This window comes from Methylobacillus draconifructus (assembly GCF_045984385.1).
In the GTDB taxonomy this organism is placed as follows: domain Bacteria; phylum Pseudomonadota; class Gammaproteobacteria; order Burkholderiales; family Methylophilaceae; genus Methylobacillus; species Methylobacillus flagellatus_A.
Map to the genome: position 1 here is coordinate 114,329 of NZ_JBJQIJ010000006.1, position 55,959 is coordinate 170,287.

Annotated in this window: 64 protein-coding genes and 2 pseudogenes (1 of these 66 running past the window's edge); 40 read left to right on the forward strand and 26 right to left on the reverse strand. The window is 51.0% G+C overall.

Annotation, left to right across the window (positions count from 1 at the left end; translation table 11 throughout):
• From ACKF11_RS13305 to ACKF11_RS13330, 6 genes are all read right to left on the reverse strand, one after another.
• A protein-coding gene (locus ACKF11_RS13305) for a hypothetical protein (RefSeq protein ID WP_407997452.1) crosses the window boundary here: on the reverse strand, window positions 1-116 show its start. 691 nt of this gene lie to the left of the window's left edge; the window shows 116 of its 807 coding nt (coding positions 1-116); it begins with the start codon at window positions 114-116; its stop codon lies beyond the left edge, outside the window.
• A 70-nt stretch (window positions 117-186) separates the two neighbouring features.
• The gene (locus ACKF11_RS13310) at window positions 187-1,746 is read right to left on the reverse strand and encodes a hypothetical protein (protein WP_407997453.1); all 1,560 of its coding nucleotides are present in this window, start codon (window positions 1,744-1,746) and stop codon (window positions 187-189) included.
• A 4-nt stretch (window positions 1,747-1,750) separates the two neighbouring features.
• Window positions 1,751-3,226, reverse strand: coding sequence for an ankyrin repeat domain-containing protein (locus ACKF11_RS13315; protein WP_407997454.1), 1,476 nt, complete (start codon window positions 3,224-3,226; stop codon window positions 1,751-1,753).
• A complete protein-coding gene (locus tag ACKF11_RS13320) occupies window positions 3,226-3,699 on the reverse strand; it encodes a hypothetical protein (RefSeq protein ID WP_407997455.1) in 474 nt (157 codons plus the stop codon). Before ACKF11_RS13320 ends, ACKF11_RS13315 begins: the two co-directional genes overlap by 1 nt.
• Before the next feature lie 36 nt (window positions 3,700-3,735).
• Complete coding sequence (locus ACKF11_RS13325) at window positions 3,736-4,344, reverse strand: hypothetical protein (RefSeq protein ID WP_407997456.1); 609 nt, start codon at window positions 4,342-4,344, stop codon at window positions 3,736-3,738.
• 463 nt (window positions 4,345-4,807) lie between these two features.
• Window positions 4,808-5,971 carry a hypothetical protein gene (locus ACKF11_RS13330; RefSeq protein WP_407997457.1) on the reverse strand — a complete coding sequence of 388 codons (1,164 nt, stop codon included), beginning with the start codon at window positions 5,969-5,971 and terminating at the stop codon, window positions 4,808-4,810.
• A gap of 163 nt (window positions 5,972-6,134) precedes the next feature.
• Here ACKF11_RS13330 and ACKF11_RS13335 point away from each other — a divergent pair, with 163 nt between their 5' ends.
• Window positions 6,135-6,710: a hypothetical protein gene (locus ACKF11_RS13335; RefSeq protein ID WP_407997458.1), complete on the forward strand. Its 576-nt coding sequence runs from the start codon at window positions 6,135-6,137 to the stop codon at window positions 6,708-6,710.
• A gap of 135 nt (window positions 6,711-6,845) precedes the next feature.
• On the opposite strand, the gene ACKF11_RS13340 is transcribed toward ACKF11_RS13335, so the two are convergent.
• The 8 genes from ACKF11_RS13340 to ACKF11_RS13375 all read right to left on the reverse strand — a co-directional run bounded on the left by ACKF11_RS13340 (window position 6,846) and on the right by ACKF11_RS13375 (window position 11,766).
• Window positions 6,846-7,907, reverse strand: a complete 1,062-nt coding sequence (locus tag ACKF11_RS13340; RefSeq protein WP_407997459.1) for a hypothetical protein — start codon at window positions 7,905-7,907, stop codon at window positions 6,846-6,848.
• 97 nt (window positions 7,908-8,004) lie between these two features.
• The gene (locus ACKF11_RS13345; protein WP_407997460.1) at window positions 8,005-8,448 is read right to left on the reverse strand and encodes a hypothetical protein; all 444 of its coding nucleotides are present in this window, start codon (window positions 8,446-8,448) and stop codon (window positions 8,005-8,007) included.
• Window positions 8,449-8,454: 6 nt separating this feature from the next.
• Complete coding sequence (locus ACKF11_RS13350; RefSeq protein WP_407997461.1) at window positions 8,455-8,604, reverse strand: hypothetical protein; 150 nt, start codon at window positions 8,602-8,604, stop codon at window positions 8,455-8,457.
• A complete protein-coding gene (locus ACKF11_RS13355; protein WP_407997462.1) occupies window positions 8,604-8,810 on the reverse strand; it encodes a hypothetical protein in 207 nt (68 codons plus the stop codon). The genes ACKF11_RS13350 and ACKF11_RS13355 overlap by 1 nt, the downstream gene beginning before the upstream one ends.
• Before the next feature lie 14 nt (window positions 8,811-8,824).
• The gene (locus ACKF11_RS13360; RefSeq protein ID WP_407997463.1) at window positions 8,825-9,130 is read right to left on the reverse strand and encodes a hypothetical protein; all 306 of its coding nucleotides are present in this window, start codon (window positions 9,128-9,130) and stop codon (window positions 8,825-8,827) included.
• Window position 9,131: 1 nt separating this feature from the next.
• The gene (locus ACKF11_RS13365; RefSeq protein WP_407997464.1) at window positions 9,132-9,572 is read right to left on the reverse strand and encodes a hypothetical protein; all 441 of its coding nucleotides are present in this window, start codon (window positions 9,570-9,572) and stop codon (window positions 9,132-9,134) included.
• A gap of 124 nt (window positions 9,573-9,696) precedes the next feature.
• Complete coding sequence (locus ACKF11_RS13370; protein ID WP_407997465.1) at window positions 9,697-9,963, reverse strand: hypothetical protein; 267 nt, start codon at window positions 9,961-9,963, stop codon at window positions 9,697-9,699.
• 243 nt (window positions 9,964-10,206) lie between these two features.
• A complete protein-coding gene (locus ACKF11_RS13375; protein WP_407997466.1) occupies window positions 10,207-11,766 on the reverse strand; it encodes an AAA family ATPase in 1,560 nt (519 codons plus the stop codon).
• A gap of 129 nt (window positions 11,767-11,895) precedes the next feature.
• Here ACKF11_RS13375 and ACKF11_RS13380 point away from each other — a divergent pair, with 129 nt between their 5' ends.
• Both ACKF11_RS13380 and ACKF11_RS13385 read left to right on the forward strand, forming a co-directional pair.
• Complete coding sequence (locus ACKF11_RS13380; protein ID WP_407997467.1) at window positions 11,896-12,546, forward strand: ankyrin repeat domain-containing protein; 651 nt, start codon at window positions 11,896-11,898, stop codon at window positions 12,544-12,546.
• A 39-nt stretch (window positions 12,547-12,585) separates the two neighbouring features.
• On the forward strand, window positions 12,586-12,957 hold the full coding sequence (locus ACKF11_RS13385) for an ankyrin repeat domain-containing protein (RefSeq protein ID WP_407997468.1): 372 nt from the start codon (window positions 12,586-12,588) through the stop codon (window positions 12,955-12,957).
• On the opposite strand, the gene tmk is transcribed toward ACKF11_RS13385, so the two are convergent.
• From tmk to ACKF11_RS13425, 8 genes are all read right to left on the reverse strand, one after another.
• The gene (tmk, locus tag ACKF11_RS13390) at window positions 12,954-13,580 is read right to left on the reverse strand and encodes a dTMP kinase (RefSeq protein ID WP_407997469.1); all 627 of its coding nucleotides are present in this window, start codon (window positions 13,578-13,580) and stop codon (window positions 12,954-12,956) included. The two genes, ACKF11_RS13385 and tmk, sit on opposite strands and share 4 nt — an antisense overlap.
• A gap of 10 nt (window positions 13,581-13,590) precedes the next feature.
• The gene (locus ACKF11_RS13395) at window positions 13,591-14,790 is read right to left on the reverse strand and encodes a hypothetical protein (protein ID WP_407997470.1); all 1,200 of its coding nucleotides are present in this window, start codon (window positions 14,788-14,790) and stop codon (window positions 13,591-13,593) included.
• 13 nt (window positions 14,791-14,803) lie between these two features.
• Complete coding sequence (locus tag ACKF11_RS13400) at window positions 14,804-15,451, reverse strand: deoxynucleotide monophosphate kinase family protein (protein ID WP_407997471.1); 648 nt, start codon at window positions 15,449-15,451, stop codon at window positions 14,804-14,806.
• Complete coding sequence (locus ACKF11_RS13405) at window positions 15,448-17,535, reverse strand: DNA topoisomerase 3 (protein WP_407997472.1); 2,088 nt, start codon at window positions 17,533-17,535, stop codon at window positions 15,448-15,450. The genes ACKF11_RS13400 and ACKF11_RS13405 overlap by 4 nt, the downstream gene beginning before the upstream one ends.
• Entirely contained in the window at window positions 17,535-18,227 is a 693-nt protein-coding gene (locus ACKF11_RS13410) for a hypothetical protein (RefSeq protein WP_407997473.1), read from the reverse strand. The genes ACKF11_RS13405 and ACKF11_RS13410 overlap by 1 nt, the downstream gene beginning before the upstream one ends.
• Before the next feature lie 330 nt (window positions 18,228-18,557).
• Entirely contained in the window at window positions 18,558-23,525 is a 4,968-nt protein-coding gene (locus ACKF11_RS13415; protein WP_407997474.1) for a strawberry notch C-terminal domain-containing protein, read from the reverse strand.
• Between the two features lie 93 nt (window positions 23,526-23,618).
• Window positions 23,619-24,998, reverse strand: coding sequence for a hypothetical protein (locus tag ACKF11_RS13420; protein WP_407997475.1), 1,380 nt, complete (start codon window positions 24,996-24,998; stop codon window positions 23,619-23,621).
• A 31-nt stretch (window positions 24,999-25,029) separates the two neighbouring features.
• Window positions 25,030-26,454, reverse strand: coding sequence for a YqaJ viral recombinase family protein (locus ACKF11_RS13425; RefSeq protein ID WP_407997476.1), 1,425 nt, complete (start codon window positions 26,452-26,454; stop codon window positions 25,030-25,032).
• Between the two features lie 552 nt (window positions 26,455-27,006).
• On the opposite strand from ACKF11_RS13425, the gene ACKF11_RS13430 reads away from it, so the two are divergent.
• From ACKF11_RS13430 to ACKF11_RS13510, 17 genes are all read left to right on the forward strand, one after another.
• Window positions 27,007-27,234, forward strand: coding sequence for a hypothetical protein (locus tag ACKF11_RS13430; protein ID WP_407997477.1), 228 nt, complete (start codon window positions 27,007-27,009; stop codon window positions 27,232-27,234).
• A 17-nt stretch (window positions 27,235-27,251) separates the two neighbouring features.
• Window positions 27,252-28,319: a hypothetical protein gene (locus ACKF11_RS13435; RefSeq protein WP_407997478.1), complete on the forward strand. Its 1,068-nt coding sequence runs from the start codon at window positions 27,252-27,254 to the stop codon at window positions 28,317-28,319.
• A complete protein-coding gene (locus ACKF11_RS13440) occupies window positions 28,316-28,909 on the forward strand; it encodes a DUF6475 domain-containing protein (protein ID WP_407997479.1) in 594 nt (197 codons plus the stop codon). Before ACKF11_RS13435 ends, ACKF11_RS13440 begins: the two co-directional genes overlap by 4 nt.
• An 8-nt stretch (window positions 28,910-28,917) precedes the next feature.
• A complete protein-coding gene (locus ACKF11_RS13445) occupies window positions 28,918-30,252 on the forward strand; it encodes a replicative DNA helicase (protein ID WP_407997480.1) in 1,335 nt (444 codons plus the stop codon).
• Window positions 30,253-30,316: 64 nt separating this feature from the next.
• Entirely contained in the window at window positions 30,317-30,985 is a 669-nt protein-coding gene (locus ACKF11_RS13450; protein WP_407997481.1) for a DotI/IcmL family type IV secretion protein, read from the forward strand.
• Window positions 30,986-31,000: 15 nt separating this feature from the next.
• Entirely contained in the window at window positions 31,001-31,228 is a 228-nt protein-coding gene (locus ACKF11_RS13455; protein ID WP_407997482.1) for a hypothetical protein, read from the forward strand.
• 3 nt (window positions 31,229-31,231) lie between these two features.
• On the forward strand, window positions 31,232-32,281 hold the full coding sequence (locus ACKF11_RS13460; protein WP_407997483.1) for a DotH/IcmK family type IV secretion protein: 1,050 nt from the start codon (window positions 31,232-31,234) through the stop codon (window positions 32,279-32,281).
• Window positions 32,281-33,579, forward strand: coding sequence for a DotG/IcmE/VirB10 family type IV secretion system protein (locus tag ACKF11_RS13465; protein WP_407997484.1), 1,299 nt, complete (start codon window positions 32,281-32,283; stop codon window positions 33,577-33,579). Before ACKF11_RS13460 ends, ACKF11_RS13465 begins: the two co-directional genes overlap by 1 nt.
• Before the next feature lie 57 nt (window positions 33,580-33,636).
• Window positions 33,637-34,731, forward strand: a complete 1,095-nt coding sequence (locus tag ACKF11_RS13470; RefSeq protein ID WP_407997485.1) for a hypothetical protein — start codon at window positions 33,637-33,639, stop codon at window positions 34,729-34,731.
• Window positions 34,732-34,759: 28 nt separating this feature from the next.
• On the forward strand, window positions 34,760-35,137 hold the full coding sequence (locus ACKF11_RS13475) for a hypothetical protein (protein WP_407997486.1): 378 nt from the start codon (window positions 34,760-34,762) through the stop codon (window positions 35,135-35,137).
• Window positions 35,137-35,970 (forward strand): hypothetical protein, encoded by an 834-nt coding sequence (locus tag ACKF11_RS13480; protein ID WP_407997487.1) that lies wholly within the window; start codon window positions 35,137-35,139, stop codon window positions 35,968-35,970. Before ACKF11_RS13475 ends, ACKF11_RS13480 begins: the two co-directional genes overlap by 1 nt.
• A gap of 11 nt (window positions 35,971-35,981) precedes the next feature.
• The gene (locus ACKF11_RS13485; RefSeq protein WP_407997488.1) at window positions 35,982-37,154 is read left to right on the forward strand and encodes a hypothetical protein; all 1,173 of its coding nucleotides are present in this window, start codon (window positions 35,982-35,984) and stop codon (window positions 37,152-37,154) included.
• A complete protein-coding gene (locus ACKF11_RS13490; RefSeq protein WP_407997489.1) occupies window positions 37,151-37,495 on the forward strand; it encodes a hypothetical protein in 345 nt (114 codons plus the stop codon). The genes ACKF11_RS13485 and ACKF11_RS13490 overlap by 4 nt, the downstream gene beginning before the upstream one ends.
• Window positions 37,492-40,503: a putative type IV secretion/conjugal transfer ATPase gene (locus tag ACKF11_RS13495; RefSeq protein ID WP_407997490.1), complete on the forward strand. Its 3,012-nt coding sequence runs from the start codon at window positions 37,492-37,494 to the stop codon at window positions 40,501-40,503. Before ACKF11_RS13490 ends, ACKF11_RS13495 begins: the two co-directional genes overlap by 4 nt.
• A 10-nt stretch (window positions 40,504-40,513) precedes the next feature.
• On the forward strand, window positions 40,514-41,116 hold the full coding sequence (locus ACKF11_RS13500; RefSeq protein WP_407997491.1) for a hypothetical protein: 603 nt from the start codon (window positions 40,514-40,516) through the stop codon (window positions 41,114-41,116).
• A gap of 26 nt (window positions 41,117-41,142) precedes the next feature.
• Entirely contained in the window at window positions 41,143-41,478 is a 336-nt protein-coding gene (locus ACKF11_RS13505; RefSeq protein ID WP_407997492.1) for a hypothetical protein, read from the forward strand.
• Window positions 41,479-41,573: 95 nt separating this feature from the next.
• The gene (locus ACKF11_RS13510; protein WP_407997493.1) at window positions 41,574-41,957 is read left to right on the forward strand and encodes a hypothetical protein; all 384 of its coding nucleotides are present in this window, start codon (window positions 41,574-41,576) and stop codon (window positions 41,955-41,957) included.
• 44 nt (window positions 41,958-42,001) lie between these two features.
• Here the strand turns inward: ACKF11_RS13510 and ACKF11_RS13515 are convergent.
• A pseudogene (locus tag ACKF11_RS13515) lies at window positions 42,002-42,340 on the reverse strand (RNA-guided endonuclease InsQ/TnpB family protein); the annotation flags it as partial.
• A 12-nt stretch (window positions 42,341-42,352) separates the two neighbouring features.
• On the opposite strand from ACKF11_RS13515, the pseudogene ACKF11_RS13520 reads away from it, so the two are divergent.
• Window positions 42,353-42,427, forward strand: a pseudogene (locus ACKF11_RS13520) (IS200/IS605 family transposase); the annotation flags it as partial.
• Window positions 42,428-42,505: 78 nt separating this feature from the next.
• Here ACKF11_RS13520 and ACKF11_RS13525 read toward each other — a convergent pair.
• Complete coding sequence (locus ACKF11_RS13525; RefSeq protein ID WP_407997494.1) at window positions 42,506-43,276, reverse strand: hypothetical protein; 771 nt, start codon at window positions 43,274-43,276, stop codon at window positions 42,506-42,508.
• Window positions 43,277-43,758: 482 nt separating this feature from the next.
• Between ACKF11_RS13525 and ACKF11_RS13530 the strand changes: the two genes are divergently transcribed.
• From ACKF11_RS13530 to ACKF11_RS13620, 19 genes are all read left to right on the forward strand, one after another.
• Window positions 43,759-43,908 carry a hypothetical protein gene (locus ACKF11_RS13530; protein ID WP_407997495.1) on the forward strand — a complete coding sequence of 50 codons (150 nt, stop codon included), beginning with the start codon at window positions 43,759-43,761 and terminating at the stop codon, window positions 43,906-43,908.
• Between the two features lies 1 nt (window position 43,909).
• The gene (locus tag ACKF11_RS13535) at window positions 43,910-44,383 is read left to right on the forward strand and encodes a Panacea domain-containing protein (RefSeq protein ID WP_407997574.1); all 474 of its coding nucleotides are present in this window, start codon (window positions 43,910-43,912) and stop codon (window positions 44,381-44,383) included.
• A gap of 136 nt (window positions 44,384-44,519) precedes the next feature.
• The gene (locus tag ACKF11_RS13540; RefSeq protein ID WP_407997496.1) at window positions 44,520-45,461 is read left to right on the forward strand and encodes a phosphoadenosine phosphosulfate reductase domain-containing protein; all 942 of its coding nucleotides are present in this window, start codon (window positions 44,520-44,522) and stop codon (window positions 45,459-45,461) included.
• Window positions 45,462-45,546: 85 nt separating this feature from the next.
• Window positions 45,547-46,020: a hypothetical protein gene (locus ACKF11_RS13545; protein WP_407997497.1), complete on the forward strand. Its 474-nt coding sequence runs from the start codon at window positions 45,547-45,549 to the stop codon at window positions 46,018-46,020.
• Between the two features lie 27 nt (window positions 46,021-46,047).
• Entirely contained in the window at window positions 46,048-46,395 is a 348-nt protein-coding gene (locus ACKF11_RS13550; RefSeq protein ID WP_407997498.1) for a hypothetical protein, read from the forward strand.
• 184 nt (window positions 46,396-46,579) lie between these two features.
• The gene (locus tag ACKF11_RS13555; protein WP_407997499.1) at window positions 46,580-47,179 is read left to right on the forward strand and encodes a phiTE_015 family protein; all 600 of its coding nucleotides are present in this window, start codon (window positions 46,580-46,582) and stop codon (window positions 47,177-47,179) included.
• Between the two features lie 188 nt (window positions 47,180-47,367).
• Window positions 47,368-47,766, forward strand: coding sequence for a hypothetical protein (locus ACKF11_RS13560; protein ID WP_407997500.1), 399 nt, complete (start codon window positions 47,368-47,370; stop codon window positions 47,764-47,766).
• Window positions 47,767-47,987: 221 nt separating this feature from the next.
• A complete protein-coding gene (locus ACKF11_RS13565) occupies window positions 47,988-48,251 on the forward strand; it encodes a hypothetical protein (protein ID WP_407997501.1) in 264 nt (87 codons plus the stop codon).
• A gap of 269 nt (window positions 48,252-48,520) precedes the next feature.
• A complete protein-coding gene (locus ACKF11_RS13570) occupies window positions 48,521-48,793 on the forward strand; it encodes a hypothetical protein (RefSeq protein ID WP_407997502.1) in 273 nt (90 codons plus the stop codon).
• 536 nt (window positions 48,794-49,329) lie between these two features.
• Window positions 49,330-49,821, forward strand: coding sequence for a hypothetical protein (locus tag ACKF11_RS13575; RefSeq protein ID WP_407997503.1), 492 nt, complete (start codon window positions 49,330-49,332; stop codon window positions 49,819-49,821).
• Window positions 49,818-50,255, forward strand: a complete 438-nt coding sequence (locus ACKF11_RS13580; protein ID WP_407997504.1) for a hypothetical protein — start codon at window positions 49,818-49,820, stop codon at window positions 50,253-50,255. Before ACKF11_RS13575 ends, ACKF11_RS13580 begins: the two co-directional genes overlap by 4 nt.
• Window positions 50,228-50,761 carry a hypothetical protein gene (locus ACKF11_RS13585; protein WP_407997505.1) on the forward strand — a complete coding sequence of 178 codons (534 nt, stop codon included), beginning with the start codon at window positions 50,228-50,230 and terminating at the stop codon, window positions 50,759-50,761. Before ACKF11_RS13580 ends, ACKF11_RS13585 begins: the two co-directional genes overlap by 28 nt.
• Before the next feature lie 3 nt (window positions 50,762-50,764).
• The gene (locus ACKF11_RS13590) at window positions 50,765-51,058 is read left to right on the forward strand and encodes a hypothetical protein (protein ID WP_407997506.1); all 294 of its coding nucleotides are present in this window, start codon (window positions 50,765-50,767) and stop codon (window positions 51,056-51,058) included.
• 95 nt (window positions 51,059-51,153) lie between these two features.
• A complete protein-coding gene (locus tag ACKF11_RS13595) occupies window positions 51,154-51,606 on the forward strand; it encodes a hypothetical protein (protein ID WP_407997507.1) in 453 nt (150 codons plus the stop codon).
• A 14-nt stretch (window positions 51,607-51,620) separates the two neighbouring features.
• Window positions 51,621-52,163, forward strand: coding sequence for a hypothetical protein (locus tag ACKF11_RS13600; protein ID WP_407997508.1), 543 nt, complete (start codon window positions 51,621-51,623; stop codon window positions 52,161-52,163).
• A gap of 240 nt (window positions 52,164-52,403) precedes the next feature.
• Window positions 52,404-53,030 (forward strand): hypothetical protein, encoded by a 627-nt coding sequence (locus ACKF11_RS13605; protein ID WP_407997509.1) that lies wholly within the window; start codon window positions 52,404-52,406, stop codon window positions 53,028-53,030.
• A 170-nt stretch (window positions 53,031-53,200) separates the two neighbouring features.
• Complete coding sequence (locus ACKF11_RS13610; RefSeq protein ID WP_407997510.1) at window positions 53,201-53,761, forward strand: hypothetical protein; 561 nt, start codon at window positions 53,201-53,203, stop codon at window positions 53,759-53,761.
• Entirely contained in the window at window positions 53,761-54,345 is a 585-nt protein-coding gene (locus tag ACKF11_RS13615) for a hypothetical protein (protein WP_407997511.1), read from the forward strand. The genes ACKF11_RS13610 and ACKF11_RS13615 overlap by 1 nt, the downstream gene beginning before the upstream one ends.
• A 26-nt stretch (window positions 54,346-54,371) precedes the next feature.
• Window positions 54,372-54,638, forward strand: coding sequence for a hypothetical protein (locus ACKF11_RS13620; RefSeq protein WP_407997512.1), 267 nt, complete (start codon window positions 54,372-54,374; stop codon window positions 54,636-54,638).
• A gap of 263 nt (window positions 54,639-54,901) precedes the next feature.
• On the opposite strand, the gene ACKF11_RS13625 is transcribed toward ACKF11_RS13620, so the two are convergent.
• Entirely contained in the window at window positions 54,902-55,108 is a 207-nt protein-coding gene (locus tag ACKF11_RS13625; RefSeq protein ID WP_407997513.1) for an autotransporter outer membrane beta-barrel domain-containing protein, read from the reverse strand.
• Window positions 55,109-55,311: 203 nt separating this feature from the next.
• On the reverse strand, window positions 55,312-55,932 hold the full coding sequence (locus tag ACKF11_RS13630; RefSeq protein ID WP_407997514.1) for a hypothetical protein: 621 nt from the start codon (window positions 55,930-55,932) through the stop codon (window positions 55,312-55,314).
• Window positions 55,933-55,959 lie beyond the last annotated feature (27 nt).

Genomic DNA, 55,959 nt, shown 5'->3' on the forward strand with positions numbered 1-55,959 from the left:
CGCACAATGCCTAAGGCATCATGCTCTGTCGCAGCATTGGCTGCACCCCATGGGGAAAAGCGCGGGAAAGCACCCAGCGAGTAATGAATCGGGATTGAATTTGGGGTAGCAGACATGAATAAATTCGCCACTGATAATGCTTATATTGTACCACATAAGCAATCAACCCAGGATTCAATACTGCCGTTAAAGCCTCATCCGCCTATTGGAAGATGTACGCTCATCCTCATTTTGCATGGCTGTCCGTCGAGCAATAAGTGCGCCCATGATTGACGGAAGGAATGATCGGACAAAGGCCCGGTCGTTTAGATCAGCGCTGATGATGGCTTGGGCCATCCCTTGTTCTAAAGCGGCGTAGCCGGCCTGGTCCGCAAAGACGGCAAGGATATCCGTAACCTGATCCCTGAGATCCTCATAAGAGGCATCTACCAGGACTTCCATCAATGAGTAGTAGCTAGAGGCTGATTTGACCAGCAATGGCGTAAGCTCAGGCACATGTTCAGCCAAAAACCCCAGGTCCTGTCCACTAGAAAGAACATATTTCAGCTCGCCAAGGCCCTGGTGTTCTAGCATATGGTGAAACAGTGTCTTGCCCTGCCTATCCTTACGAGCAATGGAACCCAATTCCAAAAAGAGCTGCAATTCTTGGTCAAACGGAGTTCGGTCATAATTAAGCTCACTCGGCATAAAGTCATATGGAATGCTTTGTATGCTGTCGACAACATCCTGTCTAACCTGAAGCTTGCAGGTGCCAGGCTCAATTCCAAGCCAATCCCCATCCTTCTGGATTGCCACAATTTCTTCCAAATCCCCGGTGACACCGACCTTGATCACGGTGTTTGGATTTGGCCTCACCCATCCCGAAGGGTGACAAGTCGATAGCCCAGTATTGAAATTCTTGGGAGTATCGGTTAACTCAATACTGAGCTGCCTGGTTTTCACCATCGCGGTGCGCACATGGATATCAATGAAAGCGTCGTCGGAGGTGAAGGCTATGCCAACATTCACCCCGATCGAACTATGGCCCCAGCGCGCTGGGCGTACAAACTTCAACCATTCGGCATCAAATGTATTGAGCTTATCCTGGATGTCATCGAATTTTGGTGCCCGTTGGTCAGTACGGGTTGTGGGCAGTATCTCCAAAAGCTCTCCTAATCCTTTACGAGCTCCCTTCAACCAGCCTGTTTGGAAACCCACCTTGAAATCTGATGCTTGTTTATCCCGACATTCCTCCATAACCATGTCAACTAAGGCACTTAAACCAGGTGTTATACGATCTACATCTGATGCCTGGTAATCCAGGATCGAGGAATGGTAGACATTTTTAATTGCTTTTTTGAAATGCAAATCCAGCTTGGCTTTGCACATGCCATCTTGGGAAAGCACAATTTCACCATACGCAGAGAAACCATTGTCCCCCTTATCCCAATCTGTATGCCAATCTGCATGATTGACCAATTCAGCGACAAAGTGTTGGGTCAAATCAAGCAATCCCTCTGGCACATATTGGTGCTTAAAGGCTATGCCTGGTGGGACAAAGCGGTCCTTGGGCAAGATGCACGAAAATCGGTAGCCCAAATCCATAGGCTTACCCTTGCGCATAAATTCAGCCTTGGTCACCGCGGAGGATAGTGATTCTCCACCAATTCTATTGACACAGATCTTTACGCTATCAGCACCGAGCTCGCGCATTGCTTGAAGCAAAATTGCGCTACCCGAAATACCAACTATTGGGGATGGCATCATCGAGCTAAATCCTCATTGTCCTGGTGGTAGGCTTGCATTCTTCATGCCCACCAGCAACCTTGTTTGCCATCTCGGAACGTATCGACTCAAGGACAAGTGCGCTATCAATTGGATCAAGCTTTTCGATGACTTCCAAATGACCTTGAAGGCCTTGAGTAACCTCCAGGCTGGTCAATTTTTGAACAATGAAATCAAGCTTATTTTTCCCTACGGCAACATCTTTAAGACATCTAACCAGGGCATGCCAGACCGTCTCGCCCTGGTCATTCCTCAAGCTTAAATCTGGGCTATCATCGGTAAGCAGCACGATAGTTCCTTCAACATCTCCTTTAATCAACAAGCTGTGAAGGAGCGTATTGCCAATGTCATCCTGTGCATCCAGCAATCCTGCTTCCAGGTAATAGTCGATGGCATCCAAGTCCTCAGTAAGTGCGCAATCAATTGGGATCTGAACGAATGGGCTATTCCACCAGCGTTCAATTTCTTCCTGAGAGGCTAGTGTAAGCCCTTCTTGGAGGCTGAATTTGTGCCACTTTCCTGCATGGATCATGCCCAATAGTTGGTCTGGCTGACCTTTATCATTGAGTGCCGCGACTACATCACTCACTACACGAATCGGCTGCCCTCCAACATTATTGCTGGAGGGTGGGTAGTAGACAACGCCTTCAAAATCGATCTGATCACTCATGTTCGCTTTGATGATGAATTCTTTGATTTCACCATTCGCATATCGAACCAAAGAAATATTCACTTGATAGAGCGCGTCCTGCTCCCCGATATCAAAATCTTCAGGCTTGATATCGTCGAAAAACTTGAATAAACCTAAATCCGCCCGCGATTCCCTACCATTTAAATTGTTGACATTGAGGCTATCCAGGAGCGAAATATTTGCTGACATTGGGATCAGCGTATTGCAAATCAAATATTTTACTTCGGGAAGATTTTTCAGGGCTTCGATGATCTTCTTGGTCGCGGGTAAGGCTGTGGGCCAATATCCGGTTTCGTGATTATGTAATGGCTGGATTTGTGAATAATATCTGGGGTTGAAGCGGTACGATAATTTGCCATCCAGATTGTAGTTGAGCTCGCCCATTAAAACGGGCTGCGTGCCAAGCTCAGCGTGGGTAGAAAATAGCTTGCAAATTAAATCCGCCAATATTTGGCTTCCAGGTACGGCGGTGTGGTGATACGAATTGACCCGAGAGTAGGTCATTTCTTCAAATTCACACTCGATTTCCGCGTTCCTTGTGATGACATAATCTGATGCTTGAGGCCATAGGTATGTATCGATGTCGCACGCGCGCCTGTCCCCATTAGGGTAGATTAGGGTGACCTTCATAGTCTTGTCCCGGAAATATTCGTATTCCATGTGGGCAGAGAAAATGAACGCGCACTCGACAGATACAGCACCTGTGCTGGCGAGCAAGTGGTGCAATAAGTCTACAGGGCGACTGATAGGGGTTGGGGTAGGGAAGCGCATCAACCAACCACCTTCATGGCTGGTCGAGCTTTCCTGGCACTGTCCAGGTCTTGGCTAACCTCAGCAATCAGGATTCCCAGATACCGGCTGGCGGCCATTGAGGCGCCGACTAAGAATGTCGCCCCACTGGAATTGGAGTGAACCCTGTCAACATCAGCATCGGTCAGCAGGTGTACGATTTCCTTGATATCAGCTCTATGTCCGTCTTGCTCCAAGCCTGGCGCAATGGCGCCCAGCGCGCACTGGCTATCAAGGCCGCGAATGAGCGAAAACCACAAAGTCTCATCATGGCCATTAAGCTGGTGGGGATCCCACCCGGCATGCAATAAGGCTGCTGCGGTTTCCCATTCACCTTCCAAGAGGTGCTGGTGGACAAACTCATCTCCCTGATGCCTACTTTGAAGCACTGCAGTAGCAGTGCCCAATAGAGCAAGATGATGAATTTTGGAGGTTGCAATCGCCTGGGCAGTCATGAGTGATATTCCTGGTCACTAACTGCTTATATTGTATCACATACGCATTCTTGATGGCTTGGAAGCTGCATGGGCTGTGTGAACTTCTCCAGCTATTCTGGCGTGAGCTGCTTGGGCGCTCCGAATGAAATAATCATTAAATTTCGGCGCGTTAGCCTTAAGTAGGTGCTGGCATGCAAGATCAAAATTTGAATTACCCGTCTCATGCCTCAAGAGTCTATATAGGATTTCCTCAACGTACGGTCGCAGGGAGGTTAGGTTGGGGTTTTGAAAAATGTCCAAACATACTGGAAGGAAGTGATCCCATAGTTTCTTCTGGATTTCTGGTGCTGCTATGGACTCTTCGCACCGCTCCATGACTAGGCATGCTTGAATCACTTTGTTTCCGAATAGTAAATAATCCAGCAGGGTGTAGCCAGTTACCAGGTCAAGATCATTACCAAAGCCTGCATCCAGATATTTCCCAACTTCAGAGCGAGTTAGCAACGAGGCCATTCTTGGATTTCTGGCCAACGGATAGGCAAACCAATCTGGGTAATCAGGTGTTGATATCAACCCGAACTTCGAATCCAGGGAGCAATAAGACCTCTCAGAGTCCCAGGCTACGGCTACCCCTGATATATATCCATTGTCATCCAAATCCATTAATGAAGAATCCCCAAAACTAATTTACTTGGTACCAACCGGCACCTTGATTTTGGGCGGATCAAAGAATTCGTTATTGTGAACCTCCCACTCTATTCTCCGGTCTCTGCTTTGTCTGTGAATGGACGCAGTCACTTTTTCGGACGCTGCATAGATGCAGAAAGTCATTGGATGAATAAAATTCGCAGTTGCTTTGTCTTGATTGGCCAACAATTCAGGTTCCATCCTGAATTGCTCTCGCACCATGTCAATCAGAGCGTCGATGCTTGAGAGCTCAAAATAACCGTTTTCAACTTCCACCTTTGAATTGTCGGCAAGGCAGGGGCAGGCTCGTACTTGATCATCCCGGCGTTAAAATCATTGGTTTTGGCCTTGGTTTACGTGCTGGCGGGGCATAACTGCCATGCGCATTTGTGTAAGCACTAAAACTTCCCATGATTGCCAATGATCTGGCAGATGAATCTCAAATTCTAATCTTTGGTTTTACTACCAATGGTTCATCGATTTGGTCAGCTGCGATGCTAGCGATTACACCTTGTTGAATCCTGAGGACATGATTAATTAAGAATCTGAATTCCTCTGGCGTGTTTTTGAAAGTATTTACGTCCGCAGCCCATTCCATTCCTTGTGAAAGGGTATGCTTGATGACTTGGTAAACTAGGTGCCCATTCTTCTCAAAATTGAAATCAAACCCATTGGCGGATCTAGTGTTGATGCCGGCAATCAAACATTCGATTGGCCCATGACCCTTGTTATTACGCCTTGCAACTGCATTTGCGCCAAGGCTAATTGCATTGGCCAATTGATTCTGAATCAAATACACCATAAAAGCCGAATTGCCGTCAGCATCCACGGCCTGCTGAAGTACCTCATTCGACATACTAGGTACTAATGAATGATGGTAAGAAGGCAAATACTTAGTGGATAGCACCAATGGCAATTGATCATAGCTATCTTTTACTTGCTCAGTGACCATGCCGTCCGGTGTGAACCACTGCATGAAGTCATTCCGATGGGCGACAAGATGCTCAATAGTACCGTCACACGAAACCATGGCGACAAGGTCAGGTAAAATTCTGATCAGTGTTGGACCTGAAAATTGACCATATGATGGGCTGCTTAAGATTGGGTCATCAGAAATATCGATGTTGAACTCAAGCTTAACATCGTCAATGGAAACTGAAATCTCTGTTGTTTCAGTGCTTACAGTACATTTAATGGCGCAATCGAAAGTCAGCGGCCAGTTGTTGAATTTTTTTAAATATCTTTCATCATTCGTGATGACATTACCAATAAATTCATACAATTTATGGGTTAAACCATATAATGGATAAATGCTGGGAACGATATTATCTTCTTTTTCTGCCTCATACACATACTCCAGGTCATATGACCTGATAGTATTGTCTAGTGCCAACCTAAATGATCGCTCCATGGGCTTATAACTCTTAAGGTCAACTGGTTTACCATCATTAGTTTTACGGATAAATAAAGCATTACTCGACAAATTCCTGCCGACCATCAATTCCTTCAATCCGTGTCTACGCATAAATGCACGCAAAACAGCCACGTAATTGATTACGATTGGATTTGCGTCGGCAATCAATGAAATATTGGGTATCGACAAAATTAAATTCTCCGCTGCGGGTGGGGTCGCTTTCTACATACTCTGGAGGCGCCATAGGAGTGGCGAGTCTGGAATTAAGAGTCGGTATTATAACATTTTAGAAGGCATAATATCTCTCATGGAGTATAATATAAGCATCAATAAAATTACCCTTGAGAGCCCGATGATGACCGTACCCTATCAGGATGTCGTGGTTGAATTTCTAAAACAGGTTGGCCTGGATATCCGGGAAATACCTGTAGCCAATGGCTTTGTCCCTCACATTGAGATCCATGGCGGCGTGATCTATTACGATCGAAACGTATCCGCCAGCGCGCTACTACATGAAGCTGGCCACCTGGCCATCCTGACTGGGGATGCCCGGGCACATTGCGAAACAGACGTTTCTGGGGCGCAAAGGTTGATGTTTGAGCACTACCGGGATCTGGAACATGATCACCCAGCCCTGCGTATTGCCTTGCAGTCAGGTGACACGGAGGCCACGGCCTGGGCCTGGGCAGCCGGCAAGCATCTTGGTGTTCCGGATGACTTGATCATCCTGGACCATGAGTATGATGGTACCGGAACAGAGATACGCCTCAGGCTACAGTTAAATGCATATTTTGGTATCAATGGGCTGCGCGCCACTGGAATCTGTAAAACTGGCCAGGATGGATATCCCAAACTCAACTACTGGCTTCAGCCAGGCTTTGATATTATCCCTGCACCAGAAGCCAAAAGAAGCCCTGGGATGCACTGAAATTCTGTTTTGAGGGGAGAGTGTTAAATACTGAGATTGTTGATCGTGGTTGCGATATTACATTTGCCCACGTTGGCCATGGCCGACCTGGCTAAACTAAAGCTTTATGATGGTGGGAGTAAACATGAGCATGCCTTACATGGAACGACGGCGGGCGATGGTCTCCAGTGGTACTGATAGGGCTTCTGTGGCTATTGTTTCTGCTACCAGCATCCGTAGGAATTCAACCACCTCAGTCCGAGTGCTCCCTGTCAATCCGGTATAGTGGAGTTTGCGAACATCTTGGGTTACGGTCGGTGCGCCATGCTGAACAAGTAGTCTGAATATATCTCGTACGCTTGTAGATGATGTGTACTTTGACTGCGCACTTTGCTGCAAAGATCCAATAAGAGAGTGAAGTAGAGACTCCCCGAACCTATTTGTATATTTCAGTTGCTCGGGTGTCATCCTGTGCATCACATCCAGCGCGCTATTCCAACTTCCCCGCATCAATAAATAATGTACTAGGTGGTTACCACCTAAATCATCAACGGTGTTCAGAATATTTGAGGTAATGGGTCTGTTATCTGTATTAGCAACATCGATCGGTGATAAGAATAATGGTGAAGCTTCAATAGCAGAAACCACGATGGGATCAACTATTTTGATCTTCATCTCAGTATCCACATTCTTCCAGCTTTTGTCATGTTGGCGGACGCCTGCTACGCGTTTGGCTCTCAATTGATCATCAAGCTCAATTGCCAGATTTTCCGAAGTTCTAATATATCGAGTACCCAAAGGCACTTCAAAAACTGGAGAATCAAGAAAGTTCGTCTCAGGAAGCTGCACTTCTTTAGTATGATTTGCGGATGTTATGTTCAACAAATTATCAGCATGCAGAGAATACTTGTAACTATTTGGGTCTTTAAAGTTGAGATTAAAATATTGACCAAGTAGGAAGGGCATATTGGACACAGCTGATTTGATGCTAGCCATGGAGGCTTGGCCTGTATTCACTGGACCATAAACTTGCATAAGGTCAAAGCGTTCAGCAATAGGGTCATCCATCAAGTGATACATGAAGCCCAAGCCGGCCGATAGACAGATCCGATGAATACTCAGCATAATGGTGTAATGAAAACCTGAGCCGGGATCAGTATAATAGATATCACCATTGGCATCATAAAAAACGCCTTCCTCCAGCTTAGAAAGCTTCATCTTTCTCATAAACTTCGTAATGTCCGAAAAGACATTCAACTTGAGTTGGGAGATGGGTTGACTAGTGAACATGTGTATTAATTACTGAATTTGACAATTAATCATCTGGGCGAATGTTTGTAGATGATTCGGTGTTTGGAAAGGTCACATCCCAACTGTCAAAATTACCTACACAGCTAAGGTAGGTGGTAATGCCTGTTTCGTGATTAGTCAGAACATAGTAATAATCATTTTGCCCAACCATTACCCCATTGAACGTGTGAGGTTTGCCGCGGTAAACACAGGCCTTACTCAGGAAGGGTTCGGCTTCAGTTGCGATCGTAGCAAGATTGCCATTGCAAATGCACTTCTCAGCCTGCGCATGCACTTCACCTTCTGCTTTGTTCAGCTGCTCACGCAGCACCTTGGTTTCGTTCGCAACGGCACTGTTGAGCAGTTCCACTACGTCATCCAGATTAAAGCGCTCCCCGCCATCAGAAGTGTCTATCGAGACACCTACGGATCTTGCCAGGCTGCGTACTGCGAAATCGTTATATGCCATTGCTCTCTATCCCTTATCGAGCATAGCCGCGCGCTTCTTGCGCTTGGCCAAAGTTTGGACGACCCACACAACTAACATGACGGCGGCAATGAAGCCCAGGCCGTTCGTGAAGCCCTGTAGAAGATTATTCAGAATTGCGATCCAGTTGATCATCATTACGCAGCCTGCTGTGCCAGGTGCTTCCAGCGTTCTGGAAGGTCTGCAGCTGCAACCCATTGGAGCTTGCGGCGACCATTGGAAAACACGTGATGCCCATTCGACATGACCGGTATGCGGTATTGGGTGCCATGCTTCTTAGTGACGCAGACATCCCCAATCGCTGGCTGCTTGGGGAGTTCTCTCTGGATGACCGCAATTTTCATGATGAGTCCTTCAGTTAGGGTTTAGGAGAGCTACGGCTTGGAGCTAGGGAAGGCATATCTTCACCAAACAGCTCGGCCATGAGATCCGCATCAGAGATGGAATCCTTGAAGCTATTGACCTTAGCTACGATGTAGCCTGCTTGCTCTAGCTGGTAGATCACGGATTCAGTGTGTTGCACAAACACCTTGCCAGTGCCATCGGTTTGCTCAGCCATTTCACGCCAGGCCTTTTCGCCTGCGGCAGTGTTGGCATAAAAAGCCGTGAATAAGCCGTCATCAGTAGGCTTGTAGGTCAGGTCAGGTTTAGGCGCAGCGGTCATGCTAGGAGTCCTTCTGGTTGGATAGCGTGGTGCCCATCAGCTTGTCGACCTCTGTGCTCCAGAGCAGGCGATTGGCATCCCCATTCACCAAAACAAAGTTGTTGGTGCTTGGGTTGTGAAGTAGGTACCCTGAAACCGCATAACCTGTGGCCAGGATATCGGTTGTAATGGCCTCAGTTAGCTTTACGCCAGTTGTCCGACCCTCAGGCTTGGGGCTGTCCTTAAAATTGCCTGAAAGGCGCTCAATCTGGCCCCTGTCGCGGAATACGCCGTATAACATCCTGGTGCCATGGTCGGTGAACGACTGACTTTCGCTGTCCCATTCACCTGGATCCCAGGAGTGCGCCCGCATGTATGCCAAGAACAATTCGAGTTCTTCAGCGGAGTGGGGCGTGCCCTTCTTGCCGACATAAACGGCAGTCGAGGTGGGCTCCATGATCATGCTTGTTCAACCTCAGCAAGGATGGTGAATTCGGCTGAGCCACCAGCAACGGTCATGCACTCTATGACGCGCCCATACACTCTGGCTTCGCTGTCATGTTCACCAGTGGAAATGTCCACGGAAATCAACTTTCCTTGCAGCATTTCCGCCAGGGCTTTCTCACTGTTAGCCGAAGTGAAATCAGGGCCAATAGCGTTGGCATTTCACAGCGGTTACTGTATTTTTCAGCCTGCCAGACCAAAGAGTGGATAGTGTCGGCAGCCTCAAGGTCACCATCAGCTTCCAGACGCTCAATGACTTTCTCGATATGTTTTGGCACCAGCGCGGCATCCCGGGGCAGCAGACGTTTGCGTCCGCTCATATTGGCAACTAAGTCTGCAAACAATCCCATGGGGGATAATCCAGTAAAAGAATGCGAATAATATACCACATAAGCATAGGTTCGTCCAATTTCAAGGTTCGCCAAAAACTACAATTGAAAAATGTAGGCAAGAATTTAAATATCTATCGCTAAAAGTGAAATTTGTAGACTAAAAATGAAATCTTGATTGGTAAGAAATGAAATAGCTGGTGGGAGGCATAAAAAAGGGGCTCACTAGGAGCCCCAATACGCACTGCTTGCGTTCAGAGTTTGTTAGGGCGCGATCCTGCCGGGGCGTTCAGTCTTCTTGCTCGAGTAGCTATCACGCCTGTTGGCATTCACGAAGGCGTGGGAGATATCCTGAGCTTCCTGCTTTGTATACCTGCCATTTTCGTAGATGACCTTGCAGATCTTCGAAGTGTAGTCACCATCGATATAAAGCGGCTTGCCGGTGCTATCCTTCACCGCCCACTCTGGCATGGCCAATTTGAGCCTGGAGCCAAAATCAGACATCGCCAGGCAGCGCGTTGGTGCGTCAAGGTTAGCCAGCACCTTGCCAAACCTGCCAATGACTTCATCCAGGTTGTTGCCTTTCTCTTCGCTGATGAAGGAAGATGCGTGCGCAGAAAGACAGAATGCAACTTGATAGCCAAAATCTTGGGAAGCACTGTCAATGCCATCGTTATAGCGGTTCTTGAACAGGTCCTCATTGAACTTGCCATCACGAATCGCTTCTTTCACGATAGGCTCAGCACCAGTCATCATGGCGTAAACGTAATTGGCCACCTTGGTAGCAGCGTGCTTACCGACATACGCTTCCGACAGCTTGATGATGTGACCCAGGGAGAAGCCACTTTTTGCCACTTCTTCCAGCGCATCTGTGCTGCCAGCAGCCTGTAATGCTGCCGTGACCAGCCCACTGCCATTGATACGGTTGCGGTACACGCGCAGCTCATTGATCAGCTTTTCCCAAGTACGAGGGCAGGGGAATGGCGTGCGCAGGCCGTTAACGCTGCTACGGTGCTCACTATCCGTGGGCAGCAGGAACAGGGAGCGGTCTTGCATCAGGAAACTGCAAATGCCAGCGTCACCGATGGAGTCAGTGTGCTTTGCGTTAATGCGATCCACGAAATCTGGCACCGTGTCTTCAACGTAGAAATGGCCAATACGCGCGGTCATCGGGTCAGACAAAGGGGAAACATCAGAGTTATCCAGGGCGCCCAGGTTGGCCGTCAGTGCAACGTAGGCATTACCCAGGGACATCATCTGGAAACGACCTTCCAGCGCAATGGAAAGGGCACTGTTCTGCACCATGGGGGCAGCATTAGCAAAGTCATCCAGCAAAAGTACGCTCGCAGTCGCTTCAGGAATAATGGCCAATTGGTACAGAGGCAATTTATTCATGTATTTCACTGGGGAGTTGGTGCCCAACTGATCAGCAATGGGGATGCCGCCGATGATGATGTTGGAGATCTCGCCACTCATTTCCAGGGTGGTTACCAGAAGATCGTTAGGGTCAGGCCTGTATGGGGGGACTGGATCCAGTACGAACTTCATGCCGGTCATCTTGGCAATTTCCTTGGCTGCAGCGCGAACCACAGAAGTCTTGCCCACGCCCGGGGTGCCATGCAAGCAGACGTTTTCTACGTAAACAGAGCCTTCAGGCATCATATTCGCTTTGAAGCGCTGTTTGTAAGCCAGCTCGAAACGCTTGGCCATTTCAGGATTTTTTGCGGAGTCCCTGAACCGGTACAAAAGGCGTTCAATCAAATAATCCATCATGTCATTGGATGACATTTGCGGATACGGAACCTTATCCCCCATGACGCTCATAACTGTCCTTTCAATAATCGTTTTGACGATACCACATGTGCAACATTATATCACTTAAGGAGGGCGCCCTCAAAACGTAATATCTCTTATGTGATACAATATAAGCATATTTTTAGATATGGCAGAATCATGGCAATCACCAAGGACGATTTCATCCGGGCAAACAACGGCGACATGCGCGAATTGTTCCAGGAGGCCATTCAATCTGTAATGAACTTGGATATTGATGAGTTTGCGAACATCCTCACCGAGCTCGATCAAGAGCAAAGATACCTGGTATCAATTTGCGTAGGTAAGGATCGCAATGCTCTGGTGCATCGTTTCAGCTCTGGCGCGGTACCCAACTCCGAAGATTATATGGATGTCCTGGTGCAGGCAGGCTGCCAGGAGTGCTTCAGCATGCCCAATGGTGATCGCAATCTGCCGCTGGCTATTGCAATCTCATCCAATGTTGCTGAAGTGATTCCAACCATCATTGCAAACATGAAGGATACCCACGTGTATCTGAACGGTGAAGGTGATACCGCCTTCACCTTGGCGATCAACAGCAACCAAATGGATCTCCTGCCCATCTTGATGGATAACAACATGGATCCATTCATGAAGAGTAAATCGGGCAAGACACCGGATATGCTCATTTTCGAAAAGCACGGTGAAGAGGAAATGCGCACCTGGGTGGCCATGACAGCATGCGTGCTAGCAACCGCGGCGCCTGAGGTTGTCCTGGTCGATGATACGTCCACCAGCAAGTCCGAAGCACTGCGCCGGCGCTCACTGTAAGATTTTGACCCGGCGTTCAAATCTGCCTACACTGATTCCATGGACCAATCCCAGATACCTGCCAATGATGAGTTGTTTGCAGCGGTAAATGCCGGGGATGTCGCACGCGTAAAACTGGCACTCAAGCAGGTAGCCTCACCGGATTGCACCAATGAAAACGGTGCCACCCCTTTGATGGTGGCCAATCAACTGCATCACCATGAAATCATCTGCACCCTCATTGCTGCAGGGGCGTCCATATCCGCCCGAGACCTTGATGGGCACGATATTGATGACTATTTCAGGGGCAAGGCCGGGACAAGCGTAAAGGTTTTGTCGGCCGAAGAGGTCATTGCTATCCTGGCGGCGTCCTTGAACAAGGATATCACCGACCAGGTAGAGGGTGAGCAGTCGGGTAAGAAGAGAATTTAAGCCCGCATTGCAGGCTTCTTGCGCGCCAGAAACAATTTCACGGCAGCTTCAACATCCTTTGCCACTGCCTCGATTGGCTGGTGGGAATCAATCACCACGACACGTTCAGGATTTCGTTCTGCTAGCGACAGGTAGGCATTACGTACGCGCGTGAAGAAGTCCAGACTTTCTTTTTCGAAGCGGTCAGCAACACGGCTCCCTTGCATGCGCTCCAGGCACACCGATTCTGGGACATCAAATAGCAAGGTTAAGTCTGGCTGCAAATCGCCCTGGGCAATCTTGCTCAGCGTGAAGATCGTGTCTTCAGGGACGCCTCGGCCGCCATGCTGGTAGGCATAGGTGGAATCAAAGAAGCGGTCGGAAACCACCGCATCCCCGCGGGAAAGCGCAGGCGATATTACTTCTTCTATGTGTTGCTTCCTGGCAGCACATATCAGCATAGTTTCAGTGACTGGATCCATGTCATCTTTAAGCAGCATGGCTCTCAATGCCTCAGAAACCGGAGTACCACCAGGCTCGCGGGTTGATACCACAGCGTGCCCCAAGCCTTCCAGCAAACCAGTGATTGCTGGAATTTGAGAAGACTTGCCAGATCCGTCCTGGCCTTCAAGGGTAATGAACATCGCGGTCCTTTTAAGCTGCAACCAGGTCTTTTTGGTATACCAGATGGCGAATACAGGATGCCATCAGGTCGTTCTTGGTGACCTTGCGCTTGGCCGCCACCTCTTCGAACATTTTGAAGGCTTTCATTGTGATGCGCGGTGTGCAAGGCTCGGTCTGGGTGTTGATCCCTTTCCAGTCAGTATTGGCGACTTCCACCAGCATGGCATCCTCACGGGTGACCAGCCGGGAGATCAAATCACCATTGCTGAGTTTACTGAGGTGACTGTAACGCGCACGCAGCGCATTCATCAAGCCGATTTCGGTGACCAGCATGACTTGTTTGGAGTCTTTGCGCTTTGCTTCACGGAGCTCACCGCGCTTCAGGATTCTTTCACGGCGAATTTCCTTCAGTACCATGGCTGGCGTCAAGAAGGGATCCTTTACATAAGTGACGCCATCAAATACATGGTACTCAATATCCAGCACCGCCAGCATATACGCTGTGCCATGGGCATGCAGCTTGGTAGCGCCCAGATCCTTGAGAAGGCTTTCCAGGTTCACCACTTGGAAACTACCCTTGGGGCAGCTAGTGTGGGCTTTCAGGGCAATACTGGTGATAGGGCCGAATCCTGCTTCCTGCTCAGCCAGGTAGATCATCTTGGTGATACTGGTGATGATCTGATGCACACGTTGCTTGGTGAGCTTGAACGCTACACCCAACTCATCCAGGGTCTTATCCCTGTCGAGGCCAATGCCGTATCGCTGGATACACATCTGACCACGCTCGCCGAGGGCGCCAAATATCTTCAACAAGTGCTCATCCAGAGGCAGTTTCTTGCCAGAGACCAGAATTCTCTTGATGGTGGTCATGGTGTTCAAGTTGCTGCGCACACCAACATTGAACGTGATCACGGAATCGCCGCTTGGTGTCTTGGCGGTCAGGCTGTTATGGATACTGGTGTAATTCTTGAAGTCCCTGGTAAGGAAGGTGCCGGGCAAATCATCGTTCATCTGGTTGATGGATTCCAGGATCTCAGGCTGCTCAAGCTCTACATGCTGCCAGATTTGCGCGATGCGCACCCTGATAGATTGAGCACTGAGGCCAAGGCTTTCACCAATGAGCTTCATGGACTTGTTCTGGATATAGCGCTGGCGGACGATGTCATCCAGATGAAGATTCTTCTGGCGCAGGGCATTCGCTATATTGTTGAGGATATCGTTAATTTGCATGTTTACTCCTAACCTATGGCTTCATGGCGAAGCCATGGCGAGGCGCCACCATACCAATGCTTTGTGCAAGCTTTATGGCAGTTGCCTCGAGTTCTTGAATTGAGCCGTTGTTATCCAGCTCGGTGTCATGGTGGTGAACGGGAAGTGCAGCTTCAATCTTGTGGTCATTCACCTTGGCCACATCGCGATGCACGTGGATCAGGAATCCATCATTGCCGCGGATAAAGTCGGCTTCATTTTGGGAGCGCACGCCAGATATCAGCACAATCCCCTGTGGCAGGTGGCTAATACGCTTGGCCGTCATCTTGATGAAGTAAATGGGATCCTTCGCGCGCCGGTGGTCTCCCCAGTATTGCAATACCTGCCTGGGTGAAAGCTCTTCATTGTCATGGTGACCCTTGATGGCCAACAGCTTCCTGAAGGCAAGGTCATGGCATCCAGTCGGGCGCATCAGCCGTGTTGGGGCATCCTTAGTATGCACGCTACGCAGCACATCCTGTGTCCTTAAGCGATACGCCTGCTGAACCTCATCATAGATGGCATCCGAGAACGCCACCGATGGCACGCTGAACTGTTGCTGCAGCATGGCAATCAGGGTGTCCTTCCCCGACCTGGCTGGTCCGTGGAAACCAATCAATCTGAAGCCGTCCAGTTTCTTCATGCTGTCTTTCCTTGCGTTGCGGTTGAACGGCTGCCTTTTGTTGCCGTCCTGGAATAGCTGCTCTTGCTGGTGGTACCTCGTTTGGCGTTGGCACCAACAATCTGCTCGGTGTGCTTGCAATTGGGGTAACCAGTGCAGCCGAGGAATTTGTTGCCTGCGTTTTTCCCTTGCTTAGCCAGCATCTCGCGCATTGGTTTGCCGCACTTGGGGCAGTCCTTTACCGGTTTTGTCCGGGCAATTTCACTTTTGGTACTGGTGATATTGATGGTCAGGGTCTTGGCTTGCTCCACCAGCTTGGTCAGCGACTTTGACTGCATGCCAATAAAGTGGTCGATCGTCATGGTGCCGGCCTCGATACTGCGCAGTGCGTTTTCCCAAAGCGCGGTCATGCCCGGATCTTTGATGATGTTGGGGATCGCCAGAATCAGGTCACGCCCGGTCTTGGTATCCTTGATGAACTTCTTGTCCATCACCATGAATTCACGCTTGAACAGCGTATTGATGATGCTGGCACGCGTGGCCTCAGTCCCAATGCCATCGTTTTCCTTGAGACGCTTTTTGATCTCAGGGTCGGTGACTTCCTTGTGCACATTGGTCATCGCGTCTAGCAATGTGCCTTCTGTATGGTATTTCGGTGGTTCTGTTTGCTTCAGTTTGGCTTCAACATCCAGCGCCTTGGCATTTTCACCAGGTGTAATCTGGGGGAGGGTCGATTCATCGTCATCAGCCTTGGCCTTTTGAGCCAGGACATCACGCCAGCCTTGCTGGAGCTCAACGCGGCCAGAAGCTGTGAATACATCAATGCCAGCCTGGTGCGGGTAGTTGACCACCACGGAAGTCTTGTCATAGACGAAATCCGGGAAGAACTGAGCAATATATTGCTTGCACACCAGCTCGTAGATCGAGCGCTGGGCTTGCGACAGCACCGCCAGGTTTGCAGGCTTCAATGTCGGCACGATCGCGTGATGGGCGGTGACCTTTTTGTCATTGAAGATTCTGGATTTCTGCGCGCTGTTGGCTTTCTGTGCCTCAGGGAAATTAGCTGCCAGATGGGCAAGAATGTTGCTCGCATCGTTATGATGGGAATCCGGCAAGTATTCGCAATCAGTACGCGGGTATGAAAGCAGGGCCAGGCTGGGATCATAGAGCTCCTGGCATACATCCAGCACTTGCTGGGCGCCATAACCAAAGCGACGGTTGGCCAGGATCGTGAGGGCAGACAGGCTGAAACCCAGGGGAGGGCCTTCCTTCTTACGCTCAGTCTTGCATTCTGCAATCGTGCCCACGGCACCCTTGACGCGGTTGACCAGCAAGTCAGCCAGCTGCTTGGTGGCCACACGGCCCTCAGCATCAACACCAGGCAGGCTGTCATCCACCTTGTACCTGGCGACAAATTCTCCCTGGGCCACTTTGATCTGGGCGCTGATGGAGAAGTAGTCCTGAGGCTTGAAGTTCTCAATCTCCATACAGCGCTTGACCACCAGCGCAAGCGTTGGGGTCTGCACGCGGCCAATGGATATCAAACCACGGAAACCGGATTTTTGGGCTGCCAGCGTATAGGAAGGGGACAGGTTCATGCCCACCAGCCAATCAGCACGCTGCCTGGCCATGGCCGCATAGCCCATGGGTAGATACCCAGAATTGTCCTTGATGGATGCCAGCGCGCGCTTGACTGAGGTTTCATCATTGGCAGACAGCCATAGACGCCTTACGGGCAACCTGCATTTCAGATCTGTCAGCAACTCATCAACGATCAGCTGACCTTCTCGGTCCGGGTCGCCGGCATGAATCACCTCAGTGGCACCCTTGAGCAGACCCTGAATCACTCTTACCTGCGCCTTGGCAGTGTCCTTGAGCAGGACTTTCCAATCTGTTGGAAGCAAGGGTAGGTATGAGAAGGAAAATCCCTTCTGGCCTCCGTTGTAATACCCTGGAGGCGCCAATTCATAAAAATGACCAGCGCAATAGGTAATCACATCACCACTAGAGTGTTCGATATACCCTTGCTTGGAGATAGCTTTGCCGCCCATGAACTGAGCAATGGCGCGGGCAACGGATGGCTTTTCAGCAATATATACGCGCATTAGCCAGCCTTATGCTCTTCATCTTCAAGGAAATCGCCCGAGCATTCACACATCGCCAGGACATTGTTGATCGCCACTTTGCGCTCATCATTGAATTGCTCGGTCTTCAATATGACCACGGAGCGATTGGGGGACGGGGAGTAAATCTTCTCGACTGCCAAGCCCAAGCCCAGCAATCCCTTCGCGGCCTCATCAATGGCGCCATCCTTTGATGTCTCGATATTGATCACGATGCGCTTGGCATCAGATTCTTTGATCAGGCCTGCTGTTTTGGAGACAACCATGCCGCCGCGTGTAATCAGGGAATGCATGGTGGCCATGTAGATATGAGTCAGGACATTGCCAACGGCATCGGCCAGCAACGCGGCTGTGCCGGGATTGCCAAAGGATTCAGCCATGAATGCAGGGTCGGCCATGCCAGATTGGTTGAAGATCCAATCAAAGAAGTGTTCTTTGTCACCATCCACTTCGCGATGGCAGGGATTGCCGTCAAAGCAACGCGACACTTCCTCGGATACTTCTGTCGACTGAACGAGACTGGATGGGATGCCTACGCCAATGCGGATTTCGCCAAAGTAAATCCAGATGCTGAAACGGATGACCTGATTTTCGGTTCCAACCGGTACCAGGATGCTCATGGCGCCCTCGCTCAGGATGTTGACCTGGCTGCGCTTGGGGATTGGCACGCCCATGCTCCATGGCCACATGCCGATAGAGCGCTGAACGATTGGAAGGTTGGCATCACAGATTTGGCTGGCTACTGCATTAAACAGGCCTTCCCGCCATTGCTTAACGGCCTGGAGGGGTAGGCCACCTTCCGCGCTATGCAAATTCACAACATTTGATGGTGATGTCAAAACAATCATCCTTAATAAGTATGCTTATTTTATACCACATGAGCGATTTGTAATCAAGGAAGTTATTTTGGAGTAAGCAGCTTGATTGCTTGTGATTAAAGGGTTGTAGGCTTATCAAAGGATATAAAAAAAACACCCTGAGGTTGTCAGGGTGTTTGATGTTGACTACATGGAGACTCGGAATGATGCGCGCCGAGCTTGAACCTGATTGAAGACATTCATGATCAAGTCTTTGTCCTTGTAGGGAGCAAAGAAGGTGTCGTTGTTTTCATAGATCTCATCCAGGAATTCCTTCAGGTTGGTTGGATCCAGATCAATAATCACCGTGCCTTCGCGCTGACCCTTGGTCAACTTGAATTGCTTTGCCTTGATCTCAGGGATGGAACTTGCATCGATGAACTGGATGGAGTCCCTGGACTTAGGCAACCTGATTTGCAGCTTGCCGTTACCAAAGTACAGATTCAGGTCTGAACTAGATGGCTGCGATTTTGGCGAGTTATGCAGCGCCATGGGTTGATTCTGATTAATATGGTTGCACACGTGCTCAAACGCAACATCACGATCGATGGCAAATGGCGTTTCCATGTTCACAAAGTAGCAATCTCCAGGCATCACAACACCACGCAAGCGTTCGCCATGCTCATTGGTGTAAATGGTGCTGGTGCCCCTGTTCTGGTCTACAGACCAGGCACAAGCTGCAAAAATATTGCCGTCCAGTATGATGTCGCGCATCTTGGTCGTAGGAGCCTGCTCTGAGATCAATTGCAGCACCTCAGCATTGTTGGTCCTCACATTGAACGCCTTATCTTTGATCATGGGATACAAAGACATGGTTTCACGACCTTCACCTGGAATCAGCAACTTGATACGGTACTGGCCAAGCTTGTCCTCCTTGCCAGGCTCGGGCAGCTCGACATCCAGGATGACACCTTGGCTGACACCATTACGAAGCGATGTAAAGTCCACCACATTGCCCGGCACCAGCGAAGTTGCCCACTTAGCAATGAAGTCCAATCGTGCTTTAGCTGCATACACGCTGCTGTCCGCATTGGACAAAGCAGCTTCAAGGGTGGGGTACTGCCTCTTGATCCATGCCTTGTCCAGTATCTCATCACGGGACTGCTCCATGGCGTCGACCAGGGACCTCAGGTAATCAACCGGATTGTTCTGGTCGAACCTGATCAGGATGTTTTCCTTGCACATCGTTTTGACCTGCTCTGGTGAGAGCGGGTCAAGCTTCATGTTCCATTCCAGGTTGGTCATATAGACTGGGCGATCGAATACGGAACCTGTATTGAATACGGGTGTATAGATTTCCTCGCGGTCCACAATCTTGCCCTTGACGTCCATTTCATGGGACTTGAATGGATTGATACCCTTGGAGTCCAGGTAAGCAATTTCATTGCGATAGGCTTCACCAATTTGCTCGTAGATATCGCGTTGCTCACGCACATACAGCATGCCCAGACGGCCAGTCAGTTGGTCGACATAGAACGTGTTGCTCTTCTTCTTGGCAACCTCTTCATCCAGCACAGCAAGATCGATTGCCAAGCGTTTGGCGATATCCTGATTATTCATCAGGAAGTGCAAGCACACGACATTGCCCACCTTGTTCAGGATATCGAGATCCTCATCAATGACGGAGTTGTCACGGTTTGATGTCGTGTTGGCCGACATATGGCGCAGCTTGGAATTCTGCATCGAGATAATGCGGGATTCAGCAGGCAAACCGGAGTTCACGGTCCTGATGATCGGCGCACAAACCTGGCCTGTGCGGTTAGGGCGACCCAGCATCTGCATGCGGGTGGCCACATTGTTGGCTACCTGCAGCTCAATCATTTCGCGCTGGCGCTGATCAGCAAACTTAGCACTGGCGTGCAAGCTAATGCCTGTCGAGCCAGAGGTCGTGAGCACGATCGCATCCATTGCACCGGAGTTGAAGGCACTGATCATGCGGTTCTTGTTGCCCTGCCTTACCCTGGAGATAACCTGGGTACCATCATTACGAATCACCATGCCAATAGTGCGGCCGGAGATTTCACCACAGCTGTAACCGTTTTCTTCCAGGCGCTGCTTGATGTAGTCGACCGGGGAAATGTAGATGTCAGGGAAAGCGTCAATCTTGAGCTCAATCGATTTGCGAAGACGCTCAATGGCTTCGTTTTCCAGCTTTTCAACGCGCTTGTCTGTACCAGACTTGCGGACCACGACAATCGCATCCAGCATTTTTGCCAGCACATTGCGGAAGGTAAGGGGTACATGCAGGATATTTTCATCCTTTTCCTGCGTGCCTAGCAGGTCACTGCCTTCATCTTCAATGTCATTCAGCGCATTGTAGAAGTCCGCCATATCCTCAGACTCATCCTGGCCAGCCTCAGCTTCTTGGATGAACAAGGTTTCATCAGTCACATCGGCTGCATCCTTCTGCGCCTTGATGCTATCCCTGAGTTGGGCTTCAAAGGTGTTTTCCAGGGCAATGATGGGCTTCCTGCCTTCTTCCAGCGACTTTAATGCCAGCTCGACGGTGTAATCCACCTTGATGGCCAGGAAGAATTGGCGCATGGCCTGGTACATCCGGCTACCCATGTTGGAAGCAAACCAACCATGCTCGCGCATGTTGATCTTCTCGCGCGTCTCACCCTTCACCACAGGCTTGGCAGCCTGGATGCGATAGAATTGCTCAGCTATCAGCTTGTTGCGGTCATTCAGGATATCACCCACGGCACCGCTCAGCATGCCCATGCCTTCCAAGATTTCTGCCAGCTGGTCAGCAAATTTCTCATTACGTGCCTGGTAGACCGTATCCAGGGCATCTTCAAATTTGAGCTTGGAGAGATCATGCTCGCGGCGAATCATGACAGCATCTTCTGCCAGCATCGATGAGAACACCTCTGCCAGCGGCTCGCCACCTCGACTCAGGATCTCGGGAATTGTCGCCGGCGACACGGAAGGCGGCATGACCTTGGAGTAAATCCTGAAGTTCTTGGAATCCTTGGCAAAGGTGGCCGAGGAATACACCACGCCCTTGACCTCACGCAGGCTACGCAGCATGTTGAAGCCAATATTGGAATCACCGGCAGCCGCATGCGACTCATCCATGATCATGAAGGCGCCATTGGAGAAATCCTTCAGGAACTGGGCCTTGGGATCACCATTCTTCCTGTTGTCTTTATTGAACTGGCTATAGGTCGCCATCAACAAGTTGTCGCCATCCGGCAGGCGGCCAGACTGGATAACTTCAAGCGCTTCTTCCTTCTTGGTGCCACGACGCACGCGCTTGTTCTCTACGATCAGCGGCACGCCCTGATTCAACACGAACGGCTTGATCAGGTGTTCTGAGTGAATATCGATGATGTCACGATAGAAATCACTGAACAGCGTGTCGGAAATCGACATGAATACCGTGGGCATATTGTTCAGGACGGCATAGCGAGCCATTGCCGCCAGCACGCGTCCCTTACCCAGACCGGTCTGATCTGCCTCAATGAAGCCTTTGTCATTCTTGTGCGCTGCAATGCCCATGGCAATGGCATCAATCTGCTCTGGGCTGAAGCATTCTTCCAGCTCAGCGAATGGCATATCCAGCTCTTTGGCAACAAACTCATCCACCGCGCCATGCTCAGCCTCAATGCGTGCCAGTGCTTCACGGATAGGGCCCACCAGGTTACGCGGGATCATGGTTGTGGCCATGCCGATCCTGGAGGCAGGGACATAAGGCGCCTGGTAACCATTTTCTTCCAGGGCAGGCTTTTCGCTCAGGCGCTGTTGCTCGGACACAAATTCATCTGCCCACTTCCACAGCGACTGGTAGTCATAAATGACGCGGGTGGAATCAAATTGAATGTTCTCAGTCTGGCCAGCATTACCAACCACCACCATGTAGCGGTTATTGGCACTGCCGCCACGGCCGAACAGGCTGCCGTCGAGCTCGACATAACCTTCGATCTGGAAGCGAGCGGAGATCCAGCTCATTAGCACCTTGGTATCTTGATCAAGCTCACCACTGCTATCGCCAGCCTTCAGCATGAAGACGCTCTTACCTACACGATCCCGGGAGCTCATGTAGCGCATCACCTTCAGGTGGTCACCACGTTGCACTCTAGTACCCAGGCTTAGCACCTGCTCATCCAGAGGCTCGGAAGGGAAGTTGGCTAGCATGATGCTATGCGCTACAGCATCAGTTTCAGCACCCGCCAGCGAGTCCAGATAGATATTGGGGCGTATGGCATTGCCAGTTTCATCAGGATCATCCAGCGTGATCACGCGGATGTTCTCGCCAATTGAAGACAACAGGGAGCCGTTGCCTACTACTGGGCTAAACACCACGGAATCTTCACCAATGCCAGCAAGGCGCTGTGCAACAACGCCCACAGGCAGCGGGGTGATCAGCTCTGCCAGCTCAGGAGACAAAGGCGGCAGGCCTTCGTGGAGCTTCAATGCCAGGTTGAAGGAATTACGGCCGGCATCATGGAATTCGGTATACATCTTCCTGCCCAGGGCGTGGTTAATCGCCACGTGCAGGGAGGAAAGCTTGATCTCAATCTCTTCGGGCTTGCCGTCAAAGATGTGCCCGGCAAAGTTGTCGATGTCTTCCTCACGGAACACCTCGCCGCGGGATATGGCCATGACCAACGCATCAGCGCACTCTGCCAGATCTTCAGCATCGATGGCACGCAGGAAGATGGAAGGTCGCATGGACGCTTCCGACATATTCACTACCTTGCCTTCGCCAGTCTTAATGAAGCGGCCATCTGCGCCGTTGAACACTTCTTGGCCCAAATGATTCGTACCGATAGGAGTTGCAGTGTTGATGGCAATATTGGCTTGGACTTCCTCTACAGTCGCTTCGCGATTCTTGGGTCGCAAAATACGGTAGATATCGGATTCAGGCATTTCCTTGACGCGGAATTGCTTGAACACATCCTTGAGCTCATTGGCTGTAATTTGGTGGTCATTGCGGATCCACAGGCCGTTTTTCTTCTTGAAGCCAAGGCGCGCGGACGCGGCCGGGAATTTGTCACCACCCAGGAGCACCAATCTCCAATCGCCCGAGGGCAGCTTGGTACTGATCAGGCGCAGGCCATACATGGAAAGATCTGGCCAACGAAGGGTACGTACTGGAGGGTTTTGCATGAAGCAGTTCCTTGCGAGTGGTTTTCCAAGGCATCCTGGAATCAAGACACCTGGGAAAACCCGGGCTTACGCCCGGGAGGATGGATTTAAGGCTTAGCTGCCCAGGCGACGACCGCGAGCTGTAGCTGCTGGTGGAGTTTCACTTTGCTGCTGTTGATGCTGCTGGGCTTCTTGGGCCTGGGATGCCGATGCGTGATCGAAGTGATAGTCATCTTCAGACGCGCCATTGGCAGAGAAGCTTTCGCCGCCAGGCTCAGGGGCGCCACCGGCATCAGCTGTATCACTAGGGCCAGCATTGTCATCGCTACGAGTCGCAGCTTGACGGGCAGGTTCAGCGACATCGAAGTTAGGTGTCTTCAGGTAACTAATAGCAGAGCGCTGGCTACCAGTCAGGCGAAGAGGCTCATGCGTGAAGCATGGAGTGCCATCCTTGGTTGGCATAGTGACGATAATCGCGTCAACAACACGACCTGCGGATTCTTGACCGAAGGTGATGGTGTGGTTGTGCAGGTTTTCCAGTGGTGTGTTGGCTACTTCACTCAGCACCTTGGTACGGGTATCACCGAGGTAGGGGATATCGGAACCAGTTACGATTTCGAGCTTCCAGTTGCCAGCTTCCAGTTCATCTGCCAGGGCTTCGTTAGGAATGTCACGGATCAAGTTACCTTCGCGCAGTTGCTTTTCAAGGTCATCACTATCTTGCTGATAACGACGGCGTATCTGTGCAGTAGCCACATCGTTGTTTTCGTCACGAATACGCACCAGGGCGACCATATTGGGGTTGTTAGTAATTTCCACCACTTCACCGATCGCACCATCAATGCTGGTTACCAGGATGCTGCTATGTGGAGCCAGCGCCAGGGCGCTCAGCGATACGTTAGGGTAATCACCTTGGCTTTCGCGCTTCAACGCATCACCCAGCTTACCGGTCAACCAAGCACGGTCAAACACAATACGGCGGGAATTGTTACCGTTCTTCACCGGTAGGTATTGCTGTGTGGTTGTCAGGCCGAAGTTGATGTATTCAGGTTCGCCAGCAGCCGGTGTTGGGTTCTTGAAGAAAATGGTCGGTGTTTGCAGCATGACGGCTTCAACTTCACGGAGGTGATGACCAGTGGCCTCATCCATAGCCTTGGTTGCACTCACGGCGGTAGTGATCCAGCGGGCCACCACGACGCCTTCTTCCTTGCCGTTCACGACGTTTTCCAGGATCAGAATGGAATCCTTGGAAGTGCCCATACCGCGCTTCAGGTTTTCAGTAATCTTGATTGCGGTGTCGGGGTTGTAGATAACCTGGATTTGTTCACCAGCCTTGCGGCCAATCGAATCAAACAACAGTTCTGCATTGATCTTCACGATGCCGTCATCATTCTGGACACTCAAGACCTTTACTGCTGCATTGCCCAGGTTGGGGGAGCCGCCATTGTTGCCGGTACCAGCAGCCTTCTTGTTACGATAATCTTGCAGACCCATATTGCACTCCTTGTGAAAAATTGATTAAAAACTACATGCCTGGGCCGGGTTTTCTGCCAGGACTTTTTTGGTTCTCAGGTACAAACACGCCCTTGGTTTTGGCCATGAACTCGTTGATGTTTTCTTCAGCGACACTCTTGATTTCATTCAAGGGCTTCTTAATGGCTTCCGCCCTGGATAGGCTCATGCCAATCTTGTAGGTTTCAGTGGTGTAACTCGCCTCAAAGACGCCATTGGATTCCAGTACGTGACGTACCATGGCTTCATCCAGTTGCAGTGTTCTGCAGGACTCGACATCCAGACCTGCGGTGTTGGCAAGCTGCAACAATTTTTCGTAATCGATCTCCTGGGACGGAACCATGAAGTCATCCAGCACATAGCCCAGCCTCGTTAGCTCATGAGCGGCCAGATCTTGATCAAGCTCAATCTTGGGCGTGATTTCCATCAAGCTGTGGGTTTGCTTGACGTTTCCGAAGCGCCGACCTTCCAACAATGCGGCAATCTCGGCCTTGACATCCTTGTCCTTGGCATAAGCCCGGTTTGCAATGACGGTGTAAACAAGGGAGCGATCAAGTAGCTCACGCAGTAGGGCGCCATTTTCGGATTCTTCAGTGATGGTGTTCCTTTGCGATCCGCTGAAGCGTGGTGCCTCGTTCTTCAGCATGCATTCAAAATAGAGCCAGTCACCAGCCGCCAGAATGTTGTCGAACATAGGTTCGGACATTTCGACGCCACGGACATCGACGTCCCAGGTCACCATGTCAAAGGATGAGAGCAGCAGGCCATCAATATGGATGCCCAGCTTGCGCGCGATCAGGGTATAGTGGTGCAGCTGGACGTAGTAATCGAAGCTGATACCGTTCTTGTCGTACTTTTCCTTGAAACCGGGGCGAGGGCACTTGTAGTCCACCATGTAGACCTTGTTACCGATACGAACCAGGTCGTCAGGGTTGCCCACCAGCCAAGGATGTTTTGGATCACTAAATCCTGCCATCTTTGCCAGCTCTTCAGTGAGTTCTTGTGCGTTGTATTTAGCGCGGAAGATGTCACGGATGGTGTCTTCCATGAATGTGCCGCGGCGTGTATCGCCGGAGGGGCCATCAGGAAGCTTCAGCATCATCTTGTCCTGGTATACGTCCAGGGTAGACCTGAATGGATTGTGCTCACCCACCATAGGGGCCACGATGACGCCCATTTCACTACCGCCAAAACCTCTCAAGCGGGCGATATGCCATTCCACACGCTCAGGTTCAACCGAAAGGATGAAGTTAAGCCAACGGTTAATCCTTGGCTCATCCAGGAATGGGTATTGGGGAAGCTCGGCGATCAACCCTTTCAAGTGAGCCAATCTTGCTGGAGGTGTGTTCTCCAATGCAGGCATGTCGCAATCAAAGCTGATCACAGGGCCTATGGCGCCTGTAGCTTCTTCATGCTCACTGTTCTGGATATCGCTCATCTGAGGTCTTTCTAATCAAACAATGCGTACATTATACCACATAAGCGATATTTATGCATTCTTGAAAAATGCCTTTGTTTTACTCCCACATAAACTATTTTTTACGCGTGGTTGACGCGTGCCTGACGCGTGCTCAACGCGTGGCCGAAAAGCCAGCTTTGGGCATAGTCGATCACCGACCAAGGTATAGTTTGTCACCGACCAAATGTTAGTCGATCACCGACCGAGAATGCATCGATACTCTATCTAACCACATGATACGTATGAGTAATATAGGTTTATATCAATCGCCTTAATACTCTCTTTAATTCCCCTTTAATGCTAAAGACAAGATCAAAACCTTTTGCACAGTCACATTGAAATGTGCCTTTGCTGACCCTCAAAAACAGGCATAGATCTTGGCTGCAAACCCTTTATTTATGGGATTGGGATGGGAGGTTATATTGACACGAACAAGGCAGATCAATATAATGCGTATCTAGTACATGATATGCAATCATGTGGTTTTCGGATTGGTTTGTTTTCCGGGAATCTCAATAATCGGAGAGTTGTATGGGCTATATCAACCCATTATTGAAATTGGCCGCAGGCAAGGCGCTGATGAATCTTCCCAAAGAGGATCGTGAGCGTATTGCGGAGGTTTTCCGGGAATTGCGAATTCAGGCCAATCTCGAAGCTGAGAGATCATGGAAGGCTAGGAAGGGCCCAATGGCGGCCTACTGGAGAGCAGTCTCCACCTATTCCAGGCATCTTGCCCACGCCCTAACGGTAGCCAAGTAACAGAGATGGAGATAGGCATGAGATCCAATGCCCAAAGAACAATGGCGAGAACATTGCAAGGTGATGTTTTCTTTGACGACGCTCTCTATGCGGCTGAGGTTGAATCATCTCTACCGGTCAGGATTGTTTACCTGGCGCTGCACACGGTGGCAGATAGGGAAGGGCGCTTTACCTGGGATCTTAAAACCATGCGTTTTCTGGTGTTGGATGGAGAGTCGGTCGTTGAATCGGCCATGCTTGAGCTCCAAAAAGCACAGCGCATCATCCGCTACAGCGTTGATGGCACTGATTACGGTCAGATCATTGATTTCACCAAGCACCAGCACATCAACCCGCGTGAACGTGCATCCGTGCTGCCAGCGTTCACTGAGGGTGAGCTGATCTTCCATGATGGTTCAACCAGGATTGGTAGGCGTGGTGTGGGCAAGCCCTCCAAAGATGAATTCAAGCCATCTGCCAGCACTTCTGAAACCCAAGTCGAGCCAGGTTTGAATGCAATCAATCCAGCCCAAGAGAATGCATCCAGCCCAACATTATTCCCGGTCGAGGCGAAGCCTCAAAAGCCCGTAGTTAAGTCGAACATCGTGCGAGTAAATGGCTATAGGTATGAGCAAGTGAAAAACGTTGGTTTGCTTCGCTTCAGCGAAGACCTCACCGAGAATCAATCGCCGGTGCTGGTCAAGAATTTGGACGATGTCACGCCAGTCGTCACCGTGTTCCAGCTGACTGGCAATATTCCTGAGTTGGGTATTAGCCAGGGCCGTGTGAGTGAATATGACGAACCCTACCCACATGGCAATAACATTGCCCGGGTTAAGAAAGCTCAGCGCTGGATGTCGGACAATCCTCAAAAGCGTAAAACAGCTACTGGTCTTTCTCGCTTCCTCAACCAGTGGATTTCCACTGCGCAGAACAATGGTGAAGATCTGCTGATCACCCCTGGCCATGAAGTGATGACCAGACAGGGCCGCGGCGTATTCCAGCGTGCTCGCCCAGATGACCGCGCCCATGAAGTGGGCAATGGCCTGGAACAGTTGATCAATGGTGGTCAGCAGCAGCCCATTGAGATGGAGATAAATGCATGAGCTACTTCGCTCAAAACGCGATGATCGCAGAAAGCAATGTGAAGGAGTTTGGATCCTACATCCAGGCTTTCATGCAGACCTATTACCGCCAGGATATCGGGGTTTCAGGCTCGTACCTCTGGTTTATGTCCTTTAAGGACAAGTGCACACTGGCTGAGTTTGTCGAAACCACGACCGCATATGCCAATGAGTCCATGTCAGGCCGTAGATTGCCCCAGCCTGTGCCGGGGGATATCCACCTGCGCCTAAAGGGAGCCTTCAACTCCAATAATGCCTGGTCCAAGGTGTTGTACGCGATCAAGCACTTTGGTAGCAGCTATGCCATCAATTTTGATGACGCAAAGACCCATGGTGCTATCAGCCGCATGGGTGGCTGGGTGTCATTGTGTCAGAACATCAATAAGCGCCAGGAGCAGGACGTATTCAGGGAGTTCATGGGTCACTATGCCGCTTGTGGCGATACGCCTCAGGCAGAGTTCTTGGTGGGCGCCTACGGGAATGGATCCCCGCGCGTCACACTCAAGTCTGCTAGCAAGGATAGGCTCCAGCTGGATATCCAGAAGCCTTTGGTACGCTTGCCTTCGAATTAGGAATCATCATGCTCGATACAACTAAAGTCCTCCACAATGAAGAGGCTGAACAGGCGCTGCTTGCCCTGACTCTTAAAAGCAGCCGTGATTTCATCGACCTCTGCCAGGAGAGTGATTTCTTCAATGATGACCATCGCACCATTTGGCGGGTGATCAAAGAACTGGATGAAAAGGCGCTGGCCATTGACCCAATTACGGTCAACAACATGGTGCTGCAGTATTCCAATCGTGATCTGCTGGACTACCTGAGCTCTCTGTATGGCATGGAAGTGCCCGAGGAAAGTGGGGAAACCTACGCTCTGGCCATTCGTCAGCATGCGTATTCCAGGCGAACCATTGAAGCTGCCCGCAAGATGGAGAAGGTGGCATCCTCAGCGGTCAACGTTGAAGCCAAGGCCTCAGCCATTGCGGCAATCATGGATGAGGTAGAGCGGAGCATTCCAATTCAGTATGAAGCCATGTCGCTCTATGATGCCATTCGCATCAAGGGTGTTGAGATGGAGCAAATGAATTCCGGGGATATCAAGCCTATCTTCACGGGCCTTGATGATCTGGACGCGCTGACAAATGGCTTCTTGCCTGGTGAGCTGATTGTGATTGCTGGTCGACCTGGCATGGGCAAGACCACGTTGGCAGTCAACATTGCTGAGCATAATGCAATCAACAATGACATCCCATCCCTGATATTTTCGCTGGAAATGCGCTCTTCTGAGCTGGGTGGGCGTACCGCTGGCTCCATGGCGGGTATTGATGGCAAGAAGCTCCGTACTGGTGACCTCTCGGAGTATGAGTGGGATCAATACAGTGCGGCCATGAATCGGTCTGCAGGGATGAATATCCACATTGATGACCGCCCAGCGCTAGCTATTGAAGAAATGCGCGTCGCGGCAAAGCGCCACGCTAGAAAACATGGTCTTGGATTGATCGTCGTGGATTACCTCCAAATTGCTACTACCGTGAAATCCGTCAGCGGTCGCTACGAAATGATCACCGAGATTTCAGGAGCCATGAAGCGCATGGCCAAAGAGTTAAGCGTGCCTGTTATTGCTCTGTCACAGCTGTCCCGAGACCTGGAAAAGCGTGCAGACAAGCGTCCAATCCCTGCTGACTTGCGTGAATCTGGCGCGATCGAACAAGATGCGGATTGCATCCTGTTTGTTTATCGTGATGATATTTATCACAAGGATTCCCCAATGCCAGGAATTGCGGAATTGATAGTTGCTAAACAACGTTCCGGCAGCCTGGGTGTAGCAAACGCGAAGTTTGATGGCGAGCATAGCCGCTTTAAAAACGCGGGTTATGGCGGAGACCCATACTATGCAGATTACGTCGAAGTTCAATAAAACAATTTGAATCAAAATTGCGTATGTGATACCTTATGCACATTAAAAAAAGGACATGAATTCTATGGGACGTAATGAAAAACACCCACATGAGAAGGCTGGGGAGCTCGAAGGAGCCGGCTTGGTTGTGGAACGCGCCATGTTTTATCGGGATGGTTATCGTGGCCTGATGCGCATTTCCATTTATCTGGGCTTGGCGCTTGCGGGTGCGCTGGTGGTGATTGCGCTCCTGATCTATATGCTCAACCAAAAAGAGCACAAGTATTTTGGGATGTCCCCCACGGGTTCAATTGTCCCTATGGTCCCATATTCCGAGCCCACTGTAAGTGATGCCCGTATGCTCCAGGTGGTCGGCGATGTTGCAACCTGTATGTTTACCTACGATTATGTGAACTGGCGTAGTCAACTACTGGATGGCTGCCGCAATAAGTTTACCAATGAGGCCTGGGACAAGATTGTCACTGAACTGGCCGAGTCAAAAATGCTCAAGCTGGTTACTGGTGAGCGTCTTGTTTTATCAGCTACCCGTATCAATTCCCCGGTTGTCGTCGATCGCGGGATCATCAACGGTGTGCGCGCCTGGAAGATCGAGGTTCCCATTCGCGTAACTTACTCCGGCCGCCAGAACATCCAAAATGAGGATTACCTGGTCAAGATGACGGTTGTCCGTGCCAACCAGACAGAATTCACTGATGGCCTAGCCATTAGTAGCTTTGTAGCACCGAAAATGTAGAGAAGGGATGTGGGTATGAGTGGATTTAATACCGAATGCTTGGATATCAGAGACGCTGATTATGCCGTTGCCTGGGAAGATGAGTTGGATCGCATGGGTCCCTTGGCAAAGTTCGCCGATTTGGCGAGACATTATGAAAAAGCACCTCTGCAGGACAGTCCCCAGAAGCAATACCTGGCTGATTTCCTGCTGACCGAAAAATTCGTAGCCAACCGTAATGGTGGCAACACTAAGGGTAACTAGAACATGGCCAAGCATTCTTCCAAACTGCGCGGTAAGACATATCTTCCACTTGCGCTGGTGCTGGTGGCACTTGAAAGCATGGCAGCGGACGCACCTGTGATCCCTCCGGCTCAAGGAAACCAGAATTTGCCAGCGGCATTAGCTGGTGATCCTGCAAACAGCAAGATCGCACGCGTAAGCTCAGGTGCTACCATCCCTGATAGTCGTGATGTGTCGCTGCCCACGCAACCTGGTGGCCTTCAAATGCCTCCATTGCCTATGGCACAGCCAAGCCGCGAGCAGATCCGCGATGAGTCATTCCAGGCGCTGGTGGAATCGGAAATGCCGATGACGCCTGACATGGTTCGCAAGCTGCGCAAAATGCTGGATGAGCTCCAAAAAGCCAAATCCGAGCTTCCCAATGACCCACCCAAGCCCGTGGTATCCACGATTGCCGTCAAGGGTGAACCTGGTGAGTCTCCCCCTGTTATCCGCCTGGGTCGCAATTTTGTGACCACCTTGATTTTCACTGATGTCACCGGCGCGCCGTGGCCCATCATCCACTATGGCGGTGGCAACGATGCCATATTTAAGGTTGAAAACCCCAATCCTGAAACCAGTCACCACCTGGCGGTCAATCCGATAGGCTCCTATATCTTTGGTGGCATGGAAGTGACGCTTGAAGGCGGCAAGACCATCTCGCTGGTGGTCACTTCCGATCAGAAGAGCGTTGATGTAAACACCACGATCCAAATGCTGGGCCGTGGCCCAAAGGCGGTTGCTCCCACAATCTATTCCGGCAACACGCCTAAGGCCAATCCTGTGATGACCTCGTTTGTCGACGGTGTAGCACCAGAAAAGGCTATTGCCCTGGATAGCTCTGACACCCGCGTGCAAGCGTGGAAACTAGGCGACAAATACTACATTCGTACGCGCATGACCATGTATGCGCCATCCTGGACAGACCATCGTGGTAGCCCGCAAGGCGTTCACGCCTATGAGATCACACCAATTCCTGTGATCACTGCTGGCGAAGATGGTCACCCACAACAAATCGTAATTGGAGAAAAGTAATGGCTGGCGAAGATTTGATGGATGAACTGGAATCTGGGGCGGACGTTTCCCAGTCGCGCCGTGAGGCTGCATCCAAGAACGTTAAGGGCCTGACCACCAACCCCAAGACACGACCCAAAGTGATCATGGTGGCCGTTGGCCTGTCCTTCATGGCTGTGATTGCCTTCCTGGTTGTGAATGGCAAAGGTAAGAAGGATGATTTGTCCCAGGCATCCATTACGACACCTGCTTTGAATTCCCAGGGTGTTGGCCTCAATGACAAAACTTCCTTGGCATACCAGGAGCTGGAGCGCGAGGAAAACCGCCGTAAGGCTGAGGAAGCTGAACGCCGCGGTGGTGTGCACATCGAGCTGCCTGCAGCGCACGCGCAGCAAGAAGTGCCTGAGCAAAGGGTTTTGGAACCTCAGCCAGTCAATCAGGTGCAATATCAGGGCTACCAGTCTGGCTACCAGCAGGTGGGCTACGTCCGTGATCAATCCATGGATGCAGGGATGAAGAGTCAGTGGCAGTCCATGACCGCCGCATGGGTCTCCAATGGCGGCACTTCGAAAGTGATAAAGGATAATGCTGTCGTGCCGGCGACCGGCGCTGGCAATATGAATGGTGGGCCTATAAACCTGGCTAACCAAGCAGTGGCTACCCAGCCAGTAGCTCAGGGTGTCATGGGTAACAGCGAGCCAGAAGATCCCAATGCCAAGTACATCCGCTTGCGTGCTGGTACCGTCTATATGGCCGTGACCAAATTCGAATCCAATTCGGATGATGCCAACACCGATACGATTGCCACCATTACCAATGGCCCTCTGCGCAATGCTACGGTTATCGGCAATTTCGCCAAGGCGAATTCAGCGAATGCCAAGACCCTGTCACTAAAGTTCACAACATTGAGCCCGGTGTGGGATGCGGATGCCATCACAATCAATGGCCTGGCCATCGATGCTGACACCTACCAGAAGGGTATGGCCACCAGCGTCGACAATCACTATTGGCTGCGTTACGGTTTGCCGCTGGCTGCTGGTTTTATCCAGGGTATTGGTGAAGCTGCAGCGCGTTCTGCCTCTGTGATCAATAGCTCTGGCCTGGGCAGCACAACTGCTTTCGGCGAGCTCGATTTCGGTGATCAAATGCTGGTGGGTGCAGGTCGTGCCGGCCAGGTAGTTTCCAGTGACCTCCAGCGCCGTGCCCAAGTGCAGCCTACGGTCAAAATTGCATCAGGTACGCCTATCGCCATCGTTTTCATGTCTGATGTCAGGGTAAAGGTTCCGGAAAGCGAGGCAGCAAAGCTAAAACTTCCTTGATTTTGATGCGCGAACTGCGTATAACATACCTAATACGAAATTTTAACGGGAGCCACTATGGCGTCTACATTTGATGATTTGGAAAACGACACTCCGGGTCATGGGAGTGATTATTCTGAGACCCAGGATAACGATTTCCCAGACTTCAGTGCCGAGCATGACCAGCAGGAAGATGAGCTTGGTAGAGATACCGCTGCTCAAGAGGCCTTGGAGGCTGAATACGAGGCTGAAGAACAAGCCAAGAAACGTAAGCGCAACATGAATATCGTGATTGCTGGCGTGGTGGCCACGGCTGTGCTGTTTGTTAGCTACAAAGTGATCAGCTCGGGTGGTGATTCCGGGATGGAGTCTGATCCTGTTTTTCAGGGTAACAGTGCTTATCAAGTACCGAATGAGCAATATACAGCCCGGCAGCCACAAGCAATTTATGCCGGCCAGAACCCTTATGGCCAGTCACCACAGCAAGTGCAGCCTGCAGATCAGGCGCCACAACTGAATCTGGAGCAGCCGGGTCCACAAGGCCAGGTCGCCCCACAAGATCCTGAAGCGGTTCAGCCACAAGCTGCCATCCCTGTTCAGGCTCAACCTCAACCTGTAGCCAATCAAGCATTGGTTCTGGGTGCTGGAAGCAATGTCACCGGCAATCGTCTTGCCGAGCTGGAATCCAAGCTGGCTGGTGTGACAACACGCGTAGTGAAGATCGAGGAAATCCTCGCCGATCATGAGCGCCGTATCACTGCGTTACATCAAAAGCCCGTGGCAGCCGTTAAACCAGCTGCTGCCCCAGCTCAAGCTGCTCCTGCATCCCAAACATCCTCTGCTGATGCCACAGCGCGTCGTGCACGCCAGGCGGCAGCCATTAAGGCACAACAGGATGCTGAGAAAGAACGTCTCGCAAAAATACAGCGTGATATCGAGCGTGAGAAGGATGAAACTCCGCGCGCGCCTGAATCCAAGCCTGTTGCTGCAGTGGTGCCCAAGCGTGCCAAGCCTCTGCTGGCTGCGATCGTTCCAGGTCGTGCATTCCTGCAAGACCAAGATGGCGTTCGCGCTGATGTGGCCCTGGGTGACCACGTGCAGCATTGCGGCACCGTAACCAAAATTGATGCAGATAAGGCGGAAGTAGTCGCCGGCACCTGCGTTATCAACTAACCAAAGTCTCTAACCAAGGAGTTCTAAAATGAAGTTAAGCAATCCTCAAAGCAAGGTGTTGTTGTTTGCAAGTATGGCAGCGCTGCTGGCATTCCCGGTGGCGGCAAGTGCTGCAAGCCTGGGTGATATCGCCAACAACATTACCAACTCTCTCCAGGGCGTCGGTGGCCTGGCCGGTGCTATCGGCTATGTGGCTGCATTCTTCCTGCTGCTGGCTGCCATCTTCAAGTTCAAGCAGCACGGCGAAAACGCAGAGCATCACCCCATCAAGACACCCATCATGCTGTTTGCATGTGCGGTTCTCTGCGCCTACATGACTTCCGTGCTCAGCACCGGTGGCCAAACCATCTTTGCTGGTGACCGTCAGTCCCAAGGTTCCCGTGGTGAAAGCTTGCGGGTTCAATAATGCAACACAAGAAGCTCATCTCGCTTGATCTGAATCTGAGGCGCACCACGTGGCGTACTGCTAGTGCTGGCCAGGTGACAGATCCTGCCATCAAGAATACCCACCAGCGCGTGATTGAGCGCGATGACTTCACCTGCAGGGGTTGCAACTTCCGTTCACCCCCTACCAAGACAAAAAGTGGTGATGGACCATCCTTCATGGAAGTCCATCATCTCGATCATGACCATGGCAACAATAAAGCCTCCAACCTGGCGACCTTGTGCCCAATGTGTCATCAAGTGTTTCACATTGGCCATGCCGGTGAGAACCAGTCAGCGTCTCTGATCTGGTTGCCCGAGATAAGCCAGGCAGACCTCAATAATTTCGTGCGCGCCATCTTCATTTCGATCGTGGCCGAATCCGATCCGAGGCTGATTGCCGACAACCCACAAGCTGCTGCCATCCTTGAGCGCGCTGAAGAGTTGGCTGAAAAGGAAGAGTCCCTGGAAGACGGCGAAGGCTTCAATAAGCAAGCCTACATCCAGGATCAAGTGCGCCTCTTGGAGCCAGCACTCCCCATTGCTGGGTCAGCTCGTTCAGCTTACGCCGCCTTGGAAGCCCGCGCCCTCTACCTGGAAGAAGTGTTTTCTGAGCGTGCGAGTGATCCTGTGTTCTTCGGCCAGGCCATTCTGGATGTTGCAGAGAAGAGCATCAATCCAGAGCTGCTGAAGGGTGTGCGTGTGTTGGCTCGCCCGGACCGCATGGGTAACCAAATACAGCACTGGCTTAAACACGCCTACAAGGGCTTACCAATTTCATCTTGGCCAGGCCTGGTCAAGGCCATCACCGAATAGCAGGGGAAATCATGCGTTGCGGTACCGTTCTGTTCGATGAAATGCGGCCTGAAGGGGGCTGGGCCTCTATTGATGGCGAAGAAGCTTTCCGCATCAAGGGTATTTGTGACCTTCGATCTGATGTCCTTTGGTGGACCAGTCTGGATGTCCAGAATTTCTATCGGGCAGGCATGTCCCGCATGGCCCACATGCGCAATTCGGACTACCTACGCACCAGCATGAGCATGCTCATGGATGAGCTTGGGATCACCTCACGCTTTATTCCAGTCAATGATGCAGTGGTCGTGCTGTCCGAGATTTTCTCCAGAGTAATGAACCTGTCTGAAATGCACTATGGCTTGTTGGAATCCAGGTGCCAGAAGCTGAGTGATGACCTGCGCGTCTTGCTGTTGCCACAGGATAATCCATTGTCGAATGAAATGGATCTGGCATGCAGCCAGTCCTACCAGGCTTTCGTGAAGTGCACCAAGAATCCCAGCCGCGTGCGTTCCCGTGGTTTGCTGTTCAAGCGTAATCGCTACCATCATGCCATGGATGTCTTGTCGACACCCATTCCAGGTCTGCAGTTTTCCTATATTGAGCGGAAGTCACTTCCTCCCAAGAATGAGCGCATGAAATGGGTCTTGGATCTCAAACAGCCCGTGCTGGTGGAAGGCGCGATCGCTTCAGTCGCCCAGGAATACGCGAATGTGATTTCCTTTGGCAGTGGGGCTAATCATCGCCGCCGCTGGATCTCTCATCCCGAGCTGTTGGCGCTATCCAAATTCGCGAGCATCGATATTGATTCCGTGTTTCTGTTTAACGAGTACAAGCCACTGGTAACCAAGATTCCCGCGCCAGAGGTTGAGCCTGGTTTTGGGCAGCTTTCCATATCTATTGGGCTCCTGGCTGAGAATTTTTGGGTTGGCCTCGCCACCCCTCAGGCATTCAAGTTTGATATGTCCAACAAGCTGCATGCACCTCGCGTGTCCTGGCTAAGAGCTTCTGATCGTTGCTTCACCATGCTTCGCGCTATGGAAGTCCACAAGCAGGGCATCCAGATCAATTCCTACGGGGTTGGTTCTGTGACCATTGATGTGCCGTTTGGCAACCTCACTGATGTGATTGAAATTGCTGGTGGGGCAGGGTTGTATCCGCCGCTATCAGTTCCTGAAGATTCAGTGGTGCGCGAGGAATTGGCATGACAACCGAACAAAAGACACCAGAGGTTTTAGGTTATCACGGCGAAAAGGTGCCAATACCCATTGAGGATTTTGTCTCTCAATTGGATATGCGTTGCCGCCTGCAGGGCAATGGCCACCACTTGCTCCTGGCGATGGATCGCCTGGCGTGCCCAATGCCTGGTCATAAAAACATGACCCGCCTGAAAACTGCTACCAACGACATCGGCAAGTGGAGTACCACCTTGCCTCCTGAGATCAATAAACAAATTCAATCCATGATTACTGGGCATATCCGGGTTTCTGTTGAATACCTGCGAAAGATGTATGCCGACCAGAACAAAGAACAAGGGGAACAAGCATGAGCATGGTCGATTCACTGATCGATTTCCTAGAGGAAATGTCGACCTGGGTAGGGTCTGGCCTCAAGCAGCATGCTGCTGACTACATTGACATCGAAACCAATGATAGCAGGAACGTCCTGGCGCTTAAGGATGGCTCATTGATCTCGATCGTACGTCTTCATGGTTCTCGTAAGCTGATGGGCGCAGAGGAATTCGAGGCAATGCACGGGGAAGTACACCGGTCATTGAAATCCTACATGTCTGATAGCAATGGCTATTCAGTCCAGGTGTTCTACCAGGTGGACCAAGATGGTATTGACCGTAGGCTTGGTGATTTGTATGCACCTTCCGTGCGCGCGGCCGAAGGCATTGGTTTTTCCATCAAGGACATGGTGGAAGACCGCATCAAGGCGATGTCTGCACATTGCCACATGGAAGACACTTTCTTTGTGTTGCGCACCAAGCTGAATGCTCTGTCACCATCTGATCTTAAGGCTTCCCGCGCTCGTAGCACAGAAAGCTACAAGAAAAAGGGTGGCGCAACATCCAAGCTGGCCCAAAACCCGCTGGTGGCCGTTGGCGCACTGCGCGATCGTCATAAGTCGTTTGTCAGTGCGTTTACTGATGACTTGAATAATGCCGGCCTCATCATTGAGCTTCTTGAGGCCCACGCTGCATGCCGTGCTATCCGCAAAACGATTGATCCTGATTTTACGGACGATTCTTGGAAGCCTAGCCTGGTCGGTGACAAACTACCTATCAGGTTGCCAAACAATCCACGTGATGACATCTCGAATCTGCTGTGGCCAAAGATCAGTGATCAGTTGTGCCCCAGGGATGGTCGTGTGATCGATCATCAATTCTACGCTGTCGGCAACCGTATCCACGCCACAGTAGCGGTCGAGCTCCCTCCCATGGATCCACAGCACTTCAATTCACTGTTCAAGCGCATGTTGAATGCCGGCATTCCCTGGCGCATGTCCATGACGTTCGAGAGTGGTGGCCTGAAGTCCATCTGGCTCAAACGCTTGATGGCCTCAATTCTAGGGTTTGCCCATTCTGGCAACTCATCGATCGTTGAAGCATACAAAACCCTTGAACAAGACGTCAAAGCTACTGGCGACATTGATACACGGTTCAGCATCGTCTTTTCAACATGGGTTTCCAATGGGGATATCAACCTGTTGAGCAGCCGCCTGTCGCAATTGGCAAGGGGGATTGAGGCCTGGGGTTCATGCGAAGTCAATGAAATCTCTGGTGACTCAGCAGAAGGGTTTATGTCGACCGTGCTAGGCCAGTCCAGTGATGGCGTTGCGGTACCATGCGCGGCACCTTTGGATGACGTTGTTAGGATGATGCCCATCACGCGACCTGCCAGCCCATGGCGCGCCGGTACCGTGATTTATCGCACGCCAGATGGCCTGCCATGGCCATATTCTCCAGGCTCCCCACTACAGGCTGCCTGGATTGAGTTGTTCTTTGCCGGCATGGGCTCAGGTAAATCGGTCAACATGAACAGCATTAACCTGGCTTTATGCTCTGATCCACGCCTCAAGCGCCTGCCGCGTATTGCGATCCTGGATATCGGTACTTCCAGTGCAGGCCTGATAGAAGCCGTGCGTGACCAGCTCCCCGCAAATCGTAAACATGAAGTGGCTTACCATCGCCTGCGCATGACGAATGATTGCGCGATCAATGGTTTTGACACCATCCTGGGTAACCGCAGGCCAATCGCGAGTCACCGCGCTTTCCTGACCAACTTCCTACTGTTGCTGACCACACCAGTCGGACATGAGAAGCCCCATGACGGTATGGCTGACATGATCGGCATTGTGATTGATGAGACTTATAAACTCTTGTCCGATGGCGCAGGCGCACGCCGGTATTCCGAAAATACCGACCCGGAAGTCGACAAGGCCATTGCCGATAACGGGATCAAAATTGATAGTAAAACCAGCTGGTGGGAAGTCGTGGACGATCTCTTTGCCAAGGGTGATTACCATGCCGCTGGCATGGCGCAAAGGTATGCTGTACCCACCTTGTCGGACACCATTGAAGTAGCCAGATCACCGCAAATTACAGATTTGTTCCGTAACGTGCTTGAGACCGGGGAAACTCCATCCGATGGTTACAACCGCGCGATTAGTACGGCTATCCGTGAGTACCCAATTATCGGGAAACCCACCAAGTTTGATATTTCGGCTGCCCGGGTTGTATCGCTGGATCTGGATGAAGTGGCAAAGACTGGTGGTCCTGCTGCAGATAAGCAAACCTCGGTCATGTATATGCTGGGTCGCTTCGTGCTGGCGCGCGACTTCTACCTCACCAACGATAATCTGGCAGAGATCAATCCGACCTACTCCGCTTTCCATAAGCAACGCATCAAAGAGGGTAGCGAGGATATCAAGCGCCTCTGCATGGATGAAATCCATCGTACCAAGCGTGCCGTTGCCGTCCGTGAGCAATTGATCACGGATATCCGCGAAGGCCGTAAGTGGGGCGTGCACGTGGCACTGGCCTCCCAGGATATGACGGATTTCGATCCCATCATGATCTCGCTAGCCACCACGATTTTCATCATGGGCAAATTCGATCAACGCGATGTGCAGGATATCAGTGAGCGATTTGGCCTCAGTGAGACTGCAAAAATTGCCCTGGTGAAGCATACACATGGCCCGCGCCCAAAGATCGGGACCACATTCCTGATCAATATGGTGACCAAGGACTACTCTGAGCGCACCTCTCAGCTGGTGACCAGCACGATCGGGCCTATTGAATACTGGACATTTTCAACCACAGCTGAAGATCGCATCATCAGGACCATGCTGTACGCCAAGATGGGCGGCATTGATGCGCGCCGCATGCTGGCTACCAGCTACCCATTCGGCATTTCCGATGAGGTCAAACGCAGGAGTGAAGAGCTAGTTGAGACAGTGTTCGATGACAAGATCACCCAAGGCATTATCGACGATATCTTCAATGAGATCGTAGAAGCCTACAACAAAGAAATGCGCCTCAAGGCCAAGTAAGGGAACAGCCATGTCGATCTTGCAGCAGTTATCAGATAAGGTTGCCCAGTACATCAGCAAAGGCCCGATTGATATCGTTCTTGCTGGTGGGGCTGCCATGTTCCACCACAAAATGCGGAACGAGATTGGTGATTTTGATATATACACCGACGATATGGCGCTGTTTAACGCCTGGACCAGGGAGAAGGCGCCTGATCTGGATGTCACTACCCACCATAACTTCTGGGGCCAGGTGACGATCGGTGACGCCATGAAATCCCCGATTGTCCATCTGGATGAGATTGTCCGGATTCGTTGTCTGGCGCCCATCGATTTGTTTATCATGAAGGCTGATGCTGCGCGCGAGCGGGATCTGGAAGATCTTGCATTAATGGTGCCCATGCTGGACCCCATGGATATCCTGGAACGAATGGCGGAGCTGAAGAAATTCAATGCCTACGGCACCTGGTATTTGTCGACCGAGAATTTACTGGCTGAAATCCAGCTCCAGTATGGTATTCCGATCACCAAAGAGCATATTGCCGCCACCAAAGCAGAGCCAGCCGACCAAGGTGTACTGATGCAAGCCTTTGGCCTTGAAATGCAGTACAAGCGCAAGATCGGGGTGGTGTGATGAATTATTGGGCGAGACAACAAGACATGATCAAAGAAGACACAGTACGCATTCATGACCTAATTCGTGAGAGCGTGCCTTTCACCAACTGGTCCCTACAGGACAAGCAGATCCTGTCCTTGGCCATCTTCCCAACCGATTTACGGGATGGGGAAGGCCGCTGGTCAGAAGAGGGTCGCCACGGCCTCAATTTGCTCCGCCACCTGATCAAGGCATGCAATTTCGTGCGTGCCCCAATCGAGCTGCAGCAACCGTCCCTGGATCTGGATGAGGCCACAAAAACGAGCCTGGCAGAACGCGTTTATCATGTTCGCCGTGAGCTGGTGGCTGTGGTGCCGCCCTGGACGTTTACATTGAAGTAGGAATTACGCTGGGCAAGGATTGAAGAGTGAATTCCCACAATCGATAGATTGCGTACACGGTATAGCATTGGAGATTTAACCTGATTTTTGGTATAATGCTTACCAATAAATCTCTTAATGAATTCATGGTGTTTTCCCACCAGGAGCCTTCCGTGCCAGCTACTACGAATACCCAGTTTGTTTTCGAGCATTACTTCCCGAAAGTTAATGCTGATCGCGATGGTAATGGGCAGTATATCGACAAGGATACGGCTCAGTTATTCCAAGGCTTTTCCAGAGCTTGGGAGGCGCGTGAGGATGAGCTGATCGCCAATAGGCAAACGGTTCTCACCATGGAAGCCGGTCACAAGATCGTTATCAATGTGAAGCAAAAACTCATTGAAAAACTTCAAGGCGATTTGGAATCCCTGCAACGCAAGGTTGATAGGCTGGAGTCCGAAGCTGCAGAGCAAAGCCCAAAACCTCGGATGCGACCTTAAGTTGACATCCTCCTCGCCCTAAAGAACGAGGATTCCTGCGGCGCTCAGGCTGCGATAGCCTGAGTCGCTTCGGTGGGTTCTTGGCCCGACGCCCCAACAACAGGCGAAGTATCTGCACAAGCTAACCGGGCGTGTCCCGCCCTTAGCACATTGATAGCACCGACCAGATCGGCGTTTTCCTCGAAACCGCATTCCACACACTCGAACCGCGCTTGGCTTAGCCGGTTCTCTTTGGCGACATGTCCGCAGCACGGACAGGTCCGGCTGGTGTTTCTGGGTGGCACTGCAACGAGTTGCCCGCCATTCCAGTCCAGTTTGTAGTCCAATTGGCGGCGGAACTCGAACCAGCCTTGATCGAGGATGGCCTTGTTTAGGCCGGATTTGGCTCTAACATTTTTGCCCGGTGTTTCGGTGGTGCGCCGATTGAGATCGTCAGGCAATACATCGAACAGCAGCAGACCCCTCACTAAAAACCAACATAGGACGGCTATTTGCCGTCCGCGCTATCCTTCCCCGCCATGAACGGCGGGGTTTGCCGCGGATTCCGATCAGTTCTCCGTGCCGGGTAACCCCTCATTCTCAGTGTTTCTGGATATCATCGGCAGTCTGATCGTCCGGTAATGTGCGAATTGCGCCCCCAAGGCTCTGCTTTCATCTGTCCACCTTGGTTGGAGTACCTGGAATTTTGAGATCAGGCAAAGCATGTCAACAGCGCTCAATATTTTGTAGAAGTTGAGATCACTGCCATAGTCGGCGTCCGTATATGTCCCATGCAATATACCGTTGCGGTTGGTTTTGTCAGCCAGCGGGTAGGATTTGGAGCTGGTGTAATAATATCTATTCAGGAATGTGAGGAATGATTCCAGCATTGAATCGACCTCTTCATACGCACCAATCTTCTTTTCATTCACATCATTGATAGCGTGCCTGGCCAGGAGCTCGAATTTATCTTTGATATGCAGCCTGGATCCACCCAGTTTGCGTTCCTGGTAAAGCACATTGCCTATCCCTTCAACAACGGGCGCCAGGGCGGCCACGGCCGCATGCCGTAGGCCCAAGAAATGCGCAGTGATGGCTTCGGTAATCGAATCCTTGAAGTTGCATACGATGGGGACATCAGGATATCGGTAAAGGACCATGGCAGCGAGGTGGTTGGGGCTGTAGACCTCGGACAAGATTGCGGCGATCTCTTCATCGTTGCTATGCGGGTTTTCATGCAAGGTTTTGCATATTTTCTGCAACAGCTCGAAATTGCAGTAGACCGGGATGATGAGGCCATTTCTGCCTAGTACATCCTCATAATATTTTAGGTTTCCCATACGGTGCGGTACCAACTCAGCTTGTGTAGCTGGATAGTACAATGGATATTCCCCGCGGCGCCTTCTAGTGTGCCGGCCAACGCCAGGCTGACCCGTGAATTTGGCATTGGCTGCCCTCAAATCTGCCACTCAATAAAATGCATATCATATACCACATTGACAACATAGGCCTGGTTCGGTATAATGGTTTCCGAGTGGTACTTGCGAGCTTATACCGGCCCTGACATATGTACATTTTGGTAGTCTGCGCAGGCCCAAAGTGTCGAGCGATCGTGCAAAACATTGGTCGTATGGGTGGGGTGCCATGCATAAAAGATACGGGAGAAGTAGCTGATTGATTGGGGTGTTCCCCGGTCATCGCGAGTCAGTGAAATTCCGTGGAGTGTTATGCATGGAGAGGTTCGAATCCTTTTATAGCTCGCAAGTATCATTTATCAAGCGCCACAGGCCGTGGCAATCCAATATTCCTCAAAGGCTATTCCATGAAAGCTGGCACCCATATACCGGTGTATTACTGGCTGGGCAGGTTGCACCCCGAAGCTGAGGCCCATTATCACCATTGGATGTGGGCATGCGCCGAAATGTGCTACATGGAAGCCATGGCATTTGGCGAGGATGTGCCCCTTGTTTGATGTGCTTTATGTGGCCGAGGCCATGCTGGTGGCTGCCAAGGAGCAATCCAGGAGCCTGACACCGCAACAGCTGGTGAAGTTGGTCTACCTGGCGCATGGCTGGAGTATGGCCCTGCACGATCAGCCGCTGATCGATGCCAACGTTGAGGCCTGGGAGCTGGGCGTCATGATTCCCACGTTGTATCGAGCAACCCAGCAGTTTGGTAGGGAGGTAATCGATCCCTCCCTGGTCGGTTCCGTCAGCGCGCGGTACCTGCCCGAGAACGTCCACCAGCTGATCAGATCCGTATTCGAGAAATATGGCCATCTCGATGGCCCATCCCTGTCATACCTCACAAGCCAAGCCAATTCACCGTGGGGAGTTGTTAGGGCTAGCAATATGACAAAGCCCGTGATCCCCAATAGCTTGATCTGTTCGCATTTCCTGAAGCAACTTGATACCAGAAAGAAACACCATGTCACTGCACGCCCATGATGATGTCGTCATAATCCCCGGTCTTGGCCAACAAATCGGTTTGGAACTGGGCAACCAGGCTGCTGAGGAAATCACTGACACATTCTTCTCGGCACCGGACGTTGATTTATCCATATATGACCATATCGTCGTTTGCATGTCTGGCGGTAAGGACTCTATCGCCAGTCTGCTGCACCTTCTGGATTTAGGCGTAGACCGGAGCCGTATCGAGCTGTGGCATCACGATGTCGACGGGCGAGAGGGTTCTACCCTCATGGACTGGCCATTCATGGCCGATTACAACCGCAAGCTTGCCGCGGCATTTAACCTACCCCTGTACTTCTCCTGGCTGGAAGGCGGATTCGAAGGCGAGATGCTGAAGGAAAATGCGTACGGGCGGCCGCACATTGTCGAGACACCGATAGGTACCCTGGTGCTGGAGCGTGATACGTCGCGCGCAAGCCCAGCTACCAGGCTCAAATTCCCCCAGGTGTCCGCCAGCCTGCAGACCAGGTGGTGCAGCTCAGCCCTAAAAATCGACGTAGGCCGCCGTGCCCTGAATAACCAGGAACGCTTTGACGGTAAGAAGACACTCTTCATCACGGGAGAGCGTAGGGAAGAAAGCAGTAACCGCGCACGCTATAACCAGTTGGAGCGGCACGCATGCGATCGCCGAGATGGGCGTAAGGCACGGCACGTTGATGCCTGGCGCCCTGTGCTTCACTGGGAGGAAGCACGCGTATGGGACGCGTTGAAGCGCCACCAGGTGATTGCTCCATTGCCATATGTCCTTGGCTGGGGACGTAGCTCATGCATGAAGTGCATTTTCAACGACGACACCATCTGGGCCACGATCCAACATTACTTCCCAGGGAACCTGGCAGCGATCGCGGCATATGAGGAACGCTTTGGCACCACTATCAACCGCAAGCGGATCCCCATTATGGATGTCGCCCGCCAGGCGAAGCCCATGGAGATCCACAATCAAGAAGCCCTGATCCAGGCCATGCAGCATGAATACACCTTGCCCGTCATTGGGGCGGGAGAGTGGCAATTGCCTGCTGGCGCCTTTAACAAATCCGGGTGTGGTCCTTCGTAGCTCAGTAATCGCTTATGTTGTACCACATTGACAATAATGCGTCTGCTCGATATAATGTGACCATATCCAACAAGGCGATAACGCAATGAGTATGGATCACAAAATTCAAGAATTATTGGCCAGCCTGGAGCAGCAAGGTCAGCGCCAGGACGGTGCAAAAGACCAGCTCCTGGACCTCATTCCACTGGCTAATCGCCTGGGCCTGCAGGATGCTGCTGATGTGCTCAAGCTCCTGACTGGCAAGCACGACACCCAAGTGCTGGTCGATGAGGAAACCTCGTTCAAAAACTGGTATGCCCAGTCCTGCTATCAGCAGGAAACCTTCCATCGTCGCACTATGTATCAGGGTCCTGCAAAGGCAGCTTGGAAAGCACGCGCTGCCATCGATACCGAACGCTCAAAGCTTTTGGTGGGCAAGGTCATGAATCTGGTGGAAACAGCCAGCCCTGGCTATTTCTCACAAACCCATGGTGGGGGAACATCAAACCGCAAGGTCGTGGCCTACAGTGTCGCAGCTCTGTTAGCGGATCATCTCGGCGTGCCCAGGCCACCGCAATGATTCAAGCCGTAAACTAGGAGAACCAAAGTGAGCGTTAAGGAAGACCAAATCAAGATTGGAGCTGTATTTCGCTTCCCTACGGCCAATCGCCGAGTGGTTGCAATACAGCCTATCGGCCATAGTTTTGATGTTATCTGGGAGTACGCAGACGGCGTTGCTCGCCGTGGTTTGATGGGTGGTAAGAAATGGATCAAGGGATTCGCGCGCGAGGCCTTGGAACAGGTTAACCCAGATGCCAGGGACCTGGTCGACAAGCTTCTCTATGCGGCTGAGATCCAGGATGCTGGTCGAGACCCATCACCACACAATTTACTTCGCCTTGCCGCGGCAGAAATACAAACGCTTCGCGCGCAAGTGGCTGCTATTCAACAATAATTATTATACAGACCTGATTAAGGGCTGCTTTTGGGACCCAACTACCGAATCGCAGGTGCCCTTGGCCTGCAGGTGCTGTGTAAAATTCAGGAATGTGGGGATGAAATTGGATAACACTCAACCTTTTGATTACTGTGTGAAGAGCCGCAACCACATTGATTGCCGAATTCGTTAGGAACCAAAAATGGCACTGAATGAGCAGGAAATTCGGGAAAGGTTTGAAAACTGGTACTTTGGCGAATTGTCCCCAAGCGATCGCTCAAGAACTAAAACATCTAATGGCTACTACAAACATGCTGGCGCACACAATGCATGGGGAATCTGGCAAGCAGCAATTGCTAATGTCAAAGATATTTTCACTGACCAATCACCTGTGGTCATGCAGGCCCCTGAGGGATGGAGGTTTGCTCCGATTGAGCCTACAAAAGAGCAACTATTGGCGAGTAGAAGATATAAGGCAAAAAATAAGATTGCAACAGGGCCCGGTTTCTATCGCGCCATGCTTGCCGTCGCGCCCCAGCCCATCAGCCAAGCTTGTGATGTAATCAGCGCCAATGAAGTTGTACACACTTGCCAATATAACCCATCGTCGACAGATGAATTGGTGAAGGCAGCTCGGGCGTTATACGTGGTGACTGCAGGCATCAGGCCGGACATTGATGCGATCGAACGGAATGCATTAGGCCAAGCCCTCTCCAAAGTGATGAAGGCCCAAGGGGATGAATATACGCAAGCCCAGCAGCGCCCGAGCTTCCCTATGCCACCAGGGGAGGAGCAGTCATGAGCACACAGACTGAGCGGGAGTTACCTATTTCAAGGTCCTCGACATGTCCAAAGCGCCCGATGGTAGTTACACCACACGCTCAACCATTAACGCATCGACGCCGCAATCGCGGAAGGTTAGATGATTATGGAAAATCCAGAAACCAATGGTTATTATGCAGCCGTTGACCAAATTTGAAAGGTCCAGCCATGTGGCATAAGGTTTCTCAGGTAGCCGAGACACATCGTCTGGACCCAGAAATTCTTCAGTTGTTTGCTCACCAGCACGGCTCCAAATATCACATCAGTAGTGAAGATGGGCAGGCAATGGTCAATACCTGGAATGCAGATCTCTTGGTGTCGGATTTCAAGCAACAACTTGCAGAGCTCCAGGTTGAAGTCGAAAGCGCAGACTTACACCTGATGCAGGCTTCTCAAGGACATCCGTTGGTCGGGTCTTGGATTGATTACAGGGCTCAAGGCGGTAAAATTGTGGTCAGGTTGGTAGATGGGTACCAATTTTCAGAAAACGGCTGTCAGGAGCACCAATTTGGAACTGCCAGGGAAGCCATTAATGCAATCAATGAAAGTGCAGTCAATAATGCCTGAAATTACATCTAATGCTGATTTGGATGTGACCTTCAATTACACAGAAATTATCCGGTATTCATTCTATCCGCTGTCTTCTTCTAGTTTCACTCCTCTGCAAACATCAAAGACATTGTAGCTATCAAAGATAAGGGGAATCCCTGTTCCATTTTCAAGCTAGGATTCAAGGCATGATAATGAGAGCTTGGTTGTTGCCAAAGTTCAGTCTAAGATTTTAATCATTGAACAATCCGATCCTAGGTAGCAGCAACGATCTTCTGCGCTGGCTCGGTGTGGCCCGCAGCTATCTTGCCAACCACTATCGCGGCATGTACTACGCTGATCCGCAAAACAAGTTCGAGCAGGAGCAGAACGAAGCCAAGCTCGAAGCGTTGCAGGCTGAACAACTGGCAACGCTGCGCACCCTCTTCGACGTTAACGCCGATGTGTTCAATGAGCTTGCCAACACGTTGCTTGAGATGCGGACCATGGCCGCGACGAACTGATTCCCTTCCTGAGCCGGGTGCAGCTGCCTGACGGCTTCCCGCTCCCATTCTGGCCGTTCAAGATGTTTGCGGCCGAGTGGCGCGATAGAAAGGAGAACTGAACCATTAGTCGGTTCAAGCCGTGAAGGCATACGCAAATTCCACGCGTGCTGCACGCGTCATTCACGCGTCATTCACGCGTCAACCATGCACCTCCCATAATCCCGTCCGCCAACGGTTTTGAGGTTTTCGTAATTCGTTGCAAATTACCCACGATTGGAGAAAATACCGTGAGGAATATCTATCGGGCTTTCAATATCAGGCACGCCCTGGCTGGCACAATCCTACTGATCTGCTTTCAAGTCGTAGGTACTGGGGTTGGCATATTCACTGTCGACCAGGCCATCCATCTGGGTCTTTGGCTCGCCGGCGCCGTGATTGCCTTCAGTTTTGGGTTATCCCCATATCAGCATGGCGTCAAAGCGATGCTGGTGGCCCTGATCATTGGCCTGGTGTTGAACCTAAGCTATTCCACCGTAGTCGTCACTGGGATATTAAGATAGGTCTGCAGATCTGCGCGCTGGTTGTACCAGGTCGGGGCACATGCAAGCTCCAAAGGTCCGTTCAACTATGTTTCACGGGCCAAAGCAAATGCTCGCCGGCGCCACCAGCGGAACCCGTCACACAACCCACCAGCCAGGCTGCCGAACAAACCGCCACCGGCGATGGCCGTTCAGCGGTTGATCTTCCCGCCCCTGGGTATTTCTACGGTCGCTTTTGAATTTCCATTCTCATGCTCAAGCTTGAGTGTGGCGCCTGCCTCACGGAATGATATGAAGGCGCCTTAACGGTCGTGCCGGCGACGGGCACGCGCTTCACTATCGCTTTATTCCGCCTTATGTCTCTCGCCTATAGAGGGGGTGCATCAATCTATCTCGATATCCCGTTCAGCTATGTCACTGATACGCACCGGGTCCGTTGAACTATGTTTTTGGTACCACTCCCGTAAGGGAGGGGAGGTACGATACATGCAGTTCTTTTCCCTTTTTTCATAAATGCTTATGCGATATACTAAAAGCATTAATATCTGAGGTTTCTCATGGATTCCCTGACACAATGGTTAATGGATCTCAAATACCTGCCCAAGGCATTTCGTGACTTCCATGCCCAGAAGGCATTATTCAAGACAATAGATCTCCGCGTGAATGCTGATCACCTGGCACCACTTGGCGCCAACCTGCCTCAGCCTGTGGCCCAGATCTTCATCATCGATGTGTTCCTGCACTTCATGGCCAAGCGCGGATACGTGCTGAAGAAGATCACCCACAAGGCCATCGCTTTTCGATCTCTAGCAAACGACATCAATGAAACCATGACGCTGGAAAGTCAGCGCCAGGCGGCCGTACTCACAGGTGGGCACGTAGAAGCGTCAAAACCTGATCCAGCGGAGCTTGCGGGCGGGCACGCACTAAGGTCATTGGATCTGATTCTCGAAAAGGCACGTGGTACCCAATCCCTGGAAGAAGCTCATCAGCTGATCGCACAAGCGCAAGGTTTGATAGGTCAACAAATGGAGGCTAAAAAGTCATGACATCCCCTCAACAACACCTCGATATAGCGCTTGATGCCTTGGATCACGTCAAACGCATCTGTCTTGGCGCCCGGGATAAGACCAAGCGAATCGATTGGATCATCATGCGTTGTAGGTTCGCGCTAGAGGGCAAGCCTTGGGATCAAGATTATGCCCCTACGCCTAAGCTGCAAACAGACAAAGAGATCCTGGAGCAAATGCGGACCATTCGTACACTGCAGGGCGACCTTAACCTAGTGAATGCCCGGATGGAGAAGGTGGCACGCATGAGTGCGGCGCAGCTTGAAGCGCTGCAGACAACTGGCACGCTGTTCAGTACCGAGTGCAATGATGTCCTGGATAGGCTTTCGGTGGGCCTGGAAAATTTTGATGTGGTGTTGTCTCCCACCAGCGCTCAGGAGGGCATATGCAAGCCAACACCAAGGCTCGGGTAAATCACGCCGGTCACTTCATCACGGTCTCATTGCTCGGGATCGGGGCTATGCTGTTGATGGACACCTGGTCGACTTGGCGAGCGGATCAGGATTACCAGGCGGTAATCACCAGTCATCAAGTTGAATACGACCGTTTTATTGGGGCCATGCGAGAAGACATGCTGGCGTTCCAGGATTGCAATGCGGTATTTCGCAGGGGCGACCAGGCTGGCAGCCAGGTTTGCATCCAGTCCCTGGCAGAAAGTGCCACATCTTTTGGCGTCCTGCATCTCACGGCCATGCTGGTGGACAAGTACCAGCACCAGTACGGGCACGCAGATGATGTGGCGGCCCTGACCGACGTTGTGCTATCGCGCGCGCTGGATGACCTGGAAAAGCACCGGTCATTCATAGAGGCCCATGATAATCGACTCATGGTTTACCAAAGTTCCATGTTGCCCTGGCTATCTTCCCGCGGGGAATCCCGTAGCTATGCCGGCCGGCACAATTTCATTGAAAGGCTGTAACCCATGTCAAACCCACCAGCAAACTCGACCAACACGTTTTCTTGCAGGGCTGAATGCCAATATGACGTCGACCAGTTAAAACTGCAGCTGGATGCCCAGGCAATTGCGAACACCATGGAAACCAAGGTCATGATGCAACCCTTCCCTGATGTTGGGGTTGAGCTGAAGCTTGAGAACAGCATGGATGTTGTGTTGGATATCCTGAGGCAAATACCCGATAGCCACGTCATGATACAAACCCTCAAAGCCGAGCCTTTGGGTGATAATGAGCTCAAGCGCAACTACAACCTGAGTTAGTTTTGGACGACTACATATCACCACAGCAGCACCTCAAGATACATGCCACTACTCTAGGCACCTATTACAAAAGACTGCATTCTCGCCTCATGCACATGATGCTGGTGGACAGGATTCAGACTTGGGAATGCGAATGGCCAGTCACAGTTCAAGAGCTGGCCAGGCGACTCTACATCTATCCTAGAACGATCAATAAGAGCGCAATTGGCATAAAGCGTAGCCTCCATGCCAATAGCTTGGTGAGCAAAGAAATGGCCCTAGAATTTGCGGACGGCATGCGTTCGACCACTTGGAGAAATCCAGGTTTAAATTCATGGGTCAAACCGTACATGGACATTTTATTGCTGGAAAAAAAGAAGGCTGAGCTTGAAGTGCTCGCTGACCGGAATCAAAATGACCAGGAAGCCCTTGCAGATCTCATCGAATATTATGGGGCCATGACCACGGCAGAGCTGGGTGCCATCTATCAATCGGGGAAGAATGATTTGCCGGCCATTGAGAACGATGCAGTCAAGCATGTGATCAATAGCAGGTTAGCCAAAAAATGAAAGACATGGAGATCATGACGTACACGGTTGAGAATGGACTGAGGATCGCGACGCGTGCCGCTGGTGGGGATCTGACATTGTCAACAGGTGAATTCCTGCTGGCTGCCATTGTGCTGGACCGAGGGGATTGGCTGAAGGAATGGGGTTACACCATGAGCCAGGCGCTGGGGCGCCTCGATAAAGAATGGATCCCGCTCCTGCAGAACATTGAATCCGCGTTCTCGGCCACCAGCCAGATTATCAAGGACAGCCAGGCTGCTGCCACTTCAGCGACTGCATTGCTCGCCCTGGAACCCAATATTCACTACGACGCGGCCTACGTCACGCATGCAGATTCACCAGGATACCGCGACATTGAAATCACGCTCGATGTCACCGTGAGTGAAAGCAAGCCGCCTCATCGCCTGGCGCTCAGGCTTGACGCTCAGCAAGGCCAAAAGGTACTGGATGCGATCCAGGGCGTGCACCGGTTTGCATGGAACCGCGCCGGTGGGCCGCTCGATGCATATCCAGGTGAGCTGTCACCCAGTTGGAGTCAGGTTTGGGAAAGGCGATAAGCCAGGCTTGAAATCTCCCCACGCGTAGAGCACGCGTTATCCACGTGTCAGTGACGCGTCAATCAATACCCCATATTGTCCATTATATTCAGTCGCTTGCAACCCTTCGTAATTCCCCATTAAATTTTCCCAATGTGAAGTATTGACAACAAAAAACATGCCTTTTGGCAAAATATGAACTGTTGACGGTGCTCAAACTCATCCATAGGATGGCCTGCTTTCAACTACCAGGACATCATCATGCCAGTACCAAAAGTCCCAAAAGTTCAGAGACCGGAAAAACCGCTCAAAGCAGAAGATGCATGCCCTGAAACACTTCAGTGCTGCAATCGTGCGTATTCCTACCTACCTAATTTGACTAAGAGCCTGGACAACATTAAGGCCAAAGATGTAATTGACCAGGCACGCATCAATGAGATCGTGCTTTGGAAGATCAACCGTTATGCTGAAATGTCTCCTGAGGCGCTAGCAGCGTTGGATGCCGTCAAAACTCTAAGGCGAGGTCAGCACAATCACCAAAAGGCAAAGGATGCCTTTACCGCCCTATTGTTAACGAAGGGTATTAATGTCGCAATGGCTTCATCGATTCTGCGCATGAGAAATCCAAAAGTATTTCAGATCTTTGACGGGCACGCCTACAGAACAGTGATGGGGGAAAAGATGCCAGAACTCCCCAAGCCAGCCTCGAAGAGTGATGAGGACATCAAGAAGAACATTGAAGAAAAATTTGAGTTGTACACGGAGTACATGGATACGATCTCCCCCTTGGCAACTTCCAAGGGGTTGAAGTTTAAAGATCTGGACCGCGCCCTGTACGTGTACGACAAAAAAGTAAACAGGCCCCTAAACCCAAAGGAGGATGAATAGGTTGCTATAAAACCAAAATATAGCACCCTAAAATCCCATACCCCCATTAGGTTTTCCATCAAAACACGAATTGTGGACTCAAATATTATGATGCTTATCATATACCACATTGACAATGTGGTATCAGCTCGGTATAATCGCTTTAAGTCATAAAGCAGGTTTGTATTCGTATGAAATACCTCTACACCATTGGTGGGCTGGTGGTTGTCATTGGGTTTGTCGCCTTCGTGGTCGACATCGCCAAGGTCGAATCAGCGCGTGGTGAACATGCTCGCCAATCCAGGATCGATGATCGCTATGTGCGCATGGCTGAGGTCCAGAAAGAATTGATGGCGCCTTGCATGAAGAATGAGGTGGGCCATCGCTACGGCATGCTGGAGTGCATCCGAAAATCCATCAGTCACGCCAGTGACTATGAGGTGGTGCTCCAGATCGCAGAGAAGGGGATTGCCTGGCAGAACCAATATGGCGCCAATTCAGATCTGCAGCATGAAGTTATCCAAGGTCTGCAGCGCGCGGAAATCAACGCACGTGAACGCCAGGCTGCGCTCAATGCGGATCATGCGCTTGAAACGGCTGAGGCCAATTCCTGGGTCATGCAGATGTTTGGCCTGGCGCCAGAGGAATCCAAGTCCCTTGAAGGTGTGATCTCCAGCATCAACGTTTCCCGGGGCAACATCATCAAACCAACTCAGGCTCACCGCCACCAGCACGCAGGGAAAACAGAGTAATGACACAACCCACCAGCACGAAGCGCAAGGTTGGCAAAGCGCTGCTCTGGATATTGGGCATCTATCTTGGCGCCACAACACTCCATTTCATTGATCACCGGCATGCACGTGTTGCCGAGGAAAAAATCGTTGATGAAATGATCGCTACGAATGGACGTTTTGATGCCATGGTCATGAGCTTCATGAAGGAAAGGGCAGCGCTTGATGCCTGTAACCTCGATCTGGGCATGGATGCATATCGCACTTGCATCCATCGCCTGGCAGGTCGCGTTGAAAACCCAGCTGATGCCTTGGAGGTTGGCTACATGGCGCGGGAATGGATGCATCACTTCGGTAGCGATGAGCAGATGTCCCAAGACTTTAAGATTGCAGTCCAGCGTGGCCGCGAGATTCTGGAAGCCAACAAAGGCGTTTTGAATGCGGGAGACAATTACCGCCTGGAGCTCAACAAGACATGGACTAGTCGCCTATTAGGCAAGACTGAAGAAATACCCAATGTCTACGCCACTTCATTTTTGAAATTGAGGCGCCTTGAAACAGAGCGCTTTGAAAACCTGCAATCAACCATTGGCATTCCTCAGTAAAAGGATCTCCGAATAAGGAACTCATCATGAAGTCACCATTCAATCACTTGGGCAGCAAAGAAGGCGCGATGTTATTGGACTACCTGACTTGGGTGCATGAACGCTGGATCCGTGGCATTGGCTACCTGGTCTTTAGCATCCTGGTATTCATGGCAGATCAGTTTTTCAATGGTGATCTGGATTTCGCGCTGGTGTCAGGACTACTGGCGTTCTTCCTGGCGATGGCAGCAGACTATGGCTTTGGCGTTTTTCTATACCGTGGCTACAAAAAGGTGAAGGTGGTTGGCCAGTAAACGAATTTGAAGCTCCTCCTGTTTGCGCTCCTGTGTGGGCGCTTTTTTTCGTCTATACCCCGCACGCCGCTTTTCCTCCTACAACCCCCACTTGGATTCGGATATCCACAAGCACCCATGCTGGTGGGGCGAGGTCATGCTTTTGATTCCAGCTGTGAAGGTTACTTAAATCGAACCATTTTGAAGGGGATCAACTTCCCCAGGATTGGAGGTGCGCAATGCACCACCCCTCGCTATATCAAGCCTGGTCACAGGCTATGGCATCAGAACAACCAGGTGAGGTTGAAGTTAGCCGTGTGAATCCTGGTGTTGTCACCATGCTGCACACGGTAATTGATACCAGCGCTCAAGGTTGGAGAGAGCTGGCTATAGACGCCGATGTCATACACGGCTGCCTGGCGCGCAATCGGATTGCCTCGGACATCAAAGCTATTCCCACCTGCTAGCCTGGCTTCACTCTTGGACGTCACATCACCTTAAGCATGGCGATAACCAATCGAGCCTTGCAATCTCAATAACAGGGAGGTGCTGGTGGGCAAAGTTCATCTGTATGTGATACCAAGTTTTAAGCTTGGCATCTTTTCCAAGTACGCATTGGCTATCCTAAGCCTGGATTAATCCGGTGGTTCGAATGAGAGGGTAGAGGAAAGCAAAAGGCTATTGGGGTTGGAAATCATTCATTCTTACGGGCTTCTGCACACCAATCTTTGTTTTTTGGATCCACGGAAAATATCATTTCTAGAAATGCAGAAACGCCACCACTACCAGCGCTTTGATGAAGTATTGCTACACTTGATTTAGTGCCTTTGGTGAGTAAATATGCTGTTTGAGTATTCAATCCAGGCCCGGCTTGGCAAAGGCGTGTCATAGTAATTCCGGATGTCGCCATACCCTTTTCAAAGTCGAACCAACAATCTGCTGAGTCACATAGTGGGGAAATGGTGATTTTTTCAGGACCAAATTTGGCAGCATTTGATGAAGCCATGAACAGGTCCCATTGGATCGGCTCAAGCCTTTGCCTTAATGATTGCATTTCTTCCCCAGAAACGCTTACCCTCGCCAATCCTCGGCGACAAGAAGAGTAGATCCCGCAACCCCGAGTATCAACACCGTTTGAAATCCAATTTATTTGCGGGGTCGATTGGGTAGCACCCATTGACCAGGCAGGCAGTACAGTTTGTGTTGTTAGAAATTCTGAAACTAGTTTATCCAAAGGAATAGCCTCATTTCCTGCAAAGGAAAGCAATGGGGCCAAGAACCCTACAGTTATTGCTGAAATCAATTTAACGCGCATTTTTAACCTCATTGTTATTAGTTTGTC

Bases quoted from the DNA above. Each gene is read 5' to 3' on its own strand.
- ACKF11_RS13545 (WP_407997497.1), top strand. From the start codon at position 45,547: ATGAGTATGGATCACAAAATTCAAGAATTATTGGCCAGCCTGGAGCAG.
- ACKF11_RS13360 (WP_407997463.1), bottom strand. From the start codon at position 9,130: ATGACCGCTGCGCCTAAACCTGACCTGACCTACAAGCCTACTGATGAC.
- ACKF11_RS13525 (WP_407997494.1), bottom strand. From the start codon at position 43,276: ATGGGAAACCTAAAATATTATGAGGATGTACTAGGCAGAAATGGCCTC.
- ACKF11_RS13580 (WP_407997504.1), top strand. From the start codon at position 49,818: ATGACATCCCCTCAACAACACCTCGATATAGCGCTTGATGCCTTGGAT.
- ACKF11_RS13455 (WP_407997482.1), top strand. From the start codon at position 31,001: ATGAGTGGATTTAATACCGAATGCTTGGATATCAGAGACGCTGATTAT.
- ACKF11_RS13450 (WP_407997481.1), top strand. From the start codon at position 30,317: ATGGGACGTAATGAAAAACACCCACATGAGAAGGCTGGGGAGCTCGAA.
- ACKF11_RS13410 (WP_407997473.1), bottom strand. From the start codon at position 18,227: ATGGGCGTGCCAATCCCCAAGCGCAGCCAGGTCAACATCCTGAGCGAG.
- ACKF11_RS13480 (WP_407997487.1), top strand. From the start codon at position 35,137: ATGCAACACAAGAAGCTCATCTCGCTTGATCTGAATCTGAGGCGCACC.
- ACKF11_RS13470 (WP_407997485.1), top strand. From the start codon at position 33,637: ATGGCGTCTACATTTGATGATTTGGAAAACGACACTCCGGGTCATGGG.
- ACKF11_RS13425 (WP_407997476.1), bottom strand. From the start codon at position 26,454: ATGAGCGATATCCAGAACAGTGAGCATGAAGAAGCTACAGGCGCCATA.
- ACKF11_RS13420 (WP_407997475.1), bottom strand. From the start codon at position 24,998: ATGGGTCTGCAAGATTATCGTAACAAGAAGGCTGCTGGTACCGGCAAC.
- ACKF11_RS13310 (WP_407997453.1), bottom strand. From the start codon at position 1,746: ATGATGCCATCCCCAATAGTTGGTATTTCGGGTAGCGCAATTTTGCTT.
- ACKF11_RS13615 (WP_407997511.1), top strand. From the start codon at position 53,761: ATGACACAACCCACCAGCACGAAGCGCAAGGTTGGCAAAGCGCTGCTC.
- ACKF11_RS13430 (WP_407997477.1), top strand. From the start codon at position 27,007: ATGGGCTATATCAACCCATTATTGAAATTGGCCGCAGGCAAGGCGCTG.
- ACKF11_RS13530 (WP_407997495.1), top strand. From the start codon at position 43,759: ATGAAAGCTGGCACCCATATACCGGTGTATTACTGGCTGGGCAGGTTG.
- ACKF11_RS13355 (WP_407997462.1), bottom strand. From the start codon at position 8,810: ATGAAAATTGCGGTCATCCAGAGAGAACTCCCCAAGCAGCCAGCGATT.
- tmk (WP_407997469.1), bottom strand. From the start codon at position 13,580: ATGTTCATTACCCTTGAAGGCCAGGACGGATCTGGCAAGTCTTCTCAA.
- ACKF11_RS13560 (WP_407997500.1), top strand. From the start codon at position 47,368: ATGTGGCATAAGGTTTCTCAGGTAGCCGAGACACATCGTCTGGACCCA.
- ACKF11_RS13500 (WP_407997491.1), top strand. From the start codon at position 40,514: ATGTCGATCTTGCAGCAGTTATCAGATAAGGTTGCCCAGTACATCAGC.
- ACKF11_RS13585 (WP_407997505.1), top strand. From the start codon at position 50,228: ATGCAAGCCAACACCAAGGCTCGGGTAAATCACGCCGGTCACTTCATC.
- ACKF11_RS13435 (WP_407997478.1), top strand. From the start codon at position 27,252: ATGAGATCCAATGCCCAAAGAACAATGGCGAGAACATTGCAAGGTGAT.
- ACKF11_RS13490 (WP_407997489.1), top strand. From the start codon at position 37,151: ATGACAACCGAACAAAAGACACCAGAGGTTTTAGGTTATCACGGCGAA.
- ACKF11_RS13620 (WP_407997512.1), top strand. From the start codon at position 54,372: ATGAAGTCACCATTCAATCACTTGGGCAGCAAAGAAGGCGCGATGTTA.
- ACKF11_RS13540 (WP_407997496.1), top strand. From the start codon at position 44,520: ATGTCTGGCGGTAAGGACTCTATCGCCAGTCTGCTGCACCTTCTGGAT.
- ACKF11_RS13415 (WP_407997474.1), bottom strand. From the start codon at position 23,525: ATGCAAAACCCTCCAGTACGTACCCTTCGTTGGCCAGATCTTTCCATG.
- ACKF11_RS13505 (WP_407997492.1), top strand. From the start codon at position 41,143: ATGATCAAAGAAGACACAGTACGCATTCATGACCTAATTCGTGAGAGC.
- ACKF11_RS13370 (WP_407997465.1), bottom strand. From the start codon at position 9,963: ATGGGATTGTTTGCAGACTTAGTTGCCAATATGAGCGGACGCAAACGT.
- ACKF11_RS13475 (WP_407997486.1), top strand. From the start codon at position 34,760: ATGAAGTTAAGCAATCCTCAAAGCAAGGTGTTGTTGTTTGCAAGTATG.
- ACKF11_RS13335 (WP_407997458.1), top strand. From the start codon at position 6,135: ATGATGACCGTACCCTATCAGGATGTCGTGGTTGAATTTCTAAAACAG.
- ACKF11_RS13555 (WP_407997499.1), top strand. From the start codon at position 46,580: ATGGCACTGAATGAGCAGGAAATTCGGGAAAGGTTTGAAAACTGGTAC.
- ACKF11_RS13400 (WP_407997471.1), bottom strand. From the start codon at position 15,451: ATGAAGAAACTGGACGGCTTCAGATTGATTGGTTTCCACGGACCAGCC.
- ACKF11_RS13440 (WP_407997479.1), top strand. From the start codon at position 28,316: ATGAGCTACTTCGCTCAAAACGCGATGATCGCAGAAAGCAATGTGAAG.
- ACKF11_RS13610 (WP_407997510.1), top strand. From the start codon at position 53,201: ATGAAATACCTCTACACCATTGGTGGGCTGGTGGTTGTCATTGGGTTT.
- ACKF11_RS13345 (WP_407997460.1), bottom strand. From the start codon at position 8,448: ATGGCATATAACGATTTCGCAGTACGCAGCCTGGCAAGATCCGTAGGT.
- ACKF11_RS13325 (WP_407997456.1), bottom strand. From the start codon at position 4,344: ATGGATTTGGATGACAATGGATATATATCAGGGGTAGCCGTAGCCTGG.
- ACKF11_RS13630 (WP_407997514.1), bottom strand. From the start codon at position 55,932: ATGCGCGTTAAATTGATTTCAGCAATAACTGTAGGGTTCTTGGCCCCA.
- ACKF11_RS13315 (WP_407997454.1), bottom strand. From the start codon at position 3,226: ATGCGCTTCCCTACCCCAACCCCTATCAGTCGCCCTGTAGACTTATTG.
- ACKF11_RS13460 (WP_407997483.1), top strand. From the start codon at position 31,232: ATGGCCAAGCATTCTTCCAAACTGCGCGGTAAGACATATCTTCCACTT.
- ACKF11_RS13575 (WP_407997503.1), top strand. From the start codon at position 49,330: ATGGATTCCCTGACACAATGGTTAATGGATCTCAAATACCTGCCCAAG.
- ACKF11_RS13375 (WP_407997466.1), bottom strand. From the start codon at position 11,766: ATGAGCGTCATGGGGGATAAGGTTCCGTATCCGCAAATGTCATCCAAT.
- ACKF11_RS13445 (WP_407997480.1), top strand. From the start codon at position 28,918: ATGCTCGATACAACTAAAGTCCTCCACAATGAAGAGGCTGAACAGGCG.
- ACKF11_RS13590 (WP_407997506.1), top strand. From the start codon at position 50,765: ATGTCAAACCCACCAGCAAACTCGACCAACACGTTTTCTTGCAGGGCT.
- ACKF11_RS13465 (WP_407997484.1), top strand. From the start codon at position 32,281: ATGGCTGGCGAAGATTTGATGGATGAACTGGAATCTGGGGCGGACGTT.
- ACKF11_RS13600 (WP_407997508.1), top strand. From the start codon at position 51,621: ATGACGTACACGGTTGAGAATGGACTGAGGATCGCGACGCGTGCCGCT.
- ACKF11_RS13485 (WP_407997488.1), top strand. From the start codon at position 35,982: ATGCGTTGCGGTACCGTTCTGTTCGATGAAATGCGGCCTGAAGGGGGC.
- ACKF11_RS13405 (WP_407997472.1), bottom strand. From the start codon at position 17,535: ATGCGCGTATATATTGCTGAAAAGCCATCCGTTGCCCGCGCCATTGCT.
- ACKF11_RS13495 (WP_407997490.1), top strand. From the start codon at position 37,492: ATGAGCATGGTCGATTCACTGATCGATTTCCTAGAGGAAATGTCGACC.
- ACKF11_RS13605 (WP_407997509.1), top strand. From the start codon at position 52,404: ATGCCAGTACCAAAAGTCCCAAAAGTTCAGAGACCGGAAAAACCGCTC.
- ACKF11_RS13510 (WP_407997493.1), top strand. From the start codon at position 41,574: ATGCTTACCAATAAATCTCTTAATGAATTCATGGTGTTTTCCCACCAG.
- ACKF11_RS13365 (WP_407997464.1), bottom strand. From the start codon at position 9,572: ATGATCATGGAGCCCACCTCGACTGCCGTTTATGTCGGCAAGAAGGGC.
- ACKF11_RS13380 (WP_407997467.1), top strand. From the start codon at position 11,896: ATGGCAATCACCAAGGACGATTTCATCCGGGCAAACAACGGCGACATG.
- ACKF11_RS13395 (WP_407997470.1), bottom strand. From the start codon at position 14,790: ATGCAAATTAACGATATCCTCAACAATATAGCGAATGCCCTGCGCCAG.
- ACKF11_RS13320 (WP_407997455.1), bottom strand. From the start codon at position 3,699: ATGACTGCCCAGGCGATTGCAACCTCCAAAATTCATCATCTTGCTCTA.
- ACKF11_RS13340 (WP_407997459.1), bottom strand. From the start codon at position 7,907: ATGAAGCTTTCTAAGCTGGAGGAAGGCGTTTTTTATGATGCCAATGGT.
- ACKF11_RS13350 (WP_407997461.1), bottom strand. From the start codon at position 8,604: ATGATGATCAACTGGATCGCAATTCTGAATAATCTTCTACAGGGCTTC.
- ACKF11_RS13595 (WP_407997507.1), top strand. From the start codon at position 51,154: ATGATGCTGGTGGACAGGATTCAGACTTGGGAATGCGAATGGCCAGTC.
- ACKF11_RS13385 (WP_407997468.1), top strand. From the start codon at position 12,586: ATGGACCAATCCCAGATACCTGCCAATGATGAGTTGTTTGCAGCGGTA.